This window comes from Paraburkholderia unamae (assembly GCF_003096875.1).
Lineage (GTDB): Bacteria > Pseudomonadota > Gammaproteobacteria > Burkholderiales > Burkholderiaceae > Paraburkholderia > Paraburkholderia unamae.
This window is the reverse complement of the sequence record NZ_QEOB01000038.1, coordinates 1-57,301: the sequence shown is the minus strand read 5'-3', so window position 1 is coordinate 57,301 and position 57,301 is coordinate 1. Positions and strand designations below refer to the sequence as shown.

Genomic DNA, 57,301 nt, shown 5'->3' with positions numbered 1-57,301 from the left:
ACGCCGTGGCTGCGCCGCCGTCTGCTCGCCGACCTGCGCGGCGGCGCGGTGCAGGCGTGCCGGGCGCGCCTCAAGGGACTGCGCAACCGCTTCGAAAGCGGCGCGCGCGACCTGATGTTCCAGCTCGCCGCGATCGCCGGCAACGACGAAGCGCAACGCCGCGACACGCTGCGCTGGCTCTTCTCCACGCTCGAAGTGGGCAACGCCGCGCTCGATCTGCGCGACGAACTGGCTACGCTCCCCGCCCATCCGCAGTACGCGGCGGGCACGACATGGCGCATCGCGGTCGATGCGACGCTCGAAGCCGTGAGCGCGCTGTTCGAGCGCCCGAGCGAGGCGCGCTATCGCGGCGCGCTCGCCTCGACCGACGTCGCCATTGCCGCGAGCCAGGCCGTGCTGCAAGGCATGTTCCGGCCCGAAGCGACGGGCGCGGCGCAACGCGGCGACACGCCGCCGCGCGAGGAGCGCCACCAGTTGCAGCGCATCCAGAGCCATCTGCATTTCATCCGCACCGCGCTCATCGACCCGCAATCGCCGCTCGCGGCGTATGCGGGCAGCGCGGGCGCGCATCCTGGCGCCAGCCAAGGAGCCAACCATGCCTCGTGACGTAGCGTTTCTCGACGCCTATATCCCGGCGATCGTGCTGCTCTTCATTCTGGGCGCGGCGATCACCTGGGTGCTCGATTCCGTGCTGGCCAGAACCGGCCTCTACCGGGTCGTGTGGCACCCGTCCCTCTTTCGCGTGAGCCTGCTCGTGGTCGTGTGCTGCGTGCTGGGTCTCGCGGTCTATCACTGAAGCGAAGTCGAATCATGACAATCCGGAACATCATTGGCTTTATCGCGACGGCCATCATCTTCGTCGTCGCCATTCTGGTGGGACGCGTCCTGTGGGTGCACTACATGGACGAGCCCTGGACCCGCGACGGCCGCGTGCGCGCCGAAGTGGTGAACATCGCGCCCGACGTCTCGGGCGCCGTGGTCGAGCTGCCCGTGAAGGACAACCAGTTCGTCCACAAGGGCGACCTGCTGATGCAGATCGACCCGTCGCACTATCAGATCGCCGTGGAGCAAGCCGAGGCCGCCGTGGGCGCGCGCAAGGCCGAACTGACGATGCGCCAGGACGACGCGAAGCGCCGCGCCGACATGGACAGCGAAGTCGTGTCGCAGGAAAACCGCGAGAACGCCTCGCACACCGCGAACTCGGCGCAGGCGCAGTATCAGCAGGCGCTCGCCGCGCTCGACGCCGCGAAGCTCAATCTCGAACGCACGCGCGTGATCTCGCCGGTCGACGGCTACATCACGAACCTCCAGGTGTTCCAGGGCGACTACGCGATTGCGGGCCAGGCCAAGCTCGCCGTGGTGGACAGCCATTCGTTCTGGGTCTACGGCTACTTCGAGGAAACCAAGCTGCCGCACGTGAAGGTGGGCAACAAGGCCGAGATCAAGCTGATGAGCGGCGGCACGCTCGAAGGCCACGTCGAAAGCATCTCGCGCGGCATTTACGACCGCGACAATCCGCAAAGCCGCGAACTGCTCGCCGACGTGAACCCGACCTTCAACTGGGTGCGGCTCGCGCAGCGCGTGCCGGTGCGCATCCATATCGACAAGGTGCCGGACGACATGGTGCTCGCCGCGGGCACGACCTGCACGGTGGTGGTGAAGCCGGGCACCTGATGAGGCATGCGGGCGGCCGCCGAGCCGCCGCGGATCACGAGAAGGGGAACGTCATTGCGACGCTCCCCTTTTTTGTTGCGTGCACAACGAGAGAATGTCAAACGTTGCCGCACATTGGACCGACAGTCAAACGGTGGGCATTGCAAAACCTTTCTCCCTAGCACGCTAAAACCTGTCTCGATTGATGCACATCAATCGAGGTTTTCTGAATTGCTAGGATTATTCCTATTTCCCATTTACTCCTGACCCACACGCGACGTGACCTATCGCGCATATCGACTACATGAAGCCAGCCAGGCGACCGCTGGGCCCGCGCGCGGCAAGGTGCGCCGCTTCGCGCGCCGTGCGCTGGCCGGACTCATGAGCCGTCAGTCGGCCAGCTCCGTGCGCGTGGTCGTGCTCGGTCTCGGCAACGTCCAGTGGGGCGATGCCGGCGTGGGCGTGCACGCGCTCGCGCGACTCCGGGCGCAGTGGCAATGTCCCGCGCAGGTCGAACTCGTGGAAGGCGGCACGCGCGGTCGCACGCTCTTGCCCGTGGTCGAGTCGGCGCAGCGCCTGATCGTGCTCACCGCGCTCGATTTTGGGCTCGCGCCGGGCGAGTTGCGCGTGCTCACCGGCGACGAAGCGGCCCGGCAACTCTATCTGCGCCGCCCCAACCGCCCCGGCATGGCCTTCGCCGACGCCCTCGCCTGCGCGCAGCTAAGCGGGCGCTCGCCGCGCGACATCGTGCTGATCGGCGTGCAGCCGCACCACGGCGACTGCTATGGCGCGCGGTTGTCCAGCGCCGTTGACGGGCAACTCGACCCCGTGGTCGACACCGCGCGGCGCTGGCTGCAACGCTGGCGCGCCGCGCCGCTGCCGCGCACGGTCGCCTGCCCCGGTACGCCCATCCCGCCCGGCGCCTGAGCGCAAGCCCCCGCGCGGTCGCCATGTGACGACACGCCTCGCCCGCGGCGTGCGCCGGTAGTGGAGAACCCGCGTTGCCCGCGCGCATTGCACTGCACTATCCTGAAAAACCGGCGCCAGATCCGGCCGCCGGCCTCGCCTGCGTCGGCCGGATAACGAGCACGCAAAGACACCAACAAGCACGCGCAAACACCATAAGCACGGGTGAGCAGCATCAGGCGCCATCAGCACGGGAGGAAGGCAGTCATGCATTACCGCGATTTTCACCGCGAGTCGATCGCACAGCCCGAGGACTTCTGGCGCCGCGAAGCCGCGCGCATCCACTGGGAAACGCCGTTCGACCAGGTGCTGGACCGCTCGAACCCGCCGTTCGCGCGCTGGTTCGTGGGCGGGCGCACGAACCTGTGCTTCAACGCCGTCGACCGCCATCTCGCGTCGCGCGCGCAGCAGAACGCGCTCGTCTATGTCTCGACCGAAACGGGTATCGAGCGCCGCTACACCTACGCCGACCTGCACGCCGAGGTGAACCGCATGGCCGCCGTCATGCGTTCGCTGGGCGTCGCGCGCGGCGACCGCGTGCTGATTTATCTGCCGATGATTCCCGAGGCCGTGTTCGCCATGCTCGCCTGCGCGCGTCTGGGCGCGGTGCATTCGGTGGTGTTCGGCGGATTCGCCGCGCCGAGCCTCGCCGCGCGCATCGACGACGCGCGGCCCGCCCTGCTCGTGACCGCCGACGCGGGCGCGCGCGGCGGCAAGGTGATCGACTACACGCCGCTCGTGGACGAAGCCATGGCGCGCGCCGAACACGCGCCGCCCAAGGTGCTGCTGATCGACCGCCAACTCGCGCCCGAGCGCCTGAACGCGCCCTATCTCGTCGATTACGAGCCGCTGCGCGAGCAGCACTACGACGCGCGCATTCCCTGCGAATGGCTCGAATCGAACGAGCCCTCGTATGTGCTCTACACCTCGGGCACGACCGGCAAGCCGAAGGGCGTGCAGCGCGACGTGGGCGGCTATGCCGTGGCGCTCGCGGCCTCGATGGAATACATCTTCGAGGGCCGCCCGGGCGACACCATGTTCACGGCATCGGACATCGGCTGGGTGGTGGGCCATAGCTACATCATCTATGCGCCGCTGCTCGCGGGCATGACCACGGTGATGTACGAAGGCACGCCTGTTCGCCCCGACGGCGGCATCTGGTGGCGCCTCGTCGAACAGCATCGCATCAACCTGATGTTCACGGCGCCCACGGCGATTCGCGTGCTCAAGAAGCAGGACCCGGCGCTCCTGCGCGCCGCCGACCTGTCGAGCCTGCGCACGCTCTTTCTCGCGGGCGAACCGCTCGACGAGCCCACGGCGCAATGGATCTCGGACGCACTCGGCAAGCCCGTGGTCGACAACTACTGGCAAACGGAAACCGGCTGGCCGATGCTCGCCATCCAGCGCGGCGTGGAGCCGCTGCCGCAAAAGCTCGGCTCACCCGGCGTGCCCTGCTACGGCTACGACCTCGTGCTGCGCGACGAGCACACGGGCGAGCCGTGCGCGCAGGGCGAGAAAGGCGTCATCACGCTCGGTTACCCGCTGCCGCCCGGCTGCATGCAGACCGTGTGGGGCGACGACGCGCGCTTCGTGAAAACGTATTGGGAGAGCGTGCCCGGCCAGCAGGTCTATTCGACCTTCGACTGGGGCGTGCAGGACGCGGACGGTTACGTGACGATCCTCGGGCGCACCGACGACGTGATCAACGTGGCGGGCCATCGCTTGGGCACGCGCGAAATCGAAGAGGCGATCTCCTCGCACGCGGCGGTCGCGGAAGTGGCCGTGGTGGGCGTGAACGACGCGGTGAAGGGTCAGGCGGCGCTGGCTTTCGTGGTGTTGCGCGACGCCAATGCGGCAGCGAATCCGGCCGACGCCGAAAAGCTCGCCGCCGCGCTGGCCGCAACGGTGGACCGCCAGCTAGGCGCGATCGGCCGCCCCGCGCGCGTGCACTTCGTGCCGATGCTGCCGAAAACGCGCTCGGGCAAGCTGCTGCGCCGCGCGATTGCGGCGCTCGCCGAAGGGCGCGATCCGGGCGATCTGCCGACGATCGAGGACGCTACGGCGCTTCAGTCGATTCGCGAGGCGGTGGGCTCGGGCGATAGCTGACCCGAGGCCCGCGCAGGCCCCAGGCAGGAGCCCGGCGGCCGCTCAGCGTGCGAGCGGCCGATACCCGGCGAGAAAGCGCTTGAGGATGCCGGTCGAATACGTGCCCGCGATATCCGTGAGGAAGCTCGAAAACGAAGTGCTCGCGTGCTCGTCGGCGGTGTCCGAGATCGTACGCACGACCGCGCACGGCACCTCGTACTCGTGGCAAACCTGGGCGATCGCGGCGCCTTCCATCTCGACCGCCAGCGCATCGGGCAACAGCGCGCGCAGCGCGCCCACGGCCGCGGCGTTCGCCACGAACTGGTCGCCGCTGATCACGAGCCCGCGATGCACCTGCGGCAACGCGGTTTCGAAGCGCGGCAGCGCGGCCTTGTAGCGCGCCGTCAGCTCCGTGCCCTCCTCCGCGATGAACCGTTCGCACGCAACGGCGAGCGCCTCGGCCAACGCATGGTCGGCGTCGAAGCGCGAGCGCGCCAGTAGCGGAATCTCGTGGCGCGGGAACAGCGGCTCGGCGTTCATGTCGTGCTGGAGCAGCGTTTCGCCCACCACGACGTCGCCGACATGCACGTCCGGGCCCACGCCGCCCGCCACCCCCGTAAAGACCACGGCCTCGACATCGAACGCATGGATCAGTGCGCTCGCCGTGGCGGCCGCCGCGACCTTGCCGACGCGCGCGAGCGTCACGACGCAAGGCGCGCCGTGCACGGTGCCGAGGTGATAGTCGCGCCGGCCGAACGTGCGCGTCACGACGCCGGATTCGGCCTGCATCGCCGCGATCAGATCGCCGAGTTCCTGGGGCAAGGCGGCAAGCACGCCGAGCGGTCGAGCGGCCGTGCCGCTCGCGTAGGTGGGGAGGTTCATCTTCGATTGTTTTCCGTCTGAATCGTCTGAGGCTTACGCGCGCTCACTCCACTGCCTGCAACTTCGCCACCGCCAGCGCGAGCCACTTCTCGCCGTGGCGCTTGAAGCGCACCTGCGCCTTGGCGTCGGTGCCGCTGCCTTCGAGCGCCGTGATCGTGCCTTCGCCGAACTTCGTGTGGAACACGCCCTGGCCCACGCGGAAGCCCGTTTCGGCCGCGCGCTGCTCATTGGCGAACGCAGGTGCGGGGCTCTTGTCGGCGATATAGGCGTCGCGCTCGCGGCGGCCGCCGCCGTTGCTGTTGCCGTCACCGCCGCCCGGCCGCGAGAACCAGTCGCGGCCCCAGCCGGCGTTGTCGGAGCGTCCGCCCCAGCGCGCGCCCGCCTCGACCTTGGGCGTGAGCCACTTGAGCGACTCCTGCGGCAGTTCGTCGAAAAAGCGCGAGCGCACGTTGTAACGCGTCTGGCCGTGCAGCAGACGGCTCTGCGCGAACGAGATATACAGCCGCTCCTTCGCCCGCGTGATCGCCACGTACATGAGGCGGCGCTCTTCTTCGAGGCCGTCGGCTTCCATCGCGCTGTTCTCGTGCGGGAACAGGCCCTCTTCGAGACCGGTCATGAAGACCGCCGTGAATTCGAGCCCCTTCGCCGCGTGCACCGTCATCAGTTGCACGGCGTCCTGGCCCGCCTGCGCCTGGTTGTCGCCCGCTTCGAGCGACGCATGCGAGAGGAAGCCCGCGAGCGGCGTCATGACGTCGGGATTCTGCGCGGGGTCGGTGATCGTGGGCGCGTCGAGCACTTCGATCTCGCCGTCCTGCGAGACGATCTCGGGCGCGGCGCTCGCGCCGGGGCGCAGCGGGATCGAGCGCGCGGGCGTGTCGAGGCCGTAGCCCGCCTCGCTCACGAACGCCGTGGCCGCATTCACCAGTTCCTGCAAGTTCTCCAGACGGTCCTGACCTTCGCGCTCGGTCTGATAGAACTCGGCCAGTCCGCTCATGCGCACCGTGTATTCGACGGTTTCCGGCAAGCTCATCTGCGCCGTTTCGGCGCGCATCTTCGCGACCAGATTGGCGAACGAACCGAGGCTCGTGCCCGCCTTGCCTGTCACGTAGGGAATGGCCGCGGCCATCGAGCAGTTGTAGAGACGCGCCGCGTCGGCAAGCTGTTCGATCGAGCGCGCGCCAATGCCGCGCGTGGGGAAGTTCACGACGCGCGCGAACGCGGTGTCGTCGTTCGGGTTGTCGATCAGGCGCAGATACGCGAGCGCATGCTTGACTTCCTGGCGCTCGAAAAAGCGTAGGCCGCCATACACCTTGTACGGCACGCCCGCGTTCACGAGCGTGTGCTCGATCGTGCGCGACTGCGCGTTGCTGCGGTAAAGAATGGCGATCTCGTGGCGCGCGAGCCCCTGATTGATGAGCGCGCGAATTTCCTCGACGATCCAGCCCGCTTCCTGCGAATCGGTCGCGGCCTCGTACACGCGCACCGGCTCGCCGTGGCCCGCGTCGGTGCGCAGGTTCTTGCCCAGACGCCGCGAGTTATGCGCGATCAGGTAGTTGGCCGCATCGAGAATATGGCCGTGCGAGCGGTAGTTCTGCTCCAGCTTGATCATGTGCTTCACGCGGAACTCGTTCTCGAAGTCGCGCATGTTGCCCACGTTCGCACCGCGGAACGCATAGATCGACTGGTCGTCGTCGCCCACTGCGAAGATCGCGTTGCTCGGCCCCGCGAGCAGCTTGAGCCACGCGTACTGGAGCTTGTTGGTGTCCTGGAACTCGTCCACGAGGATGTCGCGAAAGCGCGCCTGATAGTGCGCGCGCAGCGGCGGGTTGTACGAAAGCAATTCGTAGCAGCGCAGCAGCAGCTCGGCGAAATCGACCACGCCTTCGCGCTGGCACTGCTGGTCGTAGGCCTCGTAAAGCTCGACGAACTTGCGGTTGAAGTCGTCGCTCACGTCCACGTCTTTCGGACGCAGGCCCTGTTCCTTCGCGTTGTTGATGAAGTACTGGAGATTCTTGGGCGGATACTTCTCGTCGTCGATGTTCAGGCCCTTCATCAGACGCTTGATGGCCGAAAGCTGGTCGGCCGTGTCGAGAATCTGGAAGGTCTGCGGCAGGCCGGCGTCGCGGTAATGCGCGCGCAGCATGCGGTTGCACAGCCCGTGGAAGGTGCCGATCCACATGCCGCGCGTGTCGATGGGCAGGAGCGCCTGGAGGCGGCTCATCATTTCGCGCGCGGCCTTGTTCGTGAAGGTCACGGCGAGGATGGTGGACGGCGAAGCCATGCCCTGCTGGATCAGCCACGCAATGCGCGTGATCAGCACGCGCGTCTTGCCGCTGCCCGCCCCGGCCAGAATGAGCGCCGGTTCGTTGGGCAGCGTGACGGCGGCGAGTTGTTCGGGGTTCAGGTTCGCGAGCAGTTCGGGCATGGGCTGAAAGGGAGCGTGACGCTGGGGCGGGACCCCAGTGACGTGGCGCGCGGCAAAGGCGCGCCGTTGAATGGCAGACCGCCATTATAAGTGCGCGCGCACACGGCGGCTTGCGCGCTCCGGGCATGCCGCGAACGCAGCGCGGACCCGGCCTCGCGCGAGCGCACGATGCCCCGCGCTTCACGCCGGATCGCGCCTCACTCGGTCCTCACGCGCGCCTTACATCGGCTGACGCGTCGGCTCCTACACCACTTCCCCTTATAATCGAACGTTTCCGCATCCTTTTTTCGGCAGATTCCACCCATGAGCGACAGCACGCTAGCGAAAAGCTTCGAGCCCCAGACTATCGAGGCCCAGTGGGGCCCCGAATGGGAGCGTCGAGGCTACGCCGCCGCGACCTTCGAGCCCGGCCGCAACAACTTCTCGATCCAGTTGCCGCCGCCCAACGTCACCGGCACGCTGCACATGGGGCACGCGTTCAACCAGACGATCATGGACGGCCTCGCGCGCTACCACCGCATGCTCGGCGACAACACGCTGTGGGTGCCGGGCACCGACCACGCGGGTATCGCCACGCAGATCGTGGTCGAGCGCCAGCTCGACGCGCAGAAGCTCTCGCGCCATGATCTCGGCCGCGAGAAGTTCGTCGAGCGCGTGTGGGAATGGAAGCAGAAGTCGGGCTCGACCATCACCGGTCAGGTGCGCCGCCTTGGCGCCTCGATCGACTGGTCGCGCGAATACTTCACGATGGACGACAAGATGTCGGCCGCCGTGCGCGACGTGTTCGTGACCCTCTATGAACAGGGCCTGATCTACCGCGGCAAGCGCCTCGTGAACTGGGACCCGGTGCTGCTCACCGCCGTCTCGGACCTCGAAGTGGCGAGCGAAGAAGAAAACGGCAACCTGTGGCACCTGCGCTATCCGCTCGCGGACGGCTCAGGCCACCTCACGGTCGCGACCACGCGCCCGGAAACCATGCTCGGCGACACGGCCGTGATGGTCCACCCGGAAGACGAGCGCTATGCGCACCTGATCGGCAAGACCGTGAAGCTGCCGCTCGCGGACCGCGAGATCCCCATCATCGCCGACGACTACGTGGACCGCGAGTTCGGCACGGGCGTCGTGAAGGTCACGCCCGCGCACGACTTCAACGACTACCAGGTGGGCCTGCGCCACGGCCTGCCGATGATCGAGATCCTCACGCTCGACGCGAAGATCAACGACAACGCGCCCGAGAAGTATCGCGGCCTCGACCGCTTCGAAGCACGCAAGCACGTGGTCGCCGACTTCGAGGCGCTCGGCCTGCTGGACTCGGTGCAGCCGCACAAGCTGATGGTGCCGCGCGGCGACCGCACGGGCGTGGTGATCGAGCCAATGCTCACGGACCAGTGGTTCGTGGCCATGACGAAGCCCGCGCCCGAAGGCACCTTCAACCCCGGCAAGTCGATCACCGAAACCTCGCTCGACGTGGTGCGCAACGGCCAGATCAAGTTCGTGCCGGAAAACTGGAGCACGACCTACTACCAGTGGCTCGAAAACATCCAGGACTGGTGCATCTCGCGCCAGCTCTGGTGGGGCCACCAGATCCCGGCGTGGTACGGCGAAAACGGCGAGATCTTTGTCGCGAAGAGCGAAGAAGACGCACGCGCGCAGGCTGAAGCCAAGGGCTACACCGGCGCATTGAAGCGCGACGAAGACGTGCTCGACACGTGGTTCTCGTCGGCGCTCGTGCCGTTCTCGTCGCTCGGCTGGCCGGAGGAGACGCCCGAACTGAAGGCCTTCCTGCCCTCCTCCGTGCTCGTGACGGGTTTCGACATCATCTTCTTCTGGGTGGCGCGCATGGTCATGATGACCACGCACTTCACCGGCAAGGTGCCGTTCGAGACGGTGTACGTGCACGGCCTCGTGCGCGACGCCGAAGGCCAGAAGATGTCGAAGAGCAAGGGCAACACGCTCGACCCGATCGACATCGTCGACGGCATCGACCTCGAAACGCTGGTGGCCAAGCGCACCACGGGCCTCATGAACCCGAAGCAGGCCGCGACCATCGAAAAGAAGACGCGCAAGGAGTTCCCGGAAGGCATCGCCGCCTTCGGCACCGATGCGCTGCGCTTCACGATGGCTTCGATGGCCACGCTCGGCCGCAACGTGAACTTCGACCTCGCGCGCTGCGAGGGCTATCGCAACTTCTGCAACAAGCTGTGGAACGCCACGCGCTTCGTGCTGATGAACTGCGAAGGCCACGACTGCGGCTTCAGCAAACCGGGCGCATGCCAGCCGGGCGATTGCGGCCCCGGCGGCTACACGGACTTCTCGCAGGCGGACCGCTGGATCGTTTCGCTCCTGCAACGCGTGGAAGCCGACGTCGCGAAGGGCTTTGCGGACTATCGCTTCGACAACGTTGCCAACGCCATATACAAGTTCGTCTGGGACGAATACTGTGACTGGTATCTGGAACTGGCGAAGGTTCAGATCCAGACGGGTACGCCCGAGCAGCAGCGCGCCACGCGCCGCACGCTGCTGCGCGTGCTGGAAACGGTGCTGCGCCTTGCGCATCCGGTGATTCCGTTCATCACCGAAGCGCTGTGGCAAAAGGTTGCGCCGCTCACCGACGCGTACCCCGCAGGCGCCGCGGAAGGCGAGGCATCGATCATGATGCAGCGTTACCCGGTGTCGGATGCGAAGAAGATCGACGAAGCCGCGGAACAGTGGACCGCCGACCTGAAGGCCGTGATCGACGCGTGCCGCAACCTGCGTGGCGAGATGGGCCTCTCGCCCGCCACGAAGGTGCCGCTGCTCGTGACGGGCAACGCCGAGCGCCTCGCGTCGTTCGCGCCCTATGCGCAAGCGCTCGCGAAGCTTTCGGAGGTCCAGATCATCGCCGACGAAGCCGCACTCGACGCCGCCTCGGCAGGCGCGCCGGTTGCTATCGTTGGGACGGACAAGCTGGTGCTGAAGGTGGAGATCGACGTCGCGGCCGAACGCGAACGCCTTTCGAAGGAAATCACCCGACTCACCAATGAGGTGACGAAGTGCAAGGCCAAGCTAGGAAATGACAGTTTTGTAGCAAAAGCGCCGCCGGCAGTCGTTGAGCAGGAGCAGAAAAGACTGGCAGAATACCAGGCAACGCTGGAGAAGCTGGCCGCGCAACTCGCGCGGTTGCCAGCCTGAGTTGCCGCTTCCAGCCATCGGCACACAGGGCTGAAACGCATGGCGCCGCACCCGCGGCGTCGTGCGAGCTCCACAGCACCAGAGCACCACGACAGGGACTAAAGACATGCTGAAAGTGACAAAAGCGGTATTCCCGGTAGCGGGCCTAGGCACGCGCTTCCTTCCGGCCACGAAGGCAAGCCCGAAGGAAATGCTGCCTGTCGTCGACAAGCCGCTCATCCAGTACGCGGTCGAAGAAGCCGTGGCCGCAGGCATCACCGAAATGATCTTCGTGACCGGGCGCAGCAAGCGCGCGATCGAGGACCATTTCGACAAGTCGTACGAGATCGAGGCCGAACTCGAGGCGCGCGGCAAGGAGAAGCTGCTCGAACTGGTGCGCAACATCAAGCCGAACAACGTCGACTGCTTCTACGTGCGTCAGCCCGAAGCGCTGGGCCTCGGCCACGCCGTGCTGTGCGCGGAAAAGCTCGTGGGCGACAACCCGTTCGCCGTGATTCTCGCGGACGACCTGCTCTACGGCACCCCGCCCGTCATGCAGCAGATGGTCGAGGTGTTCGACCACTACCATAGCTCGGTGCTGGGCGTGGAAGAGATCCCGCCCTCGGAAACGCGCTCGTACGGCATCGTCGACGGCAAGGAATGGGAAGACTCGATCGTCAAGCTCTCGGGCATCGTCGAAAAGCCGGCGCCCGAAGTCGCGCCGTCTAACCTGGGCGTGGTCGGCCGCTATGTGCTCAAGCCGCGCATTTTCGACCACCTGCGCTCGATCAAGCCGGGCGCGGGCGGCGAACTCCAGCTCACCGACGCCATCCAGTCGCTGCTCGCCGATGAACAAGTGCTCGCGTACAAGTACCACGGCACGCGCTTCGACTGCGGCAGCAAGCTTGGGTATCTGAAGGCGACGGTCGAATTCGCGCTGCGTCACCCGGAAGTCGGCGCCGATTTCGAAGAGTATCTGCGTACGCGCAAGCCGGTGCTGGAAGGCTAGGCGCCCCCGGCCAGGCGCCCCCGGCCAGGACGGCATCGCTGCGCTTCGCGCAAACAAAAATGGCCCGCATGAGTTTTCACACTCATGCGGGCCATTTTTTTATCGGCTGCGGCGTTTAGCGGCGGCGCATCAGGAACACAAACGTCTTGTCCTGCTGCGAGCTTTCCACGATCTCGTTGCCCGTTTGCTTGGCGAACGCGGCGAAATCGCGCTGCGAGCCGGGATCGGTCGCGAGGACCTTGAGAATCTGGCCGCTTTCCATGTCGGCGAGCGCCTTCTTGGCGCGCAGGATCGGCAGCGGGCAGTTCAGCCCGCGTGCATCCACTTCCTTGTGAACCTGAATCTGCATCGGGGTTGGATCCTTCGGTGGCGCACCGTCGCGGCGTGAGACGGCGCTGGCAATAGCGTCGATTTTACCGCAGCCACGCCAGACGCCGCTTGGCCTCCGATCACGGCACGGCTCACAGCGTGACCGCCGCCCCCGTGTGCAGCGATTCGCGCAGCGCCTGGCCGATGCGCGTGGCCTCCAGCGCGTCGTCCAATGTCGCGCCAAGGCTCTCGTTTTCCGCGGCACCCGCCTTGCGCGCCGCGACTTCGGCGACGAACGCCTGCGCCTCGATCAGGAACGCCTCTTCGAAGCGGTCGAAGAACGTGGGCGTGCATTCGCTGCGCACGCCCGTCGCGTCATAGACATCGACGCGATTCGCGCGCGGGATGCGCCCGATCGCCAGCGCCCCCGCCGTGCCGATCACCTCGCTCGACGTATCGTTGCCGTGCGCCATCGTGCGCGAGGCGTAGAACATCGCAAGACGCCCGCCCTCGAATTCGCAGATCGCCACGCCGTTGTCCACGTCGCCCGCTTCGCGCAGGCCCTCGTGCAACGCGATCGCGCCCGCCGCATAGACGCGCGTCGCGCGCGGCTTGCCGAGCAGCCAGCGCGCGACGTCGATGTCGTGCACCGTGCAGTCGAGGAAGATGCCGCCCGAGGTGGGCGCGAAGCGCACGAAGAAGCCTTCGGGGTCGTTCAGGTCGCAGGTTTGCGAGCGCACGAGAAAAGGCCTGCCGATCGCACCCGCGTGCACTTTTGCATAGGTATCCTGATAACTCGGGTCGAAGCGGCGCATGAACCCGATGGTCACCTGCCGGTCGGGGTGACGATGCGCCACATTCACCACGCGCTCGCATTCGGCCACGTCGAGCGAAAGCGGCTTTTCGCAGAACACGTGCTTGCCCGCTTCGAGCGCCTGCACGATCTGCCCGGCATGCAGCGCCGAAGGTGTCACGAGCCATACCGCATCGACCGATTGATCCGCCAGCAGGTCGGCGTAATCGCCATACTGGCGCGCGGCGGGCAGCGCCTCGCGCGCCCACGCGAGATCCGCATCGAGCGGACTGCACGCCGCGGCGAGCGTCGCCCCCGGCACGCGATACGCCAGGTTCTGCGCATGCCGCCGCCCCAGCCTTCCGAGTCCCGCCACGCCCACGCGCAATGGCCGGGCACGATCGATTGCCTGCATCCTTGCTCTCCTCGCTTGATCTCAGCTTGATATGCGCCTGGTCCGGTTCAGTCGCCCAGCGTCACCACACGGCCCTCGCGCCACGACACCGAGGCGGCCTCGGCCAGTTCGAGCGCTTTCAGGCCGTCGGCAACCGAGGTGCGCACGGGCACGCCCTGCGTCACCGCTTCGTGGAAATGCGCCATCTCGCGCGCATACGCGGCGCGGTAGCGTTCGAGAAAGAACGCCTCGGGCACGTCCTGCGCCACGGCGGTCTTGGACCACGCCACCACTTCGGTCGGCTTCATGTTGCCCGCCTGGAGCATGCCTTCGCTGCCGAGCACTTCGAAGCGCTGGTCGTAGCCATAGGCCGCGCGCCGCGCCGTGTTGATCTGGCACAGCCGGCCGCGCTTCGTGCGGATCGTCACCGCCGTCGAATCGATGTCGCCCGCATCGGCAATCGCGGGATCGGACAGGCAACTGCCCGTCGCGTGCACGCTCACCGCTTCATCGTTGAGTATCCAGCGGAAGATGTCGAAGTCGTGGATCAGCATGTCCTTGAAGATGCCGCCCGAGTGCTTGATGTACTCCACCGGCGGCGCGCCCGGATCGCGGCTCGTCACGATCAGCATTTCCGGCGTGCCGATCTCGCCCGCGTCGAGACGCGTCTTGAGCGCGGCGAAGGTCGGATCGTAGCGGCGCTGAAAGCCGATCATGGCGACCACGCCCGCGCGCTGCACCGCTTGCGCGCAGGCGCGGGCGCGCTCGATGGTCAGATCGACGGGCTTTTCGCAGAAGATATGCTTGCCCGCCGCAGCCGACTTGAGAATCAGTTCGGAGTGCGTATCGGTGCTGGAGCAGATTACCGTGGCGCCGATCGAGGCGTCGCCGAACGCCGCCTCCACGTCGGCGACCTGCGCGCCGTGCTGCGCGGCGAGCGCGGCGGCGGCTTCGCGATTCACGTCGATCACGTACTTCAGGCGCACGCCGGGCTGGCGCGCGAGATTCGCCGCATGAATGCGGCCGATGCGCCCCGCGCCGAACACCGCCACATCCAACGTTTTCGCGGCTCCGCTTGCTGCACTAGTCATCGTATCCTCCGGTGTCGGTCGATTCTTCCACGTTGAGTTCGAGCCGGTACGCAAGCGCGATGAAGAGCGCCTGGCACAGGCAGAAGGTGCTGGTGAGCGAGCGGAACGCGAACGCGCTCCCCTCCTTCACATAGAGTTGCGCGTTCGCGTGGCGCGCGAGCGGCGAAAGCTGGCTGTCGGTGATGACGATGGTTTTGGCGTGATGCTGCTGCGCCACGCGCAGGCAGTACTGCGTTTCCTTGCCGTACGGCGCGAAGCTGATGGCGATCACCACGTCGCCCTTTTTCACGCTGCGAATCTGCTCGTGATACATGCCGCCCAGACCCGAGACGAGATGCACGCGCTTTCTCGTGTGCTGGAGCGCGTACACGATATAGCTCGCCACCGGAAACGAGCGGCGCACGCCGATCACGTAGATGTTGTCCGCCTGCTCCAGCATCTTCACGGCTTCGTCGAACTGCGCGCCGTCGAGGCCCGCTTCGAGTTCGTCGAGGCCGCTGCGGCACGCGCCGATGAATTCGCGCGCCACGGCGCCGCCCAATTCGGGGCTCGCCTCGCCTTCCTTGGCGTCGATCAGTTGCCGAATGCGCTGCTGGTAGCTCGTGGCCGAGGCGCCCTGCCCCGCATAGGCCTGCCGGAACACGGCCTGGAGATCGGAAAAACCCGAGAAGCCGAAGCGCTGCGCGAAGCGCACCACTGCCGACGGATGCACGCCGCAACTCGCCGCGATGTCGCTCGTGCGATCCATCATCACGCTCGCGCGATGCTGCTCGATGTAGGTCGCGATGCTTTTCAGCTGACGCGGCAACGCCTCGTAATCCTGCGCGATGCGCTGCATCAATTCGTCTACGCCCGCTACGGCGTCGGTTGTGTCATCCGCCATGATTGTTTTCCTTGGCTATTTGTCGCACTGCCGCAAAGCCTTGCCTGGCCTCGATTCCACGGCATGCCGACGGAGCCGATTATAGGCAGCGTCACGTACGAATGGAACAGATTTTCCATTTTTATTTTCAATGAAATTTTCGTTGCAAGTCGCGAGGCGATGTCCTACTCTTGTCGATGAGCTAGGCAGCAAACGCAGCGCTTCGCGACACAGCGCGGCTGCGACGCTCACCCCAAGAACGAACGACAGACCGAGAAAGGTGGAGACAATGACTCAACGCAAGGGCAAGACCATGCTCCGAAGGTTGGCCGCAGCGCTCGCGCTGGCAGCGGGACTGACAGGTGCGAGCGTCCTGGCCGCGCAAACGGCGCAAGCCGCCGACGCGCATTTCGTGCTCATCAGCCACGCGCCCGATTCCGACTCGTGGTGGAATACGATCAAGAACGCCATCAAGCAGGCCGACGAAGACTGGAACGTCGAGACCGACTACCGCAATCCGCCCAACGGCGACATCGCCGACATGTCGCGTCTGATCGAACAGGCCGCCGCGCGCAACTACGACGGCGTGATCGTCACCATTGCCGACTACGACGTGCTCAAGAGTTCCATCGGCAAGGTCACGGAAAAGAAGATCCCGCTCGTCACCATCAACTCGGGCACCGAGGAGCAGAGCGCGAAACTCGGCGCGATCATGCACGTCGGCCAGCCTGAATATGTGGCGGGCAAGGCCGCGGGCGAAAAGGCCAAAGCGGCGGGCGTGAAGTCCTTCCTGTGCGTGAATCACTTCGCCACCAACGCCGTGTCGTTCGAACGCTGCCGCGGCTTTGCCGATGCGCTCGGCGTGGACTACAAGTCCTCCACGATCGACTCCGGCCAGGACCCGACCGAAATCCAGTCGAAGGTGAGCGCGTATCTGCGCAACCACCCGAACACGGGCGCCATTCTCACGCTCGGCCCGGTGCCGGCGGCAGCCGCGCTCAAGGCGGTCGAACAGATGGGCCTCGCCGGCAAGATCTACTTCTGCACGTTCGACTTCTCGGACGACATTGCCAAGGCGATCCGCGCGGGCACCATCCAGTTCGCGATCGACCAGCAGCCGTACTTGCAGGGCTATATCCCCGTGGCCGTGCTCGCGATCGTGAAGAAGGAGCACACCACCGACCCGCAGAAGATCCGCCAGATTCTCGAAGCGAATCCGAAGTTCAAGCAGCGCCTCGAAACCTATGGCCTGCAACCGTCGTACGGCCCCAAGAATATCCGCTCGGGCCCGGGTTTCATCACCAAGGAAAATCTCGACAAGGTCGTGAAGTACGCAGGTCAGTACCGCTAAGCGTTTTTCGTCAGCCACGCGCGGCGGCGGCTAGCATCTTCCGATGCCCATCGCCTCTCGCCAGCCTCGCCGCGCGCCATTCACCGTGTTGCTTCTACTGCAAGGCAGTCGCTTGCAGGGGATGCGCTCGGGTATTTGAGCCAAAGCAGGTGCAACTGCGCCTCATACGGCCGAAACAGGAGACATCATGGGTGTAGCCGGCAAACACTTCCCCTCGCACGCACCGGAGAGCGGCGCGCAAGACGCGCCCACGCCGCAACCGGGCGCCAGCGACGAACGCGTGCGCCGCGAATCGTGGTTCGGCCATCTGCTCGGCCGCCCCGAATTCGCCGCGATTTCCGGCACCGTGCTCGTATTCGCCGTGTTCGCGATCGGCGCGGGCGGCTCGGGCATGTTCGATCTCGACGGCGTGATGAACTGGTCCCAGGTCGCCGCCTACCTCGGCATCCTGAGCGTCGGTGCGTGCCTGCTCATGATCGCGGGCGAGTTCGACCTCTCCATCGGCTCGATGATCGGCTTCGCCGGCATGATGGTGGCGATCCCCACAATGTACTTCCACTGGCCCATCGCGCTGTCCATTCTGTTCGCGTTCGTGGGCTGCACCGCGCTCGGCGCGCTGAACGGCTACCTCGTGATGCGCACGCGGCTGCCCTCTTTCATCGTTACGCTCGCGTTCCTGTTCATCCTGCGCGGCCTGACCCTCGCGCTCTCGATCATGTTCGCCGACCGCACCATCGTCTCGGGCGTGGGCGACGTGGCCAAGGCCGACTTCATCACCAACCTGCTCTTTCACGGCACCGCGTTCAAGGGTCTGTTCGTGGCGCTCGCGCATATCGGCATCGGCAAGATGCTCGACAACGGCCAGCCGCTCGTGCCGGGCGTGCCGAAGGTGATTCTGTGGTGGCTCGCGCTCGTGGCAATCGGTGCGTTCACGCTCGCCAAGACGCGCTACGGCAACTGGATCCTCGCCGTGGGCGGCGACTCCAACGCCGCGAAAAACGTGGGCGTGCCCGTGAAACGCGTGAAGATCTCGCTCTTCATGCTCACCGCGTTCTGCTCGTGCCTCTTTGCCGTGCTGCAAGTGTGCGACATCGGTTCGGCCGCCGCCGACCGCGGTCTTCAGAAGGAGTTCGAAGCAATCATCGCCGCGGTGATCGGCGGCACGCTGCTCACGGGCGGTTATGGCTCGGTGATTGGCGCGGCGTTCGGCGCGCTCATCTTCGGCGTCGTGCAGATCGGCATCACCTACACGAATATCGATTCGGACTGGTTCCGCGTGTTCCTCGGCGTGATGCTGCTCATTGCCGTGCTCTTCAATCACTATGTGCGCCGCCGCGTCGCGCAATCGTAAGCCGGAGGCTCAAATGTCCGATACCCAGAACACCGCCGGCAATACCGAAATCGGCGACACGATTCTCGCGCTCGAAAACGTCAGCAAGTACTTCGGCAAAGTGATTGCCCTGAACGGCGTGACGCTGCGCTTGCGGCGCGGCGAGGTGCACTGCCTGCTCGGCGACAACGGCGCGGGCAAGTCCACACTCATCAAGACGCTTGCCGGCGTGCATCAGCCCACCTCCGGCCAGTATTTCGTGGACGGCAAGCCAGTGGCGTTCGATTCGCCGAAAGACGCGCTCGACCTCGGCATCGCCACCGTCTATCAGGATCTCGCGCTCGTGCCGCTGCTCTCGGTCGCGCGCAACTTCTTCATGGGCCGCGAGCCGCAGAAGAAGCTGTTCGGCTTCATCAACGTGATGGATCTCGATACGAGCGCATCGGTCGCCAAGAATCGCCTCGCGGAGATGGGCATCAATGTGCGCGACCCGCATCAGGCCATCGGCACGATGTCGGGCGGCGAGAAGCAGTGCCTCGCCATCGCACGCGCGATTCACTTCGGGGCGCGCGTGCTGATTCTCGACGAGCCCACCGCCGCACTCGGCGTGAAGCAGAGCTTCAACGTGCTCAAGCTGATTCACGCGGCGCGCGCGAAAGGCATTTCGGTGATCTTCATCACCCACAACGTGCACCACGCCTACCCCATCGGCGACTCGTTCACGCTGCTCAATCGCGGCAAGTCGCTCGGCACCTACACGAAGGACACGATCAGCAAGAACGAAGTGCTCGACATGATGGCGGGCGGCGCGGAGATGCAGAAGATGATCGCCGAGCTCGACGGCGCGACCATCTGAGCACGACTGCACGGCACAGAACTCACCAGGAATACACATGGCTCTTACCGGATCAACCGCAAGCCGTTCAACGCCAGGCCGCTTTGCGGCCGGGCGCAGCCGCGACATCGTCTGTCTCGGCCGCCTTGGCGTCGATCTCTATGCGCAGCAGGTGGGTGCGCGGCTCGAAGACGTCTCCACCTTCGCCAAGTATCTGGGCGGCTCGTCGGCGAACATCGCCTTCGGCTGCGCGCGGCTCGGCCTGAAGTCGGCCATGCTCACGCGCGTGGGCGACGACCATATGGGACGCTTTCTCGTCGAAACGCTCGCAAAGGAAGGCTGCGACACGAGCCACGTGCGCGTGGATCACGACCGCCTCACGGCGCTCGTGCTGCTGGGGCTCAAAGACCGCGACACGTTCCCGCTCATTTTCTACCGCGAGAACTGCGCCGACATGGCCGTCGATACGCGCGACGTCGACGAAGCGTTCATCGCCTCCTCCAAAGCGTTGCTCATCACCGGCACGCACTTCTCGACCGAGCAGGTGAACCGCACGAGCCTCACCGCGCTCGATTACGCGCGCCGCAACAACGTGCGCACCGTGCTCGACATCGATTACCGGCCGGTGCTTTGGGGCCTCACGGGCAAGGCCGACGGCGAGACGCGCTTCGTGGCGAGCGAAGGCGTGAGCGCGCATTTGCAGCGCATTCTGCCGCTGTTCGATCTCGTGATCGGCACCGAGGAGGAGTTCCGCATTGCGGGCGGCAAGGAAGCGCTCGTCGACGCGCTCAAGCGCGTGCGCGAAGTCACGGGCGCGACGCTGCTCGTCAAGCGCGGGCCGCTCGGTTGCCAGATCGTGGAAGGCGCGGTGCCCGCCTCGATGGATGACCTGCCGATGCAGCGCGGCGTGGAAGTCGACGTGCTCAACGTGCTCGGTGCGGGCGATGCGTTCGCTTCGGGCTTCCTCTCGGGCTGGCTGCGCGATGCCACGCTCGAAGACTGCGCGCGCTCGGCCAACGCCTGCGGTGCACTCGTCGTTTCGCGGCACGGCTGCGCGCCCGCCATGCCCACGCCCGCGGAACTCGACTACTTCCTGCGCGAAGCCGCCGCCGACCCGGTGCGCATGCGCCGCCCCGACCGCGATGCGACGCTCGCGCGCCTGCATCGCGTGACGCCTGCGCGCACGCCGCGCGACGAGGTGCTCGGCTTCGCGTTCGACCATCGCAACCAGTTCTTCGATCTCGTGCAGCAAACCGGCGCAAGCGAAGCGCGCATTGCGTATCTGAAGAACCTGTTCGTCGAAGCGGTCGTGCAAACCGAACGTACGCTCGGCCTGCAAGGACGCATCGGTGTCCTGATCGACGACCGCTACGGCCAGGATGCGCTGAACGCCGCCACCGGGCGTGGCTGGTGGATCGGCCGCCCGGTCGAGTTGCCGGGGTCCGTGCCGCTCGTGTTCGACCACGGCCGCTCGATCGGCACGACGCTCGCTTCGTGGCCCATCGAGCACACGGTGAAGTGCCTCGTGCAGTTCCACCCCGACGAGCCCATCGAACAGCGGCTCGAACAGGAAGCGCAGTTGCGCGCGCTCTACGACGCCACCCAGGCAAGCGGCCACGAACTGCTGCTCGAAGTGATTCCGCCCAGGCTCAACGGCAAGCCCAATGCACCCGACACCGTCTATCGCGCGCTCAAGCGGCTCTACAACATCGGCATCTATCCCGAGTGGTGGAAGCTCGAACCGACGGGCGCCGCGCAATGGCGCGAGATCGATGCGCTGATCGCCGAGCGCGACCCGTATTGCCGCGGCGTCGTGCTGCTCGGGCTCTCCGCTCCCATCGACCAGCTCGTGGAAGGTTTCCGTGCAGCGGCCGCTTCGAACACCTGCCGCGGCTTCACCGTGGGCCGCTCGATCTTCTACGAGCCGAGCGTGGCCTGGCTCGCCGGCGAGATCGGTGACGACGAAGTGATCGCCCGCGCGCGCCGCGCCTTCGAGACGCTGATCCGCGCATGGCGCGCCGCGCGCGCCGACGCCGACGCCACACGCGGCAAGCACGACAAGCACGAGGAGAAAGCGGCATGAACCAACGCATCGCTCCCATCGCCAGCGCATCGCAGGAAAGCCCGCAGAACGCGGCGCCCGGCGCGCACGCGAGCACCGTGCGGCTCACGGCGGCGCAGGCGCTCGTGCGCTATCTCGCCGCGCAGCGCGTGGCGAGCGAAGACGGCTCGGGACGCACCGAGCCGCTTTTCGGCGGCGTGTTCGCGATCTTCGGCCACGGCAACGTGGCCGGCATCGGCGAAGCGCTCTATCAAAACCGGCACGAGTTGCCCACGCTGCGCGCGCACAACGAGCAGGCCATGGCGCACAGCGCGATCGCCTACGCGAAGGCGCACTTTCGCCGCCGCATGATGGCGGTGACGACGTCGATCGGCCCCGGCGCCACGAATCTGGTGACGGCGGCCGCGCTCGCGCACGTGAACCGGCTGCCCGTGCTGCTCTTGCCCGGCGACATCTTCGTCTCGCGCGAGCCCGATCCGGTGCTGCAACAGATCGAGGACCTCCACGACGGCGGCATCTCCGCGAACGACGCGCTGCGCCCCGTATCGCGCTACTTCGATCGCATCGTGCATCCCGCGCAACTGCTCACGGCGCTGCCGCGCGCGCTGCGCGTGCTCACCGACGCCGCGCTCTGCGGCCCGGTCACGCTCGCGCTGCCGCAAGACGTGCAGACCATGGCGTGGGACTACCCGGCGAGCTTCTTCACGCCGCGCCTCGTGACTTTCCACGCGCCCGCGCCCATTCAGGCCGAAATCGACGCGGCGCTCACGCAACTGCATCGCGCGAAGCGACCGCTCATCGTGGCGGGCGGCGGCGTGCTCTATTCGCGCGCCTCGCAGGCCTTGCAGACGCTCGCCTCGGCGCGCGGCATTCCCGTGGCCGAAACGCAGGCCGGCAAGGGCTCGCTCGCCTGGGACGATCCGCTCAATGCGGGCGCGCTCGGCGTAACGGGCTCGCCCGCGGCCAACGCGCTCGCGCGCGACGCCGATTGCGTGCTCGCCATCGGCACGCGCTTGCAGGACTTCACGACCGGCTCGAACTCGCTCTTTGCCAACGCGCACGTGATTGGCGTGAACGCCAACGGCTTCGACGCGCTCAAGCACAACGGCCTCGCCGTGCAGGCCGACGCGCGCCAGGCGCTCGCCGCGCTCAACGACGAGTTGATCAACTGGCGCGCCGACGCCAACTGGACCGCGCACGCGCAGCGCCTCGCAAGCGACTGGCGTGCCGACATCGAACGCCTCACCCACTCGCCGCAAGAGCGCTCCAGCCTGCCCTACGACGCCGACGTGATCGGCGCCGTGCAGCGCTCGTCGAGCCGTTCGTACACCGAAGATATCGTCGTGTGCGCGGCCGGCACCCTGCCCGCCGAGTTGCACAAGCTCTGGCGCGCGGGCCAGCCGGGCGCGTATCACGTGGAATACGGCTACTCGTGCATGGGTTACGAGATCGCGGGAGGCCTCGGCGCGAAGCTTGCGCGGCCCGATCGCGAAGTCATCGTCATGGTGGGCGACGGCAGCTATCTGATGATGAACAGCGAGATCGCCACCTCCGTCATGCTGGGCGCGAAGCTCATCATCGTGGTGCTCGACAATCGCGGCTATGGCTGCATCAACCGCTTGCAGCAGGCCTGCGGCGGCGCGCCGTTCAACAACCTGTTCGACGACTGCGCGCAAGGGCCGCTCGGTGCGCCGCGCATCGACTTCGCCTCGCATGCGCGCTCGCTTGGAGCGCAGGCCGAGCACGTGGCGAACGTCGCCGAACTCGAAGCGGCGCTGCAACGCGCGCGCGCTTCGTCGCGCACGTACCTGGTCTGCATCGACACCGACCCCGCGCGCACGACCGAAGAAGGCGGCTGGTGGTGGGAAGTCGCGGTGCCCGAGGTGTCCACGCGCGCGAGCGTGCGCGAGGCGCGCGAGCGCTATGAGGCACACATCACCGAACGCAGCGGACGCTCGCAGGCGAGCGACGCCGCCGCCGGCAACGACGACCCCGCTAATGCATGACGCGTCTGACGACAGAGACATCGAGGAGCGCACATGAGCGCATTTGAAGTACGCATCGGCATCAACCCGCTGTCGTGGATGAACGACGACCTGCCCTCGCTAGGCGGCGAGACGCCGCTTTCTCAGGCGCTGACCGAGGGCCGCGAGATCGGCTACGAAGGCTTCGAGTTGGGCAACAAGTTTCCGCGCGAGCCGCAGGCGCTCAAGGCGCTGCTCGCCCAGTACGATCTTTCGCTCGTTTCCGGCTGGTACTCGGGCATGCTCGCGCAGCGCAGCGTCGAGGAAGAGATCGCGGCCGTCGAGAAGCACCTGGACCTGCTCGCGCAAAACGGCGCGACGGTGATGGTGTACGGCGAAGTCGCCAATTCGATCCAGGGCGCGCCGCGCCCGCTCTATCAGCGTCCGCGCTTTTTCAGCGACAAGCAGTGGGACGACTACGCCGCGCGCGTGGACGCCTTCGCGCGTCACACGCTTTCGCGCGGCGTGCGCCTCGCGTATCACCATCACATGGGCGCCTATGTCGAAACGCCCGCCGACGTCGACAAGCTCATGGCCCGCACGAGCGACGCCGTGGGCCTGCTGTTCGACGCGGGCCACATGACGTTTGCGGGCGGCGATCCCGTGGCGGAACTCGACAAGCACATCGCGCGCGTGTGCCATGTGCATTGCAAGGACGTGCGCCCCGCCGTCATGAAGCTGGCGCGCAACCGCAACTGGAGCTTTCTCGACGCCGTGCTGGCCGGCGCGTTCACCGTGCCCGGCGACGGCGCCGTCGACTTCCCCGCGATCATCGCGCGTCTGAAACACCACGGCTATCGCGGCTGGCTCGTTGTCGAAGCCGAGCAGGACCCCGTGATCGCCCCGTCGTACGAGTACGCGCAAAAGGGCTACCGCACGCTGCGCGCGCTCGTCGATGCTACGGACACCCAATCGAAGGAGGCAGCATGACTCTGCTGGTCAAGGCCGCGCGCGAAGGCCAGACGATCGCGCGCGTCACGCCCGACACCGCGGGCTGGCGCTATGTCGGCTTCGCCGCTTACCGGCTTGCAACGGATGAAGTCGTGTACGTGTCCGAACCCGATCGCGAAAGCTGCATCGTCGTGCTCTCGGGCGCGGTGAACATCGAGGCCGGCGGCCAGCGCTGGTCGAGCCTCGGCTCGCGCGACAGCGTGTTCGAAGACGCCGCCCCGTACGCGCTCTACGTGCCGCCAGGCGTGAAGGCCACCGTGCGCGCGACGCGCGATGCCGAAGTGGGCGTGGCGAGCGCGCCCGCCAAAGGCGCGCTGCCCATCCGGCTCATCGAGCCCGCGCAGATGAAGCGTTCCGCGCGCGGCAAGAATGCGAATACGCGCTACGTGTGCGATATCCTGCCCCAAACCGAAGCCGCCGAATCGCTGCTCGTGGTGGAGGTGCGCACGCCTTCGGGGCACTCTTCGAGCTACCCGCCGCACAAGCACGACGCCGATCGCCTGCCGCAGGAGAGCGCGCTGGAGGAAACCTACTATCACCGGCTCAATCCGCAGCAGGGTTTCGCATTCCAGCGCGTGTACACCGACGCGCGCGATCTGGACGAAACGATGGCCGTGGAGGATCACGACGTGGTGATGGTGCCGCGCGGCTATCACCCCGTGGTCGTGCCTTATGGCTACGACTCGTACTATTTGAATGTGATGGCGGGCCCCACGCGCGAATGGCACTTCCACAACGATCCCGCGCACGAATGGATCATCGAGCGCGACGCGAAGTGAAATGAAGTGAAGCGCCAATAAAAAAACGCCGCGTCTTGTACGACGCGGCGTTTTTCGTTGTAACCACAACGAATCACAAAGAAGCATCAAGCCAGCTGGAATTTCCCCACGAGCCGCTTGAGCACCTTCGCCTGATCGTCGAGCGACTGCGCGGCGGCGGTCGCCTCTTCCACGAGCGCGGCATTCTGCTGCGTGCCCGAGTCCATCTGCGTGACCGCGCGGCCGATCTCCTCGATGCCCGAGCGCTGCTCGCGCGAAGCCGCCGAAATCTCGCCGATGATGTCGTTCACGCGCTTCACGGCCTTCACGACTTCGTCCATGGTCGCGCCGGCGTCCTGTGCCAGCGTCGAGCCGTTGGCCACGCGCTCGACCGACGCGTCGATGAGCGACTTGATCTCCTTGGCCGCTCCCGCGCTGCGCTGCGCGAGGCTGCGCACTTCGCCCGCCACCACGGCGAAACCGCGGCCCTCCTCGCCCGCGCGCGCCGCTTCGACAGCGGCATTGAGCGCGAGGATATTGGTCTGGAACGCAATGCCCTCGATCACGCCGATGATGTCGGCGATGCTCTTCGCGCTGTCGTTGATCTCCTGCATCGTCTTGACCACGCGCCCCACCACCGAACCGCCCTTCTCCGCGATCGCCGAGGCGTTGCCCGCGAGCGTGCTGGCCTGTTCGGCGTTCTCGGCGTTCAGGCGCACCGTGGACGTGAGCTGCTCCATGCTGCTCGCCGTGCGCTCCAGCGCCATCGCCTGTTCCTCAGTGCGGCGCGAAAGGTCGAGATTGCCGGTCGAGATTTCACCCGAAGCGGAAGCGATCGCCTCGGCGCTCGCGGCGATCTCGGCCACCGTCGTCGAGAGGCCGTTCTGCATGTCGCGTAGCGCGCCGAGCATGCTCTGCGCGTCGCGCGCATGCACCGTCACGGGCTGCGCGAGGTCGCCCGCCGCGATGCGCGCCGCGATGGCCTTGGCGTGGGCGGGTTCGCCGCCCAGTTGCCGCGCAATGCGGCGCACGACCCACTCACTCACGAAGAACGCGAGCACGAACATGGCCACGGTCGCAACCGCCATCATCACAAACGAGGACTTGAAGATGAACTCGGCCTTGCCGATCGTCGCCTTGGCGGCCGCGCCGCGTTGCGCGACGAGGTCGTCGACGAGCGTTTCCAGCTTGCCGGTCTCCACGAGCAGCGACACGTCCTGGGTGCCCACCTGCCAGCTCATCTGCGAAAGATCGAGCGGCTGCTGCTTCACGAGCGTCACGAAGTCGCGCAGATGCCCGCTCCACGCCGTGGTCGCATCGGCGAGCTTCTTTTGCAGCGTGAGCGCGTCGCCGCCCTGCTGCTGGGCGTATTGCTGGAGCGGGTCCATCTCGCGCACGAGCGAGCCGAGATCCTTGTCGATATCCTGGCCGAGTTCGTCGCGCTCGCGCGCCGTGGTTGCGGTGAGCAGCATCTTCTGCGCGCGGCTCGCGCGCAGGACGTGGCCGCGCGCTTCTTCCGCGGCGCGGCTCGCCACGTAGCCCTGCTCGTAGATCGATTGGGTCGAGCCGTTGAGGCGGCTGATTTGCGCAAGCGAGATTGCGCCGATCGCAAGCGTGCCGATCAGCACGAGCGCAAAGGCGAGGCGCAGCGTCGCCTTGACCGAGAGCCGCGAATGGCCGGTGGCCGCCCCCTCGCGACCCGGCTTGCGCTGCCGCGCCGGCGTCGTGCCGCCCGCCGGTTCCTGCGGCACGAAGCCCGCGTGCCTGCCGCCTTGCGATACTGCTTTCATCTTTTTCGGTCTCCTGCTCGTTGTTCGGCGGCACGCCATCGTTCGTGATTTGCGTTCCGCCTCAACTCCGGTCTACGGCATGCCGTCGCGCAATCTTTAATGTGTCGCGCATAGCAGCATCCCGTATTCCGGCCCCGTAATTGCCCGCCTCGTGGGCGGGCACCTCGGCGGGTTATACATGGCCAAAATGCAACGCCAATAATCCCCGAGCGATTTCGAGTATTCGCTCCAGCCCCTTGCGACAACGCGCCACAGCGGATCAGCCTGGCGGCGTGTCCGATTCGCGACAAATCTTGTCCGTACGACTCAAGCAAGACACATTACACTGCGCTCATAACTCTTATACATGTCCTTTCATGCCGTCGCCGCTGCCTGCCCGCAGTGGTGCCCGCTGAATACTCTCTGCTGCTACCGGAAATATGGAAACCAGTCTCGACAAGCGCGCCTTGCCTGGCGCCGCTGCGGCCGCGCCCGCAGGTTCGTCCCCGGCCACCGCCCCAGCGGGCGCGGTACAACGCACTGTCTACTCGGTGCTCGGTGCGATCAGCTTCTCGCACCTGCTCAACGACATGATCCAGTCGCTGATCCTCGCCATCTACCCGATGCTCAAGGACAACTTCTCGCTGTCGTTCACGCAGATCGGCCTCATCACGCTCACCTACCAGATCACGGCTTCGATGCTCCAGCCGCTCGTGGGCGTGTACACCGACAAGCGGCCCCTGCCCTATTCGCTGCCCGTCGGCATGGGCTTCACGCTGTGCGGCCTGCTGCTGATGTCGGTCGCGCCGAGCTTCGGCGTGCTGCTCGTGGCGGCCGCGCTGGTGGGCTGCGGCTCCTCGGTGTTCCATCCGGAGTCCTCGCGCGTGGCGCGCATGGCCTCGGGCGGCCGTCACGGTCTTGCGCAGTCGCTCTTCCAGGTGGGCGGCAACGCGGGTTCGTCGCTCGGGCCGCTGCTCGCCGCCCTGATCGTCATTCCGCACGGCCAGCGCAGCATCGCCTGGTTCTCGGCGGCGGCGCTCGTCGGCATGATCGTGCTCACGCAGATCGGCCGCTGGTACAAGGCCCATCCCGCGATGAAGAAAAAGCGCGTGGAGACGCCCCACGTCTCGCTCTCGCGTGGACGCGTGGCGATGGCCATCGGCATTCTCGTGCTGCTCGTGTTCTCGAAGTACTTCTACCTCGCGAGCATCAACAGCTACTTCACGTTCTATCTGATCGACCGCTTCCACCTGCCCGTGCAGGCCGCGCAGATCCACCTGTTCGTGTTCCTCGCGGCGGTGGCGGCGGGCACGATCGTCGGCGGCCCGGTGGGCGACCGCATCGGCCGCAAGTACGTGATCTGGGGCTCGATTCTCGGCGTGGCCCCCTTCACGCTGCTGTTGCCCTACGCCAACCTGTTCTGGACCGGCGTGCTCACGGTCATCATCGGCGTGGTGCTGGCCTCGGCGTTCTCGGCCATCCTGGTCTACGCGCAGGAGCTGATTCCGGGCAAGGTCGGCATGGTCGCGGGCCTCTTCTTCGGCTTCGCGTTTGGACTCGGCGGCATTGGCGCGGCGGTGCTCGGCCAGTTGGCGGACGCCACCAGCATCACCTTCGTCTACAAGGTCTGCTCGTTCCTGCCGCTCATCGGCATCCTCACCGTGTTCCTGCCCGACGTGGAAGGCAAGCGCGCGAAGAAAGCGGCCTGAGCCGCGCGCCGCGCCTGAGTTCGATCGCATGACGGCCGGACGCCCCTTGGGGCGCCGGCCGTTTGACTTTGTGCGCGCACCCAGGCTTTGCCTCGCCGCGACTTCGTACTAGGCTTGAGGATCGAGACGCGCTCGCACGAGGTCCGCCATGCAACTGTCCACGGTAGCCATCGAAAAGCCCGAAGCCACCAATTTCATTCTCGGCCAGACGCACTTCATCAAGTCCGTCGAGGACCTGCATGAGGCCCTGTTCGGCGCGGTGCCGGGCATCCAGTTCGGCCTTGCCTTTTGCGAGGCGTCGGGCAAGCGGCTCGTGCGGCGCTCGGGCACCCAGGACGCGCTCATCGAGATGGCGACGCAGAACGCGCTGCGCATCGCCGCGGGCCACAGCTTCATCATCTTTCTCGGCGACGGGTTTTTTCCGATCAACGTGCTCAATACGATCAAGGCCGTGCCCGAGGTCTGCCGCATCTTCTGCGCCACCGCGAATCCCACCGAGGTGCTGATCGCCGAAACGGATCAGGGGCGCGGCATCGTCGGCGTGGTGGACGGCATGCCGCCGCTCGGCGTGGAGGCCGAGGACGACGTGCATTGGCGCAAGGACCTGCTGCGCGCGATCGGCTACAAGGCCTGAGCGCCGATGGCGGCCTCGCTGCGCACGGCGATCGAGCGGCAAACGGCGCACGCGCTCGCGTGCGGCGCGCTCCATCCGATCGAGACGGCGCATACCGTCATCGACAGCGGCGGCGTGCGTTTCGCCGTGCGCGTGGCCGAAAATCTCGCGCGCAAGGAAGCCGCGCGTCTCACGCCGCAGACGGCCGCCGCGCAACCGCCGCGCGATCCGTTCCTGCCTTACGAGCCCGATCTGTTCGTCGCCGACCTGTCGCCCACGCACGTGGCGCTGCTCAACAAGTTCAACGTGATCGAGCGGCATCTGCTGATCGTGACGCGCCGTTATGAGCCGCAGGAAGCGCTGCTCGATGCCGCGGATTTCGGCGCGCTCGTGCTGGCGCTGCGCGAAATCGACGGGCTGGGGTTCTACAACGGCGGTGCGGCGGCGGGTGCGAGCCAGGCGCACAAGCATTTGCAGCTGGTGCCGCTGCCGCTGGGCGGCGACGAGCCGGCCATGACGGGTAACGATGCGCCGCGTGCGCCGATCGAAGCGCTGTTAGCCGGCGCGCAGGCCGCGCACGGCGCACGCCCTGTCGCGGTCGTGCCGGGGCTCAAGTTCCGCCATGCGTTCGCGCGGCTCGATCTCGGGCCGGGCGATGCCGCCCAGGTCGCGCTCGACTGCTATCGCGCGTTGCTGGACGCAGTTGGCGTCCCGGTCATCGATGTGGGCGGCGTGGCGCATCAGGGCGCGCCGTACAACCTGCTCGTCACGCGCCGCTGGATGCTGGTCGTGCCGCGCGTGGCGGAGTGCGTCGAGGGCATCTCGGTGAACTCGCTTGGCTTCGCGGGCTCGTTCTTCGTGCGCAACGCGGCGCAGTTGCAGACGCTCGCCCAACTCGGCCCGATGACCGCGCTCGAACGCGTGAGCGTGGCGCGCTGAACGGCTTCGACCGATTCAAGTGATTCAGGCGATTCACCCCACGCCAAGCCACTCGCGCACCACGTCATCGCGCTGGCCGAGCCCCTGCGGCGTGCCTTCGAACACGATGCGCCCATGCCCCATCACCGCCACGCGGTCGGCGAGTGTCGGCGCAAGCGCAAGCCGCTGTTCGATCAGCAGCACGGCCACACCCCGCGCACGCAGCGCGGCCAGGCACTCGCCCACGCGCGCGGCCATCTGCGCGGCGAGCCCTTCGGTCGGTTCGTCGACGATCAGCAGGTCCGGGCCGCCCACGAGCGCGCGGGCGAGCGCGAGCATCTGCTGCTCGCCGCCCGAGAGCACCCCGGCGCGCGCCGCGCGGCGCGCGGCGAGCACGGGGAACAACGCGCGGGCGTCGTCCGGCGTGAAGCGGCCGGTGCGGGGCCCCAGGCCCAGGCGCAGATTCTCGTCGACGGTGAGCGTGGGGAACACGTCGCGCTGCTCCGCGACGTAGCCGAGCCCGAGCCGCGCGACCTCGAAAGTGCGCAGCCCTGCGAGACTGCGACCCGCGAAGCGCCGCGCGCCGTCTGCACGCACCATCGACATCAACGCCTTTGCAAAGGTCGAGCGGCCCGAGCCGTTGCGTCCCGCGAGCGCGACGATTTCGCCCGCCTCCACCCGCAGATCCACGCCGTGCAGCACCTGGCTCGCGCCGTACCATGCGCGCAGGCTCTCGACTTCGAGCAGCGCGCTCATGATACGAATCCACCGAGGTAGGCTTCGCGCACGGCGGCGTCGGCGCGGATCGCCGCGGGCGTGCCGGTGGCGATCACGCGGCCCTGCACGAGCACGGAGACGCGATCCGCGAGGCCGAACACGGCGTCCATGTCGTGCTCGATGATGAGCAGCGTCTTGCCGGCCGTGGTCGCGCGGATCAACTCGATGGCGCGCGCCGCTTCGGCGCGGTTCATGCCCGCGGTCGGCTCGTCGAGCAGCAGCGTGTGCGCGCCGCCCGCGAGCGCGAGGCCGAGGTCGAGCGCGCGCTGCTCGGCGTAACCGAGCGCACCGGCTTCGCGATGCGCGGCGTCGGCGAGACCGATCGCTTCGATCACGTCGCTTGCACGCGCCTCGACGCGGCGCGAGCCCAGCCAGCGCGCCGCGAAGCCCGCCGCACCGCGCTGCGAGGCGAGCACCGCGCAGCGCAGGTTCTCGATCACGCTCAGGCGCGCGAACACGCTCGTCGTCTGGAAGCTGCGCGCGAGGCCGCGCCGGCTCAGCGCGGCCGGCGCGAGGCGCGTGGTATCGGCGCCGTTCAATTCGATGCGGCCCGCGCTCGGCCTGCGCTCGCCCGCGATCAGGCTGAACAGCGTGGACTTGCCCGCGCCGTTCGGTCCGATCAGCGCATGGCGCTCGCCCGCGCGCACGCTCAGATCGACGCCGCGCAGGATGCGCGTGTCGCCAAAGCGCTTTTCGATGCCGGTCAGTCGCAACGCGTCGGTCATTGTGTCGGTCATCGCGTTTGGCCCTCCGGCGTGGCCGGGTCGAGCGCGCGTGCGGCCACGGCGGCACGGCGCGCGGCCAGCCACGCGAAGCCCCCCAGCGCCGCGATGAGGGCCGCCAGTGCCCAGGCGGTTGCCGCTGTGGGCGCGGCGAACCACGCGCCGGGATCGTCATCGCGAAAACGCGCGGCATAGGCCCACTGCACGGCGAGCACGAGCGCTGCGGCCGCGCTGACCGCCGCAACGGTTGCGGCCAGCCACGGCGCGCGGCAACGCCGCCAGCCGTGCCGGGCGAGCCGCGCACGCTCACGCGCGGCGCAGCCCGCGAGCCCGCCGGGCGCGCCCAGCACCACGACGATGAAGAACAGGCCCACATAGAGCATCCAGCCGCGCGAGACGCTCGCCACGCCCACGCTGAACGCCACCCACACGAACGCGCCGAGCGCCGGACCGAAGAACGACGCCGCGCCGCCCGTGACGGTGGCAATGAGCACGGCCGCCGAGCGCATCATGCCCACGCTCTCGGCAGCGGCCAGTTCGACATTGATGAGCGTGAGCGTGCCCGCCACGCCCGCGAAGGCCGCGCTCCAGACGATCATGATCGCGCGCACGCGCGCGGGCGTCGCGCCGAGCGCCGCCGCGCGCACGGGGTTGTCGCGCACGGCGTTGGCGAGGCGCGCGAACGGCGTGCGCGAGAGCGCGAAGATCGCCGCGCTCGCCAGCAGGCACCAGGCGGCGATCACCCAGTACGCTTCGCGCGCCGGGCCGAAGGTCCAGCCTGCGATGGCGGGACCGCTCGCGCGGTCGATAGCGACGCCGGCTTCGCCACCGAACCAGCCCGGCAAAGCCCACGCGGCGGCGGCCACGAGTTCGCCCAGGCCGAGCGTGATCATCGCGAAGGCAGTGCCCGCGCGGCGCGCGGCCACGAGCGCCGTCAACGCACCGAACGCGGCCCCGCCCACGCCGCCCGCGAGCGGCAAGAGCGGCAACGGCAACGCATAGCGGTTGAACAGGTGCGCGGCCGCGAGCGCGCCGAGGCCCGCCGGCGCGGCATGGCCGAAGGAGAGCAAGCCGGTCTCGCCGAGCAGCAGGTTATAGGAGAGCGCGAAGACGACCATCGTCGCGGCCTGGGCAAGGCAAGCGAGCAGCCAGCCTTGCGGCGCGAGCGCGGGCGACAGCCATGCGCCGACGAGCGGAGGGACGATCAGGCAGGCGGCGAGCACGAGCCACGGCGCGCATGCGCGCGGGATAGTGGCGTGCGTTGCTGAGGGTGCGCTTGCGGGACGCTTGTCGAGGCTCATCGAGGGGGCGCGGTCAGTCGTCGTCGCCGCGCTGCCCGGACAGGCCGCGCGGGCGCACCGCGAGCATCGCGACCATCAGCAGGTAGGGCAGCAAGGGGGCGAGTTGCGCGAGCGTGAGCGCCTCCCAGGCGTCCGGCGCGTGCGCGCCGAAGCGCGCGGCCACGCCGCCGAACGTGAGATCGCTCGCCACCGCGAAGGTTTGCAGCAGGCCCACGGCGAGCGACGCGACGAACGCGCCGCCCAGCGACCCGAGGCCGCCCGTCACCACCACCACGAACACGATCGAGCCGACCGACTCGGCCATCGCCGGTTCGACGACGAAAAGCGGCGCGGCCACCGCGCCCGCCAGCGCGGCAAGCGCGGTGCCGAGCGCGAAGATCATCGTCTGCACGCGCGGCACGTCGTGGCCGAGCGCCTCCACCGCGCGCGCATGCGTGAGCGCCGCGCGCACGACGAGCCCCGTCTTCGAGATGCGCAGCACCGCGTAAAGCAGTCCGAGCATCGCGGCGGCGACCGCCATCGTGAACGCGCGGTAACGCGAGAATGCCGCGCCGCCCACCGTGAAAAGCGGGCCGTCGAGCGGCGCGGGCAATGGCGCGGAAAGCGGCTGCAAGCCCCACACGAGCTTCACGAGTTCGCCGATCACATAGGCCGCGCCGAAGGTGAGCAGGAGCGCGTTGAGCGGCCCAGCGGGCCGCACGCGACGCAGCAGCATGCATTCGAACAGCGCGCCTGCGAGCCCCGCCGCGAGCGGCGCGAGCACGAGCGCCCAGCCGAAGCCGAGCCACAGCGCGAAGCTCACGCCGAGGTACGCGCCGAGCATGTAGAAGCTCGCATGGGCGAAGTTGAGCACGCCGAGCATGCTGAAGATCAGCGTGAGTCCGGCGGACAGCATGAAGAGCAGCAGGCCGTAGCTGATGCCGTTGAGCGCGTCGATGACAAAGGCCTGCACGCGGGCGTCCTGGGTGATGGGGGCTTGCGCTTGTAACAAGCGTGACGAGCGTAACGGGCGAGACGCCCGTTACGGCGGCGTTCAGGCGCGCGACGCGGGCGCTTCGGCGCTCTCGGCCACGAGCGGCTCGAGCGCCGTGCGCAGCGCATCGGGCAATGCGCTCACGGGACGGCGCGTCGCTCGATCGACGTAGACATGCACGAAATGCCCCTGCGCGGCGGGTGCGTCCTCGCCTTCTCGAAAGAGCCCGACTTCATAACGCACGCTCGACGACCCGAGGCGCGCCACGCGCAGCCCCGCCTCCACGCGCTCGGGAAACACGAGCGGCGCGTAGTAGTTGCACTGCGTTTCGACGACGAGGCCGATGGTCGCGCCATGCTCGATATCGAGCGCGCCCGCGCGGATCAGATACTCGTTCACCACGGTGTCGAAGTAGCTGTAGTAGACGACGTTGTTCACGTGGCCGTAGACATCGTTGTCCATCCAGCGCGTGCCGATGGGCAGGAAATGGCGATACCCGGAGCGGGCGACGGTTGTGGGTCGGTTCATCGGCGAGATCCAGAAAAGGCGGAACGGGAAAGCGGTGCGGGGAACGCGGCCGTTACTGGCCCGGGCGCTCGACGAATTCGAACGGCAGGCCGCGCCGACGCATCCATTCGCCGAGCGCCTGGCCCGTGCCCGCGCGCCAGGGCCTCAGCTTCGCGGGCTCGACGAGGCGGTATTCGAGCAGTTCCGGCGAGAGCGCGATCGTGCCCGACGCCTTGACGTGATACGCGATGATGAGCTCGTTCTTGCGGATGAACTCGTACACGCCGACCAGCTCGACGCTCTCGGCGCGCAGCGCGGTTTCCTCTTGCACCTCGCGCGCAATGCCCGCTTCCGGCGTTTCACCGTTTTCGAGGAAGCCCGTGATGAGGGCGAACATCCCCTCGGGCCACGCGGCATTGCGCGCGAGCAGAATGCGGCCTTCGTACTCGACGATCGCCGCGACGACCGGCAGCGGATTGTTCCAGTGAACATAGCCGCAGATCTCGTCCGGGCAGGCAAGGCGCACGCGGCCGCCTTCGTGGGCGGGGTCGGTGCGTTCGGTCAAACGCGAGGCGCAACGCGGGCAAAACTGGTAGTCGCTCATGGAGTGTGATGCGGTTCGATGGCGCGCAAGGCAGGCCGCGCGGCCCGGCGGGCGCGCTCGCGGCTGGCGCGAAGCGTCTATTTTAGTGCGCTAACGCAACCGGCGCGCGACCTGACAATTGTTGACCTGATCGATGTGCACCGCCATGCGCCGTGCATCGTTATCGGCCGAGGCGCTTTTCGCCTGATTCAACCATTGTCAGATTCCATGAAAAAAATATTAGGTATCCTTATTATTTCGCTGTCAGCAACCGCTGGTCTCGCTCACGCCGACGTCATGAGCCTTTCTCCTGCGGGCAGTTTGTTTTCGGGCCCCTATGTGGGCTTCAAGGTGGGCGCGAACGTGTCGAGTGCATCGGGTGAGGTGAACAAGCCCTCGCATACCACCGTGTTCCCGGGCCTCACTGCGGGTTACGGCTTCGATATCGGTTCCGTCATGCTCGGCGCCGAAGCGTTCGCGGACTTCCACCACGGCTCGGCCACTTACAAGGACGGCGGCATCGACGCCAAGCTCGGCTTGCCGCTCGCCGCGCCGTTCGGCCAGATCATGCCGTACGCGCGCGTGGGCTTCACGGTGGACTGGCCTTCCACGCGCCCGCACTGGGGCCTCGGCGTGGAATACGCCGCGACGAAGCATCTGGGCGTGAGCGCCGAATGGACCGGCGATCACACGAACGCCCAACATTCGAGCTGGAACAACAACAGCTTCACGGTGGGCATGCACTACTACTTCCGCTGATCAGCGCCAGACTGATTCCACACGGGCGGGCCGTCTGTGTAAAGAGCGGCCCGCTTTTCGGGGCTGCCTCTATCCCGCTATCCCGCCCGTCCCTCCCGAACCCGCCACACGAGCCCCAGCGCCCCGGCCACGAGCACGCCCGCCGCAAGCCACAGCGAAGGCGAGAACGAGCCCGTCGAGGCCGCCAGCGGCGCGGCCACGAGCGGCCCCGCGATCTGCCCGATGCCGTAGGCAGCCGTTGCGTAGCCCATCAGCGCGGCCGCATGCTCGCCGCGCAGCAGGCGCGCCTCGCGCATCGCAAAGAGCGTGATCGCCGTGAACGGCAGCCCGATCAACAGACTGCCGAACGAGAAGCCCGCTGCGTTCGGCCAGACGATGCCAAGCGCGATACCCACGGCTTGCAACACATATGAGCCCGCGAGCATCAGACGATTGTCCCAATGCAGCGGCAGGCGCGCCGCGAGCAAGGCGCCCACGATCAGCGCCACGCCGAACATCGGCCAGAACAGGTCGGGCCAGGCCGACCCCGGCAGCGCATGACGTGCGATCACGGGCAGGAAAGTCGCGGTGATGATGTAGCCGAAGCCGGGCACGCCGTAGAGCAAGACGAGCCAGAAGGCGTCGGCGCGGCGGCCTGGATGGTCCTCGTGCGCGACGCTCGCCTTGGCGGGTTCGCCCGGTCGCGGCGCCTGGGCACGCATGTCCTCGCCGAAGGCCGGCCACACGATCACGGCGAGCACCGCGCTGATCAGCCCGAAGCCGATCCACCCCGCCCGCGCGCCAAGTCCGCCCGCCACGCTCACGAACAGGCCGGTGGCGATGATGCCGAAGCCAGGCCCGGTGTAGATCACGCCGCCCCACTCGTTCGCGCCCAGTTGCGCGAGCCGACGCAGCCCCCATTGCGAGGCGAACACGAACGTCCATGCGCTCACCGCGCCCGCCACGAAGCGCACCGCCGCCCAGATCCAGAACTGCTGCGTGAGCCCCATCGCGAGCGTGAGGAGGATCGTCGCCGCGAGACCCGCGCGCACGATGCGCGCGGGCGCGAAACGCAGCGCGACACAACTGATCGCGCCGACGAAATAGCCCGCGTAATTGAACGAGGCGAGCCAGCCGCCCTGGCGCAGGTCGAGCGCGCCGCCATGCAGCATCAGCGGCAACAGTGGCGTGAAGGCGAAACGCCCGACCCCCAGCGCCACGGCCAGCGTCGCCATGCAAGCGAGCGCGGCGCGCCGTCCGGCGTGGGGACGAGCCTGGGAAACGGGGACAGCACCGGGGACGTAGTCGTTCATGATTGGCAGCAGCAATGGCACTGGCTACCATCTTAGGCGACGCTTTCGTTCACGAAAAATGAATTATCATGAACTAAAGCATCCCGAGGAGAGAAACATGGACCTCGCCGCGCTGGCGATCTTCCGGGCGGTCGTACGCGAAAACGGCGTGACGCGCGCCGCCGCCAAGCTCAACCGCGTGCAGTCGAACGTGACTACGCGCATCAAGCAACTGGAAGAGCAACTCGGCACGCCGCTCTTCACGCGCGACGGCCGCCGTCTCGTGCTCACGCCTGCGGGAGAAACGCTGCTGCCTTATGCCGAGCGCCTCCTCGCCCTCGCCGACGAAGCGCGCCACGCGCTGAAAGCCGGGCGTCCCGCCGGGCGGCTGCGGCTGGGCACGATGGAAAGCGCTGCGGCGAGCCGCCTGCCAGGCGTGCTCGCGCACTATCACCAGGCATGGCCCGACGTCACGCTCGAACTGGAGACCGGCACGACCGGCGAACTGCTCGAGCGTCTGCGCGAATTCGAGGTGGATGCGGCATTGGTCGCCACGCCGATCGGCGGCCCGCCCGACGCCGCCACGTTCGAGCACGTGCCCGTATATCGCGAAGAACTCGTGATGCTCACGCCGCGCGGCCACCGGCCGATCCGCCAGCCCGGCGATGTCGCGCTCTCCACGCTCGTGGCGTTCGAGCGCGGTTGCGCCTATCGCAGCTACGTCGAGCGCTGGTATCTGGAGCACGGCATCCGGCCCACGCGCGTGATGGAGCTGGGCTCCTATCACGCGATCGTCGCGTGCGTGGCGGCAGGCGCGGGCGTGGCGGTTGCGCCGCGCTCGGTGCTCGACGTGCAACGCAGCGTCGAGGACATCGCGATTCATTCGCTCGGCGCCCACGGCCGGATCGACACGCTGCTCGTCTGGCGGCGCGGGCACTTTTCGCCCGCGCTCGGCGCGTTGCGGGACGCCCTGCTGGAGCACGCGCAGCGCATCGGGCATACGGCGGCGGCGAGTGGCACGACGAGCAACACTGGCAGCGCAGGCAGCACTGGCAGCGCGGCAGAGTCCAGCGGCGCGCAAGCCTGAGCGGCGCCAAACAAAAAGGGCTGCCCGGGACCGGCGCAAGTGCTGAAACACTCACGCCGGCCGACACGGACAGCCCTTCTTCATCGCGGCGGCGTTTCGGCCGCCACGCGTTTTACAGCTTCGCTTCGACCCAGCCCTTCACGCCTGCCAGCGCGCCCGCCAGGTTGGCCGGCTCGGTGCCGCCCGCCTGCGCCATGTCGGGACGGCCGCCGCCCTTGCCGCCCACCTGCTGGGCGACGAAGTTCACGAGTTCGCCGGCCTTGACCTTCTTGCTCGCCTCGGCGGTCACGCCCGCGATCAGGCTGACCTTGCCGCCTTCGACGGCCGCCAGCACGATCGCAGCGCTCTTGAGCTTGTCCTTGAGCTTGTCCACGGTCTCGCGCAGCGTCTTCGAGTCCGCGCCTTCGAGCGTCGCGGCGAGCACGTGCACGCCGTTCACCTCGATGGCCTGGCTCACGAGCTCGTCGCCCTGGCTCGAAGCGAGCTTCGACTTGAGCGCGCCCAGTTCCTTTTCAAGCGACTTGACCTGATCCTGCACCTGCGCGATGCGCTGCGTGAGTTCCGCCGGCTGCGTCTTGAGCGCCGCGGCGGCCGCGTTGAGGTTCGCGTCGAGGTCCTGCACGAAGCGCACGGCGTTGTCGCCCGTGATCGCTTCCACGCGGCGGATACCCGCGGCCACGCCGCCTTCCATCACGATCTTGAAGAGGCCAATGTCGCCGCTGCGCGTCACGTGCGTGCCGCCGCACAGTTCGCGCGAGAAGCCGAGGTCGAGCACGCGCACTTCGTCGCCGTACTTCTCGCCGAAGAGCGCCATCGCGCCGCCCTTCACCGCGTCGTCGTAGGACATCACGCGCACGATGCCGGGCGCGTTCGCGAGCACTTCCGCGTTGACGATCTGCTCGACGCGGCGGATTTCGTCGTCGGTCATCGGCGCGTTATGCGCGAAGTCGAAGCGGGTTTTATCCGCGTCGACGAGCGAGCCCTTCTGCTGCACGTGTGCGCCGAGCACTTCGCGCAGCGCCTTGTGCATCAAGTGCGTGGCCGAGTGGTTGCGCGCGGTGCGGGCGCGGCGGATGGCGTCGATTTCCGCCTTCACGACGTCGCCCACTTTCAGCGTGCCCTGTTCGAGCGTGCCGTGGTGGCCGCTCACATCGGCTTGAACCTTGAGCGTGTCGGCAACGGCGAAGCGGATGCTCGCGTTCGAGATCACGCCCTGGTCGCCCACCTGGCCGCCCGATTCCGCGTAGAACGGCGTGTGGTCGAGCACGACCACGGCGTCCTGGCCGGTCTTCACTTCATTGACCGACGCGCCATCCACGTAAAGCGCGACGACCTTCGCGTCGTCGAACACGATCTCTTCGTAGCCGTGGAACGTGGTCTTCGCGCCCGAGTATTCGAGGCCCTGCGCCATCTTGAACTTGCCAGCCGCGCGCGCCTGCTCGCGCTGACGCGCCATCGCTTCGTCGAATGCCGGTTCGTCGACCGTCATGTTGCGCTCACGGCACACGTCGGCCGTGAGGTCGAGCGGGAAGCCGTAGGTGTCGTGCAGCTTGAACGCCAGTTCGCCGTCGAGCGTCTTGTGGCCCTTGGCTTCGAGGTCCGCCAACTCGGCTTCGAGAATCGACATGCCGTGCTCGATGGTTTCGAAGAAGCGCTCTTCTTCTTGACGCAGCACGTCGGTCACGCGCTGCTGCGCTTCGGTGAGTTCCGGGTACGCCGCGCCCATTTCGGCGACGAGATCGGCCACCATCTTGTGGAAGAACGCGCCCTTCTTGCCGAGCTTGTAGCCGTGGCGGATCGCGCGGCGCACGATACGGCGCAGCACGTAGCCGCGGCCTTCGTTGCCGGGGATCACGCCGTCGACGATCAGGAACGAGCACGCGCGGATGTGGTCGGCAATGACCTTCAGCGAGTTGTTCTCGAGATCGCTAATGCCGGTTTCGCGCGCAGCGGCCTTGATCAGGTTCTGGAACAGGTCGATTTCGTAGTTGCTGTGCACATGCTGGAGCACGGCGGCAAGACGTTCCAGACCCATGCCCGTGTCGACGCACTGCTTGGGCAGCGGCGTCATGTTGCCCTGGGCGTCGCGGTTGAACTGCATGAACACGAGATTCCAGATCTCGATGAAGCGGTCGCCGTCTTCCTCAGGCGAACCCGGGGGGCCGCCCCAGATTTCCGGGCCGTGGTCGTAGAACACTTCCGAGCACGGGCCGCAGGGGCCGGTGTCGGCCATCTGCCAGAAGTTGTCCGACGCGTAGCGCGCGCCCTTGTTGTCGCCGATGCGGATGATGCGCTCGACCGGCACGCCGATTTCCTTCGCCCAGATGTCGAAGGCTTCGTCGTCTTCCTGGTAGACGGTGACGGTGAGCTTTTCGGCCGGCAGCGCGTAGACCTTGGTCAGCAGTTCCCAGCAGTAGTGGATCGCGTCGCGCTTGAAGTAGTCGCCGAACGAGAAGTTGCCGAGCATCTCGAAGAACGTGTGGTGACGCGCCGTGTAGCCGACGTTTTCGAGGTCGTTGTGCTTGCCGCCCGCGCGCACGCTGCGCTGCGCGGTCGTGGCGCGCGTGTACGGGCGCTTGTCGGTGCCGAGGAACACGTCCTTGAACTGCACCATGCCCGAGTTGGTGAAGAGCAGTGTCGGGTCGTTGCCCGGCACGAGGCTCGACGAGCGCACGATCGTGTGGCCCTTCGATTCGAAGAACTTGAGGAATTTCTCGCGGATGTCGGCGGCTTTCATGGCGTGCGTTGGGTCCTTCCTGGGGCGTCCGGTGCTGAATCTTTGTCGTGGTCGGGGCCCCGGCCAGTGGCGAAAACCCCGATGCTGAATCGAACGATTATACGGGATCGACGCGCCCTCGCGGCGGCACGTCCGGCGCGGTTTGCATGCGCGCGACAGCGAACAGGCAGCCCGTTCATGACCGCTTGATGTTCCGCAGTGCGGAACTTTGTACCGGAAATTGGCGCGTGACGGCCGGATCGCTTACCATTGCCAGCAACGGCCGGCGCGCCACGCGCGCTCGCACCACGCCTCAGAACGACATTGGAAGACACAGCATGGGTGCTCTCAGCCATATCCGCGTACTCGATCTCACCCGCGTCCTCGCCGGACCGTGGTGCGCACAGACCCTCGCCGACTTCGGCGCCGACGTGATCAAGGTGGAGCGCCCCGGCGCCGGCGACGACACGCGCCACTGGGGGCCTCCGTACCTCAAGTCGCCCGACGGCGCGGACACCGCGGAGGCCGCCTACTACCTCGCCGCGAACCGCAACAAGCGCTCGGTGACGGTGGACATCGCTACGCCCGAGGGGCAGCGCATCGTGCGCGAACTGGCCGCGCAAAGCGACGTTGTGCTGGAGAACTACAAGGCCGGGCAGTTGAAGAAGTACGGCCTCGACTATGCGTCGCTGCGCGAGGTGAAACCGGACCTCATCTATTGCTCGGTGACCGGCTTCGGGCAGACGGGGCCGTACGCCTCGCGCGCGGGCTACGACTTCATCGTGCAGGGCATGGGCGGCTTCATGAGCATCACCGGCGAGCGCGACGCGCTGCCGGGCGGCGGCCCGCAAAAAGCGGGCGTGGCGATCGCCGATCTCATGACCGGCATGTACTCGACGATTGCCGTGCTCACGGCGCTCGCGCACCGCGACCGCACGGGCGTGGGCCAGTACATCGACATGGCGCTGCTCGACGTGCAGGTGGCCATGCTCGCGAACATGAACTCGAACTACCTGGCGAGCGGCAATCCGCCCGTGCGCTGGGGCAACGCGCATCCGAACATCGTGCCCTATCAGGCGTTCCAGACGAGCGACAGCTGGATCATCCTCGCGGTGGGCAACGACGGGCAGTTCCGCAAGTTCGTGGAGGTGGCGGGCCGCCCCGAGCTGGCCGCCGACGAGCGCTTCGCGACCAACCCCGAGCGCGTGCGGCATCGCGACACGCTCGTGCCGATCGTGACGGACCTGATCCGCGCGCGCACCAAGGCCGACTGGATCGGCGCGCTCGAAGCCGCGGGCGTGCCGTGCGGGCCGATCAACAATCTCGCCGAGGTGTTCGAGAACGAACAGGTGATCGCGCGCGGGCTCCAGGTGGATGTGCCTCACCCTTCGGGCGGCACGGCGCGGCTCGTGGGCAACCCCATCCGCATGAGCGAGACGCCGCCGCGCGTGGCGAGCCACCCGCCCACGCTCGGCGAACATACCGATGCGGTGCTGCGCGAGGTGCTCGGGTATGGCGACGCGCAGGTGGCGGCGCTGCGCGGCAAAGGCGTGGTGTGATGCTCAGGCGGCGGCCGGGCCGCCGGGCTTCCCCATCGACATCACCCAGTCCAGCCCTTGCGGCCAGTCGTCGAGGCCGCTTTCCGCGTTGATATGACCGCGTGCGCCGATGTCGATCCAGCGGCCGCCCCACGCTTTCGCGCAGCGCTCCGAAAACCCGAGGCCGCCATACGGATCGTCGCTGCTGGCGACGACGACGCTCGCGAACGGCAACGCCGCCAGCGGCACCGGATCGAACCCGCGTGCATCGCGCGGAAATTCGGGTCCGTGCGGGTCGGGCAACGCCACCAGCAGCGCGCCCGCCACCTTCGCGCGCGTCGCGGCGCTCGCGTGGCGCGCGGCCCAGTGCGCAACCGTGAGGCACCCCAGGCTGTGCGCGGCGAGGCGCACGCCGTCCGGCGCGCGCGCCACGGCGGCCTCCAGCGTCGCGCACCATGCATCGCAATCCGGGTGCAGCCAGTCGGGCATCTGCACCCGCTCGAAGCCCGCGTGCGCGGCTTCCCAGCGGGTTTGCCAGTGTCCCGGCCCCGAGTTCATATAGCCCGGCAGCACCAGCACGCGCGTTTCGTTCGTCGTCACTTTTTCCCCTCGCTTGTTGTGGTCCGCGCGACGATCCGGCACCGGGACTAGCGTGGCGGGTCGCGTCAGGTAGAATGGAAGACACCAATGGGCGCCCGATTACGCGTTGTTTACCTTTTCCAGGGCGCCCTCGAACGACTCCCTTTTCGCATGAATACCGAACGTAAAGACGCCGACCGCACGGACGCGCCTGCGGCATCCAATTTCATCCGCAACATCATCGACGACGACAACCAGTCGGGCAAGTGGGCGCAGCGTGTCGAAACGCGCTTCCCGCCGGAACCGAACGGCTATCTGCACATCGGGCACGCCAAGAGCATCTGCCTGAACTTCGGCGTGGCCAAGCGCTATGGCGGCGTGTGCCACCTGCGCTTCGACGACACGAACCCGGAAAAGGAAAGCGTCGAGTACGTCAACTCGATCGTCGACGCGGTCACGTGGCTCGGCTTCGAGTGGAAGAAGGCCGATCAGGAATACCTCTTCTACGCAAGCGACTACTACGACAAACTCTACGAGTTCGCCGAACTGCTGATCCAGCGCGGCCGTGCCTATGTGGACAGCCAGTCGCCGGAAGAGATGCGCGCCAACCGCGGCTCGGCCACGGAAGCGGGCAAGAACTCGCCGTTCCGCGATCGCTCCGTCGAAGAAAACCTCGACCTCTTCCGCCGCATGAAGGCGGGCGAGTTCGAAGAAGGCGCGCACGTGCTGCGTGCGAAGATCGACATGGCGTCGCCGAACTTCAACATGCGCGACCCGGTGATTTACCGTATCCGCTTTGCGCATCACTACCGCACCGGCGACAAGTGGTGCGTGTATCCGATGTATGACTACACGCACTGCATCTCGGACGCGCTGGAAAACATCACGCACTCGCTGTGCACGCTCGAGTTCGAGGACCATCGCCCGCTGTACGACTGGGTGCTGAACGAACTGGCCGACGCAGGCGTATTCACGCGCCCGCTGCCGCAGCAAATCGAATTCTCGCGCCTGAACCTCACCTACGCGATCACCAGCAAGCGCAAGCTGCTGCAACTCGTGACCGAAGGCCACGTGGAAGGCTGGGACGACCCGCGCATGCCGACCATCGTCGGCGTGCGCCGCCGCGGCTTCACGCCCGAGAGCATCCAGCTGTTCTGCGAGCGCATCGGCGTGACGAAGGTCGATTCGTGGATCGACATGAGCGTGTTCGAAGGCGCGCTGCGCGACGACCTCGACGACAAGGCGCCGCGCGCGACCGCCGTGCTCGATCCGCTCAAGCTTGTCATCGACAACTATCCCGAAGGCCAGTCCGAGCCGTGCAGCGCGCCGGTGCATCCGCACCATCCCGAGCGCGGCAATCGCGCGTTCGCGTTCTCGCGCGAACTGTGGATCGAGCGCGAAGATTTCCAGGAAACGCCGCCGAAGGGCTACTTCCGTCTGTTCCCGGGCAACAAGGTGCGACTGAAGTACGGCTTCGTTGTCGAGTGCACGGGCGCGGAGAAGGACGCCGAAGGCAATATCGTCGCCGTGCATTGCAACTACTTCCCCGACAGCAAATCGGGCACCGAAGGCGCGAGCAACTACAAGGTCAAGGGCACGATCCACTGGGTCGCCGCCGACAACGCGGTGCCGGCGGAAGTGCGCATCTACGACCGCCTGTTCCGCGAAGAGCAGCCCGACGCGGGCGGCCGCGACTTCCTCGAAGCGCTCAACCCGGACTCGAAGCGCGTGGTGCAGGCGTATCTGGAACCGGGCGCGCGCGACGCCGCGCCGGAAGACCGTTATCAGTTCGAGCGCCACGGCTACTTCGTCGCCGATCGCTACGATTCGAAGCCGGGTGCACCGGTGTTCAACCGCATCGTCGGTTTGCGCGACAGCTGGGGCAAGTAAGGCACACGCTGCGCCCGCAATGCAAAAGCCCGCACGGATTCGTGCGGGCTTTTTCCATTTCTGCGGCGGCTTGCTCGCGCGGCCGGATCAAAGCGTGCGATGCAGCTCCGCGAGCGAGAGCGTCGTGTCGAACAACCGCGTGAGGCTGCGGCTCGCGTAGTGCTCGACGTCGCGCGGCGCGGTCCAGCGCCACGCATCCATTTCCGGGATCATCACGCCGTCTTCGCGGCGCGGAAAGAGCGACACGCACACGCAGCGCGACAGGTCGAGTTCGTCCGCCGACGCACGGGCGGCGAACAGATGCAGGTCCTTGTCGCGCCGGTACGCGTAACGGCCGAGATCCACGAGCCGCGACGCCATGACGTCGATGCCGGTTTCCTCGACCATCTCGCGGCGCGCGCTTTGCACTTGCGTTTCGCCGGGCTCGCCCTGCCCCTTGGGAATGTCCCAGTGATTCGTGCCGGTGGCGTGCGCGAGCAACACCCGGCCTTCAGGATCGAGCAGCACGATGCCGCACGACACGATCTTGCCGTTCACCGCGCGCTCAGTGCTGCTTCTGGAAAACCCATGCGCCTTCGCCCTTGCGGCAGAAGTGCGGGCGCAGCGTCATCGACTGGCCCTTCGCCGTGATGACGACTTCCGTGTCGCGGCAGGTCTTGTCGCCTTCCTTTTGCGTATTCGACGGCGTGATGGTCGAGTTGATACGCGTGCCGTTACGCGAGCCTTCGTTCGTCCACGTCGTGCTCTCGCCGTCGGCCTTGGTCTCGACGGCCTGGCGCACGGCGTTCTGGAGCGAGTTGTAGTCCGCCTGGTTCATGAACGACATGGGCGTGTTGTTCAGAAAGCCCAGGTTGGCGGCATGCGCACTGCCCACGCCGATCGTGATGAGCAGCGCAGCATTCAGGGCGCGCAGGGTACGAGGCAACTTGGCCATTGAGTGTTCTCCTTGGTGTGCGGTACGGCTCGGCGAAAAGCATAGCATGCGCCCTTTTTTCGCCTGCCCGGCATGGCCGTCCGTGCACCCTAAACCGCCGCCCGCTTTTTCAGATTGCTCCGATGGCGACGCCGACGCCCGATCTCTACGATCGGCCTGTCATCTGCCTACGCATCCCATCAGGAAAAGCTGACGTGACCTACTCCATCGTACTCAGGGCCCTCGCGGTCCTGCTGGTCCTCGTCTGTATCGGCTTGATGGCTTTCGTCGCGTGCTATACGCATACGCCGCCTACGTCGGTACCGCAGGCTCCCGCTCCGAGGCTCACCGCCGATTCCGCACGCGCCCCGCGCTGGCCGGACGCCACGGTGCGCATCGGCACGCTGGCCTTGCTCGCCTCGTTCGTCGTGCTCACGCTCGCCTGCCTTCGGATCGCGGGCGCCTGATGCGGGCGCCCTGGCTGCCCGCTCTGCCCGAGCCGGGCGCTCAGTGCGCGCCCGGGTGCCAGCCGTCGGTGAGCGTATCGAGGAACGCCATCACGTCCTTGATTTCCGCGTCGTTGAAAACCGGCTCGTCGCCGGGCTTCCGGTCGAACGGCGGATCGGTATTGAGATTCACCCAGTAGCGGCGCGGCAGGTCGTCGAACTTCTGCACCTTGCCCTTCACCACCGGATAAAACTCCTCCGGGTTCGTGTCGCGCCGCGCGTAGAAGCGCAGCACGTCTTCCAGCGAGTGGTAGACACCGTTGTGGAAGAACGTCTTCTTGAGCACGACGTTGCGCAGCGTCGGCGTGCGGAAAAGCCCGCAAAATTCCGCACGGTGGCCGAGGTCGGTGCGCTCCGGGCCGCATGCGCCGAGATCGTAAAAGCGCGGGTCGCGATTGACCGCGAGCGCGCGATTGCGCGGCACGCCCACGGCGATCAGACCGAAGTCGCTGAACTGCGGCGGCGAGCCGTCCTTCGCGCGCTGGCTGATGTGGCAGCTCGCGCAATTGCCCTTCTTCTCGTCGTTGAAGAGTTGCAGCCCGCGCAGTTCGGCGGCGGCGAGCGTCGCCTTGCCGGACAGATATGCGTCGTACTTGCTCGTGTACGGATAGAACACTTCCGGCGACTGCTCGAACGTCTCCAACGACTTCAGCACGGCCTTGAAGGTGGCGTCATCGTCATTGAGAACGTCCGCGCCGAACGCCTCGCGAAACGCCCCGGCGTAAGGGGCCGCGCGCACGGCCGCCGCCACCTTCTTCGGCGAGCTCGCCATTTCGAAGTTCGAAAGCAGCGGAATGCGCGCCTGGTCCGAACCGCGATCGACGCGGCCGTCCCACGTGAGGCCGCCCGTCGGGCCCGCGTCGACGCTTTCATCACCCTCGTCGTCGGAGTCGTGATAGTGCTCGGCGAACGCCGGCACCGCTTGCAGATACTTGAGCGTCGGCACCGCGCGCATGCCCTGTCGATGCATGTCCGCGCCGCCGAGCTGCACGTCGAGCGCGTTGGCCGGCGTGAACGCATGGTCGGGGCTGTGACACGACGCGCACGACATCTTGCCCGAGCCCGAGAGCGACGGATCGAAGAACATCTGCTTGCCGAGCACGGTCATGCGGCGCACCTGCGCGTAGACCTCGGCGCGCGTCTGGCCGCCTTGCGCGGGGGCGGCGATTTTCATCAGCTTCACGCCCTGCGCAGCGCGCGAATTCGACTGCACGCTGGCGTCGCGCGCACTGGCGGCGCTGCCGGATGCGCCGGCCGCAACGTCTGCGCCGGCCGCGCTTCCCGCGCCACCGTCACACGCCATCAACAACGACGACAGCGCGGCCGCCACCACAAACAACCGGCCAGGGCGGCGCGCCCCGCCCTGCCATCGAGCCTGTGTTCGCGCCGAACGGCGCGTCAATCTACGCAACATGCCTGATCCCCGAAGCTTGAATGCGACGCGTACGTGGCGTCGCGCCGCTGCGATGCGAATGCCGATGCGCGGACATTGCGCATCGAAGTCGCGAAAGCGTATGTCAGGGATGTGACGACTACATGACACGAAGTAAGACGAACGTCATGCAATTACAGGGCAAAGAAAAGCTGAATGTAATTATTTACATATGGCTGTCAAATTCCATTGCGACACTGCGGCTCGCCCGAAGGCTCGGTGTCATTCCCGCGCCGGCCTCCATGCGGGCCCCCAACGCGAGAGAGAAAAAATGATCAGCAAAAAGTGGTTCCATGCGACGCCGATCGCGGCAGCAGCCGTAGCGGCGCTGACCGTCGCGGCCTGTGGCGGCAGCGACGACAGCAAGCCCAGCCTTTCGTCGGTGAAGAACATCGTCGTGATCTATGCGGAAAACCGTAGCTTCGACAACCTGTACAGCACGTTCCCGGGTGCCAACGGCCTGCAAAACGTGAGCGCGCAAAGCGCGCAGCAGCTCAACCGCGACGGTTCCGTGCTGGCCACGCTGCCGACCGTCTGGAACGGTCTCACGCAAACGGGCGTCACGCCCGTCGTGACCGCCGCGATGACGGAGAACATGCCGAACGCACCGTTCGCCATCGACGACGCGAAGGGCTACAACGTGCCGCTCTCGGTCACGACGCGCGACCTGTACCACCGCTTCTACGAGAACCAGATGCAGATCCACGGCGGCAAGAACGACATGTTCGCCGCGTGGGCCGACTCGGGCGGCCTCGTGATGGGCCACTACACCTCGAGCGCCGAAAAGCTGCCGCTCTGGAAAATCGCCCAGCAATACACGCTCGCCGACAACTTCTTCATGGGCGCATTCGGCGGCTCGTTCCTGAACCACCAGTGGCTGATCTGCGCGTGCACGCCGCTCTACGCGAATGCGGACAAGAGCCCGGCCTCGAGCTCGATCTCGGCCGTGGACGCCGACGGTGTCTCGCTCACGCTCGCGTCGAATTCGCCGAAGTCGGCGCTCGACGGCATTCCGAAGTTCGTGAAATCGGGCAACCTCACGCCGGACTTCTACGCGGTCAACACGATGCAGCCGCCGTACCAGCCGAGCGGCAACGCGGCGGCATCGGGCGGCGACAAGAACCTGGCCGACCCGTCGAACGCAACCACGCTGCCGGCGCAAACGACGCAGAACATCGGCGACCTGCTCTCGAACTCGGGCATCACATGGGCGTGGTACGGCGGCGCCTGGGGCGCGGCCTCGAGCGCAGCGCAGAACGGCACGTCGGGCGTGATCTACGGCGCGAACATGACGGCGCCGAACTTCCAGCCGCACCATCAACCGTTCAACTACTTCGCGAACTACGCACCAGGCACCGACGCACGTGCGAAGCACCTGCTCGACGGCGGCATGGACGGCACGGAGTTCATCAAGGCCATCGACGCGGGCACGCTGCCCGCGGTCGCGTTCTACAAGCCGCAGGGCAACCTGAACGAGCACGCGGGCTACACCGACGTGGCGAGCGGCGACCAGCACATTGCCGACGTCATCGCGCATCTGCAAAAGAGCCCGCAGTGGAACAACATGGTCGTGGTCGTCACGTATGACGAAAACGGCGGCTTCTGGGATCACGTCGCGCCGCCGAAGGGCGACCGCTGGGGTCCGGGCTCGCGCATTCCGGCGCTGATCATCTCGCCGTTCGCGAAGAAGGGCTACGTCGATCATACGCAGTACGACACGACCTCGATCCTGCGCCTCATCACGCGCCGCTACTCGCTGCCCACCCTGCCGGGCCTCGCGAACCGCGACGCCGCGCTCAAGAGCAACGGCGCCCAGTCGATGGGTGACCTGACCAACGCACTCGATATCAAGCTTTAAGCGTAATCGACCATCGATCACCGGATGCTTTCGATCCGGTTTGACGGGCAGCCTGCGGGCTGCCCGTTTTTTTGCCACGGAACCCCGACGAGCGATTGCGACGTTTGACCACGGACCTCACGCGCAGGCATGCACTACCTTACAAGTAGCTGTCTGCACAAGTATTGACGGAGGTCATTGTGAAATACGTGGAATCGACTCTCCTCCCCGGCGAACGGATCGTCTGCGAGGGACACCCGAGCTTTTGGGCAATGGGGCCCCGAATCACATTGAGCCTCTTGCTGATGATCTGGGGCGTGATCATCGGCACCATGGGGACGTCGCCGATTTCGGCCGTGGTGTTTTTTGTCGCAGGCCTGCTGCTGTTCGGCGCCTCGCTGCTCGCGTGGTGGACGACGGAACTCGCGCTGACGAACAAGCGGCTCGTCGCGAATTTCGGGCTGATCCGGCGCCGCGCTGTGGAGTTGCCGCTCGGGCGGATCACGTCCCTGAAGATCGAGCACAGCGTAGTGGGACGGATCCTCGACTATGGCTCGATTGTCGTTGCGGGGGCGGAGGCGCCGGCGGTGACGATTCCCGGGATCTCGGGTCCGGTCGAATTTCGACGCTTGGTGCTGCTCGCGCAGGCGGCTGAAGAGCCGGTGGCGTTGAGGCTGGTGGCGTGAGGGGGCGCCTCTTGTGCGAGTCTTGCGGGCCGTTATACTCGTCGCCGCCCTTTGACCTGAAACAAGCGCATGAAAGAAGACATTCTCGTACTCGGGGACTCTCACGTCCTCGTGTTCAGCTGTGAGCATATGGCTCAAGCATTCCCGGATCATCACTTCGATGTCGTCAATGTACCGGGCGCGACGGTGTCGGGATTGCCGAACCCGAATGCAGTAACAGCGGCAAAGCAGAAGTTTGATGAAGCCATCGCCAGTACGAAGGCCCGCAAGGTCGTCGTCATGATCGGCGAGGTCGATACAGGATTCGTGATCTGGTATCGGGCGCAGAAGTACGGCGCGTCAGTCGATGAAATGGTCGAGCTTGCCCTCACCCACTATCAGCAGCTTTTGCTCGAACTACGCGAGCGATTCGACGTTGCCTGTGTCAGCACGCCGCTGCCTACGATCCGGGACGGCGCCGACTGGGGCGAAGTCGCGAACCGGCGTAGGGAGGTGAGCGCAACGCAAAGCGAGCGCACCGAGCTGACGCTGACATTCAACAGTGCCATGCAGGCGTTCTGCGCCAGCAACGGCATCGCGTATGTGATGCTCGATGAGGACTCGCTGGGCGATAACGGGGTCGTAAAAGACTCGCTGCTGAATGCTGATCCTCGGGACCACCATTACGACGCGCAAGAACACGCGAGGATGATTGCGCCGCTGCTGCAACCGTGGGCCGCGCGCGGGCGTTGAGTCTTTGGTGCGGGGCAGGTTCGGTGGTGTGCGCTGCGGCGGTTGTGGTCGGACGCCTGGGCGATGGGGTCCGTGTGCCCCCGGCGCGGCCCCGCGTAGGCGCGAAGCCCGGAATGTGGCGCGACAGGAGGGGCTCGAACCCCCGACCCTCGGCTTAGAAGGCCGATGCTCTATCCAGCTGAGCTACTGTCGCGTAGCCATGCGCGAGACCGCATGAGGGCCTCGCGAAGACGGGGCTGGATTATACCGCGATCGCCCCGCTCGGTCGCGCCCTGCTCCTTGCGCGTGACGAAGCCAGTCAGGAGCAGGAACGCTGACGCCGGATCAAACCGGCTGCTGATGCAGCACAAACCAGCCAAGGAACACCGCGCCGGCAATTACGCAGTACAGGCCGAACGAAGCGAGGCGCCCGCGCCCTTCGAAATAGCGCATCAGGAACTTCACGCTGAGCCATGCGGCGATACCGGTGAGCACGCCGCCAACCAGGGCGGTCATGAGCTGGTCGCGCGCGTGGAAGAGCTTCGGCAGTTCGAGCACGCCGGCCGCGAAGATGATCGGCGTGCCGAGCAAGAACGAGAACTCAGCGGCTTTTTCCGCGGTGAGGCCCGCTGCATTGCCGGCGATCATCGTCAGGCCGCTGCGCGAGAAACCCGGAACAAGTGCGCCGATCTGCGCAAGGCCGACGAAGAACGCCTGGCGGAACGTGAGCTTCTCGGGCGGGCGATGCGCGCGCGAGCGCTGGAGGCGGTCGCCGAACCACAGCAGCACGCCATTGATCATCAACGCCGCAGCGACGATGCGCAGATCGTGAAAGATGACTTCGATGCGCTTTTCGAACACGAGGCCAACGATACCCGTCGGAATCGTCCCGATGATGAGCGCCCACATCATGTGGCCATCATCGTTTTTGCGGCCGGCCAGCGAGCTGAAGAAGCCGCTGATCAGCGCGACCCAGCGCTCGCGGAAATACCAGAGCAGCGCGACCGCGGTCCCCAGGTGCAACGCAACGAGGAACGGCAGCAACTGCGGCGCGTGCTTGTCGATGTGCATGCCGAACACGGCCGGCACAAGCAACGTGTGGCCGAGACTGCTCACGGGGAAGAGTTCGGTGACACCTTGCAACACGCTCAGGAAGAATAGAAACCAGAGACTCACGCGCGGATCCTCGTAATGATGGTGTAAGGGGCCGGACCGTCGCGGAGTCGGTGCGGCAAAGCGCACCGATTATGCCTGGCACGAATTGCAGCGCCAAGCTTCGGGAGTCATTTGTCGGAAAAGTTACTGCGTCGCAACAAAATTGTCTGCGAATGACTAGAACCTGACGCGAGCGCGCCTGTCGGCGCTCGTCGGTGGAGACGTGATGCGGGACGCAATCGTGAGCGGTCAGCGCGCCATCTTGTAGAAAAAATACGCGCTGCTGCCGACAAAGAGGCTGAACAGCGCCATGCTCATTGCCATTGCGAGGTCCATGGACGTCTCCTGCGAAAATGCTCTGTGCGCTAGCGCACGGTCATGCGAATTATGCGGATTCCCGCCCTTGAACAAAACTCACGCTTTCCCGACGAGGGTTTCCACGCATGCGAAAGCGGCGCACAATCCGCCTGCCTGGCGCACGCGCGCCGCATCCTTTCCACCGACTTCAGGCTTGCCCATGAACGCTCATCCGCAGCAGGACATCCTCACTCTTTCCCGTGGCGCCTCCACCCTGCGCTTCGCGCCGTGGGCCGGTGGACGCTTGCTCTCGTGGGACATCGCCGGGCAACCGGTCATCGTGTGGCCGGACAATGCGAACTGGGGCCAGCCGGCGCGCGTGCGCGGCGGCAACCCGCTGCTCTTCCCGTTCCTCGGGCGCCATCGCGTGGACGGTCAGATCGGACGCTGGCGCGACGCCCAGGGCGTGGTGCGCGATCTGCCGATGCACGGCTTCGCGCGCGACCTGCCGTTCGCCGCGCAAGTGGACGACGACGGGCACGGGCTGCGCATGACGCTGGTCGACTCCGATGCCACGCGCACCGGCTATCCGTTCGCCTTTCGTTTCGAAGCGGTCTACCGGCTGGCCGACGCGCACACGCTCGACGTGTCACTGAGCGTGACCAATACCGGCTCGACGCCGCTTCCCTGGTACGCAGGTCACCACTTCTATTTCGCGTTGCCTCACGCACAGCGCGCGCAGACCACGCTAGATATGCCGTCCGGACAGCGCCGCTATCAACTCGCGGACGGTTCGATCAGCGCGCCCGAACCCGGCGCCGCTCAATATCGGCTCGACGACGCGAGCATCATCGACCGCTTCCATGTGCTCGAACCGACACCGCCCGCCTCTCTCGTGCAACTCGTGGCGCCTGGACTCGGCCGGCGCGTGACGATCGATCTCGACCGGCCCGGCTCGCTGCCCTGGTATGCCGTCACGACATGGACGGAAGCCGACGACTCGGACTTCTACTGCGTCGAGCCCTGGCTCGGGCTGCCCGACGCGATTCACAACGGTCTGGGTCTGCGTTCGCTCGCGGCGGGACACACCGAAACGGCGACGTTGCTCATCGGCGTCGAAACGCTCGCCAGCTAAGCGCGTTTGCCGGACGCTACGCCGGGCTGCATCCGTATCTTCACCCGGTTGCGTCAGGCATTTGTCAGGCGAAATTCCAGCTACGCCGGCAAACCCGCTAAAATCGGGCGTTTTGCCAGCGCGGCGGCCATCGGTCAGCCGCAAGGCAGCGTCATGCGAGGTTCAATGTTGGCATCAGGAATCAGACGGATCGCATGTGCGGCGCTCGTCGCGCTGCTCGCCGCGTGTGGATCGGCGCCGGTCGGACCCGGCTATTACCGCGTGGAACGCGGCGACACCGTTTTTAAGATCGCACGCAACAATCGCCAGTCCGTGCAAAACATCGTGCGCTGGAACAATCTGTCGAACCCCGATGCGATCGAAGTCGGACAGGTCCTGCGCGTCGAACCGCCCGCGGGCACGGCAAGCGTGCGCACCAGTCCCACGCCGCGCACGGGCGCGTCCGCGTCCGCCGCGCGCGATAACGCAGACGCTACCGATGCTTCGGCAGGATCGTCGGCCGCCGCTGCACCGTCGATCTCGCTCGTCTGGCCGACCAGCGGCCAGGTCATCCGCAATTTCGACGGGCGCGATTCGAAGGGCATCGACATCACCAACGCGGCAGGCACGCCGATCGTCGCGGCTGCGCCGGGCACCGTGGTTTATGCCGGCAATGGTCTGCGTGGTTATGGCAATTTGCTGATCATCAAGCATAGCGGTGAGTACCTGACGGCCTACGCGCACAATCAAACGCTGCTCGTGAAGGAAGGTCAGAGCGTCGAGCAAGGGCAAAAAATCGCGGAGATGGGCAGCTCCGACAATGATCGCGTGATGCTGCACTTCGAGCTGCGCTACCAGGGACGCTCGATCGATCCGACGCGCCAACTGCCCGCTCGCTAAACGCTGCCGTTCCACCTTTGCACCGCCATTCGACAGACGAAAAAAAAGCCCGGCATAGAGCCGGGCTAACGGGGGTTTGGCGCATATCGGCAAAGGACCGGTTTACCATGCGCCGAATCGCAATCTATCAATCGGCTTCTTGCGGCGCAATCACTTAATTACGCCGAAAATGTGCTACGGCGCACGGATTATGTGTCGCATCACTTTTCAACGACGAATCGGGAAGCGGGACTGACCTCCGATACGCATAAAAGCCCTTGCCGCGACGAGGCTCCCCGGCCTTGTGACGGGTAGTGGAAACGCTTTCTGGGCGGGGCTTTCCGGTCGCTTAGACTTGCCTTACAGCGGCGTCTATGCCGACGCCTTTTGCCTCTTTAAAGCGCCGCTCTTTAGGTATTTTCCAGCTCGCCGTCTTTAGTGGGCGAGCGCACGTAACGGCGCATTAATTCGAGTGGGTGTACGTTTTTGATACACCAATTCGCAATTCGCTTAGATCAGACATTTGATTCTTTAAATCAGTCTTTTTGTCTGTATTTTGGCGGCTCGAACCTGGTTATCGGTCATTAACCTGATTAATGGCCTGGTCAGGGTGTGGTACGCCGCTCATCATCGCGCCCTGCCGTCGCATGGCGCGCTATCGTTTATAGTATCGGCCGCAACAAGTTCCCATCACATCATGACTACCGAAGACGCCAATCCCAGTCCGCTTTACGCCAAGCTGCTCGGCGAAACCGCCAAGATCGACTGGCAGGATCTCGAACGCTTCTTCGCGCAAGGCAAGCTGCTGCGCGTGGCGCGTGACCTCGATCTCGTCAGCGTGGCCGAAGCCATCGCCAACGACGACGGGACCGCCGTGACCCAATGGCTGTCTGCGGGTCTCGTCGAACGCATGCAAGCGGAAACCGCAGCCGACTTCGCAGCGCGCAAACCGGAGCTGTGGGCCGTCGTCGTCTCGCCGTGGGTTTGCGTGCAGGAACGCGCTTGAGCGGCGCCGAGGCCCTGCCCGACCAGCGAGGCTGGCATCGGCGCGTGCTGACGCTCGCGTTTCCGATTGTCCTGGCCAATCTGACTCAACCGATACTTGGCGCCGTCGACACCGCGGTGGCAGGCCACCTCGGCAGCGCCGCCGACCTTGGCGGCGTTGCGTTGGGCGGCCTCTTTTTCAACTTCGTGTTCTGGGGCTTCGGCTTCCTGCGCATGGGGACGACCGGGCTCGTCGCCCAGTCGTTCGGCGCACGTGATTTTTCCGCCTTACGCGCCAATGTCGTGCGTGCGCTGCTGCTCGCGTTCGCGATCGGCGCGGCAATCCTCCTGATTCAGTCGCCGTTGATCCGCTATGCGCTCGACGGCATAGGCGGCAGCGCGAAAGTGCAGCACAACGCGAGCGTTTACTGCCAGGCGCGCATCGGCTCCGCTCCGTTTGCTTTGGCCAACTATGTCGTGCTGGGCTATCTGCTCGGCACCCAGCGCGTGCGCATTGCACTGGCTTCGCAGATCTTCATCAACTTGTCGAACGTCGTTGCCGTGCTCGCCTACGTCTACGGACTGCATTGGGGCATCGCCGGCATTGGCGCGGCGACGGCCACCGCCGATACACTCGGCTTCGTGTTTGGTGCGTGCGTGCTGTGGAAACTGCGCCCTCGCGGGCTTGCGCCGCTCGCGCTGCGTACCGTGCTGGAGCCCGCGGCGCTCAAGCGGCTTGTCGCCATCAATCGCGATATCTTTCTGCGCACCCTTTGCTTGCTGGGCTCGTTTGGCTGGTTCGCCCGCCTCGGCGCCAAACAGGGGGACGCCATCCTCGCCGCCAACGCCCTCCTCCTCAACTTCCAGACCTTCATGGCGTATGGGCTCGACGGCTTCGCACATGCAGCCGAAGCGCTGGTTGGCGCGGCGATCGGCGCGGGGAACCGCAACGCCTTTCGTCAGGCAGTGAAGATAAACCTGCTCTGGTCGGCGCTGGGCGCGTTGGGCTTTTCCGCGATCTATTGGGTCTGCGGTCCCTGGATCATCGAACAACTCACCGACCAGCAGTCAGTGCGCGTTGCGGCGCAAACCTTCTTGCCGTGGACAGCGCTTTCGCCGCTCGTTTCCGTCTGGGGCTTTTTGCTCGACGGCGTTTTCATCGGAGCGACGCGCACGCGCGAGCTGATGCAGGCGATGGTGGTATCGCTGGCCGTGTTTCTTTGTGCGTCGTGGGCGCTGGTCGGCCCATTCGGCAATCACGGTCTCTGGGTTGCGCTGCTCATCTTCATGGCCGCGCGCGGCCTGACGCTTTCACCGCTGCTGCCTCGCGTCAGCGGCGCGATCGGCCCCGCCTCCTCCGCGACGCTGCGCTAAACGCGCGGCTTCGCGCCGCCCCGCGTTCATTGCGCCGGCGGCGGATTCTCGATCATCACCGGCGGCCTGTCGTCGGTTGGCACGCCGTGATAATCGGGCGGGTCCTGTGGCGGCGTGCCGTGGTGGCGGGACGTCGAGTTGTCGGCGCATGCCGCAAGCATGATGGTCATGACAAGGGCCAGATAAACACGGTGCATCGGCTCAAATCCTTCCTGAACGGTTATCCGATCACGGCTCGCAATATGTGGCGGCGTGGCTGCATTGGCTATTTTTTCCGTTGCAACACTGTTCTAAGATACGAGCATGGCTGCAACCAACGGAGGCTGCCATGGATGCCGAAACGATTGCGGGTCTGATTGGTCTTGCTGTGGGTCTGCTGGTGCTGCTTGGGCTATCGATTTTCGAATCGCGCGCCTACCGGAAGGAGCACGACGGCGAAGGCATGATGCATCACTGGCTGGCCGAGCATCATGTGCTCGACCGGGTTCGTCGCAGACACTGAACCCAGCGGTGCGCGCGCTTTGCGTACGCGCCAGTTGCCTGAGTCTCCACGCGACTAGCGAAAATTAGTCGAGGGAGGCTTTTGCTTTGCCCGAAGGCAGCTCCTTCTTTTTCCCGCGCCCAAACGCCAGAACCCCGGTTCTCTTTCGGAGACACCGGGGTTCTGGACTTTACTGCATAAGGAGCCTGACGATTACCTACTTTCACACGGGCAATCCGCACTATCATCGGCGTGGAGTTGTTTCACGGTCCTGTTCGGGATGGGAAGGG

The 57,301-nt window shown here is 66.3% G+C and carries 51 protein-coding genes and 1 tRNA gene (1 of these 52 cut by a window edge); 30 read left to right on the top strand and 22 right to left on the bottom strand.

Annotated elements, in window-relative coordinates; translation table 11 throughout:
* The 5 genes from C7402_RS42635 to C7402_RS42615 all read left to right on the top strand — a co-directional run.
* Nucleotides 1–606 carry the 3' portion of an FUSC family protein gene (locus C7402_RS42635; protein WP_116614830.1) on the top strand. It extends 1,641 nt beyond the left edge of the window, so the window shows 606 of its 2,247 coding nt (coding positions 1,642–2,247); the start codon falls outside the window, past its left edge; its stop codon occupies nt 604–606.
* Nucleotides 596–796 (top strand): DUF1656 domain-containing protein, encoded by a 201-nt coding sequence (locus C7402_RS42630; protein WP_028208049.1) that lies wholly within the window; start codon nt 596–598, stop codon nt 794–796. Before C7402_RS42635 ends, C7402_RS42630 begins: the two co-directional genes overlap by 11 nt.
* 14 nt (nt 797–810) lie before the next feature.
* The gene (locus C7402_RS42625; protein ID WP_112177690.1) at nt 811–1,674 is read left to right on the top strand and encodes an efflux RND transporter periplasmic adaptor subunit; all 864 of its coding nucleotides are present in this window, start codon (nt 811–813) and stop codon (nt 1,672–1,674) included.
* A gap of 258 nt (nt 1,675–1,932) precedes the next feature.
* Nucleotides 1,933–2,580: a hydrogenase maturation protease gene (locus C7402_RS42620; RefSeq protein WP_116614829.1), complete on the top strand. Its 648-nt coding sequence runs from the start codon at nt 1,933–1,935 to the stop codon at nt 2,578–2,580.
* 246 nt (nt 2,581–2,826) lie between these two features.
* A complete protein-coding gene (locus C7402_RS42615; protein WP_112177692.1) occupies nt 2,827–4,725 on the top strand; it encodes a propionate--CoA ligase in 1,899 nt (632 codons plus the stop codon).
* 42 nt (nt 4,726–4,767) lie between these two features.
* Here the strand turns inward: C7402_RS42615 and C7402_RS42610 are convergent, their stop codons facing one another.
* Nucleotides 4,768–5,586 carry a 5'-methylthioadenosine/adenosylhomocysteine nucleosidase gene (locus C7402_RS42610; RefSeq protein ID WP_116614828.1) on the bottom strand — a complete coding sequence of 273 codons (819 nt, stop codon included), beginning with the start codon at nt 5,584–5,586 and terminating at the stop codon, nt 4,768–4,770.
* Between the two features lie 43 nt (nt 5,587–5,629).
* The gene (locus C7402_RS42605) at nt 5,630–8,011 is read right to left on the bottom strand and encodes a UvrD-helicase domain-containing protein (RefSeq protein ID WP_112177694.1); all 2,382 of its coding nucleotides are present in this window, start codon (nt 8,009–8,011) and stop codon (nt 5,630–5,632) included.
* A gap of 303 nt (nt 8,012–8,314) precedes the next feature.
* Between C7402_RS42605 and C7402_RS42600 the strand changes: the two genes are divergently transcribed.
* Both C7402_RS42600 and galU read left to right on the top strand, forming a co-directional pair.
* A complete protein-coding gene (locus tag C7402_RS42600; RefSeq protein WP_116614827.1) occupies nt 8,315–11,182 on the top strand; it encodes a valine--tRNA ligase in 2,868 nt (955 codons plus the stop codon).
* Between the two features lie 106 nt (nt 11,183–11,288).
* Nucleotides 11,289–12,170, top strand: coding sequence for a UTP--glucose-1-phosphate uridylyltransferase GalU (gene galU / locus C7402_RS42595; RefSeq protein ID WP_112177696.1), 882 nt, complete (start codon nt 11,289–11,291; stop codon nt 12,168–12,170).
* Between the two features lie 115 nt (nt 12,171–12,285).
* Here galU and C7402_RS42590 read toward each other — a convergent pair whose 3' ends face one another.
* The 4 genes from C7402_RS42590 to C7402_RS42575 all read right to left on the bottom strand — a co-directional run bounded on the left by C7402_RS42590 (nt 12,286) and on the right by C7402_RS42575 (nt 15,640).
* Nucleotides 12,286–12,513 carry a sulfurtransferase TusA family protein gene (locus C7402_RS42590; RefSeq protein ID WP_028208042.1) on the bottom strand — a complete coding sequence of 76 codons (228 nt, stop codon included), beginning with the start codon at nt 12,511–12,513 and terminating at the stop codon, nt 12,286–12,288.
* A 118-nt stretch (nt 12,514–12,631) separates the two neighbouring features.
* The gene (locus C7402_RS42585) at nt 12,632–13,687 is read right to left on the bottom strand and encodes a Gfo/Idh/MocA family oxidoreductase (protein ID WP_116614826.1); all 1,056 of its coding nucleotides are present in this window, start codon (nt 13,685–13,687) and stop codon (nt 12,632–12,634) included.
* Between the two features lie 47 nt (nt 13,688–13,734).
* Entirely contained in the window at nt 13,735–14,757 is a 1,023-nt protein-coding gene (iolG, locus tag C7402_RS42580) for an inositol 2-dehydrogenase (RefSeq protein ID WP_116614825.1), read from the bottom strand.
* The gene (locus C7402_RS42575) at nt 14,750–15,640 is read right to left on the bottom strand and encodes a MurR/RpiR family transcriptional regulator (protein ID WP_112177699.1); all 891 of its coding nucleotides are present in this window, start codon (nt 15,638–15,640) and stop codon (nt 14,750–14,752) included. Before C7402_RS42575 ends, iolG begins: the two co-directional genes overlap by 8 nt.
* Nucleotides 15,641–15,908: 268 nt before the next feature.
* On the opposite strand from C7402_RS42575, the gene C7402_RS42570 reads away from it, so the two are divergent.
* From C7402_RS42570 to iolB, 7 genes are all read left to right on the top strand, one after another.
* A complete protein-coding gene (locus tag C7402_RS42570; RefSeq protein ID WP_112177700.1) occupies nt 15,909–16,970 on the top strand; it encodes a sugar ABC transporter substrate-binding protein in 1,062 nt (353 codons plus the stop codon).
* 187 nt (nt 16,971–17,157) lie between these two features.
* A complete protein-coding gene (locus C7402_RS42565) occupies nt 17,158–18,321 on the top strand; it encodes an ABC transporter permease (RefSeq protein WP_116614824.1) in 1,164 nt (387 codons plus the stop codon).
* 13 nt (nt 18,322–18,334) lie between these two features.
* A complete protein-coding gene (locus C7402_RS42560; protein ID WP_112177702.1) occupies nt 18,335–19,156 on the top strand; it encodes an ATP-binding cassette domain-containing protein in 822 nt (273 codons plus the stop codon).
* A gap of 37 nt (nt 19,157–19,193) precedes the next feature.
* A complete protein-coding gene (locus C7402_RS42555; RefSeq protein WP_116614823.1) occupies nt 19,194–21,218 on the top strand; it encodes a bifunctional 5-dehydro-2-deoxygluconokinase/5-dehydro-2-deoxyphosphogluconate aldolase in 2,025 nt (674 codons plus the stop codon).
* Complete coding sequence (gene iolD / locus C7402_RS42550; protein WP_116614822.1) at nt 21,215–23,203, top strand: 3D-(3,5/4)-trihydroxycyclohexane-1,2-dione acylhydrolase (decyclizing); 1,989 nt, start codon at nt 21,215–21,217, stop codon at nt 23,201–23,203. The genes C7402_RS42555 and iolD overlap by 4 nt, the downstream gene beginning before the upstream one ends.
* A gap of 33 nt (nt 23,204–23,236) precedes the next feature.
* Nucleotides 23,237–24,151 carry a myo-inosose-2 dehydratase gene (iolE, locus tag C7402_RS42545; protein WP_116614821.1) on the top strand — a complete coding sequence of 305 codons (915 nt, stop codon included), beginning with the start codon at nt 23,237–23,239 and terminating at the stop codon, nt 24,149–24,151.
* Nucleotides 24,148–24,951: a 5-deoxy-glucuronate isomerase gene (gene iolB, locus C7402_RS42540; RefSeq protein ID WP_112177706.1), complete on the top strand. Its 804-nt coding sequence runs from the start codon at nt 24,148–24,150 to the stop codon at nt 24,949–24,951. Before iolE ends, iolB begins: the two co-directional genes overlap by 4 nt.
* Before the next feature lie 86 nt (nt 24,952–25,037).
* Here the strand turns inward: iolB and C7402_RS42535 are convergent, their stop codons facing one another.
* Nucleotides 25,038–26,720, bottom strand: coding sequence for a methyl-accepting chemotaxis protein (locus C7402_RS42535; protein ID WP_116614820.1), 1,683 nt, complete (start codon nt 26,718–26,720; stop codon nt 25,038–25,040).
* 419 nt (nt 26,721–27,139) lie between these two features.
* Between C7402_RS42535 and C7402_RS42530 the strand changes: the two genes are divergently transcribed.
* The 3 genes from C7402_RS42530 (at nt 27,140) to C7402_RS42520 (ending at nt 29,960) form a co-directional block, all read left to right on the top strand.
* Complete coding sequence (locus C7402_RS42530; protein WP_116614819.1) at nt 27,140–28,408, top strand: MFS transporter; 1,269 nt, start codon at nt 27,140–27,142, stop codon at nt 28,406–28,408.
* Between the two features lie 148 nt (nt 28,409–28,556).
* The gene (locus tag C7402_RS42525; protein ID WP_116614818.1) at nt 28,557–29,042 is read left to right on the top strand and encodes an adenosine-specific kinase; all 486 of its coding nucleotides are present in this window, start codon (nt 28,557–28,559) and stop codon (nt 29,040–29,042) included.
* Between the two features lie 6 nt (nt 29,043–29,048).
* Nucleotides 29,049–29,960 (top strand): ATP adenylyltransferase family protein, encoded by a 912-nt coding sequence (locus C7402_RS42520; protein ID WP_116614817.1) that lies wholly within the window; start codon nt 29,049–29,051, stop codon nt 29,958–29,960.
* A gap of 33 nt (nt 29,961–29,993) precedes the next feature.
* On the opposite strand, the gene C7402_RS42515 is transcribed toward C7402_RS42520, so the two are convergent.
* The 6 genes from C7402_RS42515 to C7402_RS42490 form a co-directional block, all read right to left on the bottom strand.
* Nucleotides 29,994–30,695: an ABC transporter ATP-binding protein gene (locus C7402_RS42515; protein ID WP_116614816.1), complete on the bottom strand. Its 702-nt coding sequence runs from the start codon at nt 30,693–30,695 to the stop codon at nt 29,994–29,996.
* Nucleotides 30,692–31,441, bottom strand: a complete 750-nt coding sequence (locus C7402_RS42510; protein WP_116614840.1) for an ABC transporter ATP-binding protein — start codon at nt 31,439–31,441, stop codon at nt 30,692–30,694. The genes C7402_RS42515 and C7402_RS42510 overlap by 4 nt, the downstream gene beginning before the upstream one ends.
* An 8-nt stretch (nt 31,442–31,449) precedes the next feature.
* Nucleotides 31,450–32,739: a branched-chain amino acid ABC transporter permease gene (locus C7402_RS42505; protein WP_116614815.1), complete on the bottom strand. Its 1,290-nt coding sequence runs from the start codon at nt 32,737–32,739 to the stop codon at nt 31,450–31,452.
* A gap of 13 nt (nt 32,740–32,752) precedes the next feature.
* On the bottom strand, nt 32,753–33,691 hold the full coding sequence (locus C7402_RS42500) for a branched-chain amino acid ABC transporter permease (protein WP_116614814.1): 939 nt from the start codon (nt 33,689–33,691) through the stop codon (nt 32,753–32,755).
* An 81-nt stretch (nt 33,692–33,772) separates the two neighbouring features.
* Nucleotides 33,773–34,240: an acyl-CoA thioesterase gene (locus C7402_RS42495; protein ID WP_116614813.1), complete on the bottom strand. Its 468-nt coding sequence runs from the start codon at nt 34,238–34,240 to the stop codon at nt 33,773–33,775.
* A 52-nt stretch (nt 34,241–34,292) separates the two neighbouring features.
* Nucleotides 34,293–34,823, bottom strand: coding sequence for an NUDIX domain-containing protein (locus C7402_RS42490; protein ID WP_116614812.1), 531 nt, complete (start codon nt 34,821–34,823; stop codon nt 34,293–34,295).
* Between the two features lie 276 nt (nt 34,824–35,099).
* Here C7402_RS42490 and C7402_RS42485 point away from each other — a divergent pair, with 276 nt between their 5' ends.
* Nucleotides 35,100–35,561, top strand: coding sequence for an outer membrane beta-barrel protein (locus C7402_RS42485; RefSeq protein WP_224042910.1), 462 nt, complete (start codon nt 35,100–35,102; stop codon nt 35,559–35,561).
* 77 nt (nt 35,562–35,638) lie between these two features.
* On the opposite strand, the gene C7402_RS42480 is transcribed toward C7402_RS42485, so the two are convergent.
* Entirely contained in the window at nt 35,639–36,853 is a 1,215-nt protein-coding gene (locus tag C7402_RS42480) for a YbfB/YjiJ family MFS transporter (protein WP_308012583.1), read from the bottom strand.
* A gap of 97 nt (nt 36,854–36,950) precedes the next feature.
* Between C7402_RS42480 and C7402_RS42475 the strand changes: the two genes are divergently transcribed.
* Nucleotides 36,951–37,919, top strand: coding sequence for a LysR family transcriptional regulator (locus C7402_RS42475; protein ID WP_116614810.1), 969 nt, complete (start codon nt 36,951–36,953; stop codon nt 37,917–37,919).
* Nucleotides 37,920–38,031: 112 nt separating this feature from the next.
* Here the strand turns inward: C7402_RS42475 and alaS are convergent, their stop codons facing one another.
* Nucleotides 38,032–40,656, bottom strand: a complete 2,625-nt coding sequence (gene alaS, locus C7402_RS42470) for an alanine--tRNA ligase (RefSeq protein WP_116614809.1) — start codon at nt 40,654–40,656, stop codon at nt 38,032–38,034.
* 317 nt (nt 40,657–40,973) lie between these two features.
* Between alaS and C7402_RS42465 the strand changes: the two genes are divergently transcribed.
* Entirely contained in the window at nt 40,974–42,194 is a 1,221-nt protein-coding gene (locus C7402_RS42465) for a CaiB/BaiF CoA transferase family protein (protein ID WP_116614808.1), read from the top strand.
* Between the two features lie 3 nt (nt 42,195–42,197).
* Here the strand turns inward: C7402_RS42465 and C7402_RS42460 are convergent, their stop codons facing one another.
* On the bottom strand, nt 42,198–42,773 hold the full coding sequence (locus C7402_RS42460; protein ID WP_116614807.1) for an RBBP9/YdeN family alpha/beta hydrolase: 576 nt from the start codon (nt 42,771–42,773) through the stop codon (nt 42,198–42,200).
* A gap of 150 nt (nt 42,774–42,923) precedes the next feature.
* On the opposite strand from C7402_RS42460, the gene C7402_RS42455 reads away from it, so the two are divergent.
* The gene (locus C7402_RS42455; RefSeq protein WP_112177721.1) at nt 42,924–44,642 is read left to right on the top strand and encodes a glutamine--tRNA ligase/YqeY domain fusion protein; all 1,719 of its coding nucleotides are present in this window, start codon (nt 42,924–42,926) and stop codon (nt 44,640–44,642) included.
* 87 nt (nt 44,643–44,729) lie between these two features.
* Here C7402_RS42455 and C7402_RS42450 read toward each other — a convergent pair whose 3' ends face one another.
* Both C7402_RS42450 and C7402_RS42445 read right to left on the bottom strand, forming a co-directional pair.
* Nucleotides 44,730–45,179, bottom strand: a complete 450-nt coding sequence (locus C7402_RS42450; protein WP_112177722.1) for an NUDIX domain-containing protein — start codon at nt 45,177–45,179, stop codon at nt 44,730–44,732.
* 7 nt (nt 45,180–45,186) lie between these two features.
* Nucleotides 45,187–45,576 (bottom strand): hypothetical protein, encoded by a 390-nt coding sequence (locus C7402_RS42445; protein WP_112177723.1) that lies wholly within the window; start codon nt 45,574–45,576, stop codon nt 45,187–45,189.
* Between the two features lie 194 nt (nt 45,577–45,770).
* Between C7402_RS42445 and C7402_RS42440 the strand changes: the two genes are divergently transcribed.
* Nucleotides 45,771–46,022 carry a hypothetical protein gene (locus C7402_RS42440; RefSeq protein WP_112177724.1) on the top strand — a complete coding sequence of 84 codons (252 nt, stop codon included), beginning with the start codon at nt 45,771–45,773 and terminating at the stop codon, nt 46,020–46,022.
* A 40-nt stretch (nt 46,023–46,062) separates the two neighbouring features.
* On the opposite strand, the gene C7402_RS42435 is transcribed toward C7402_RS42440, so the two are convergent.
* Nucleotides 46,063–47,475, bottom strand: coding sequence for a cytochrome-c peroxidase (locus tag C7402_RS42435; protein WP_116614806.1), 1,413 nt, complete (start codon nt 47,473–47,475; stop codon nt 46,063–46,065).
* Nucleotides 47,476–47,764: 289 nt separating this feature from the next.
* On the opposite strand from C7402_RS42435, the gene C7402_RS42430 reads away from it, so the two are divergent.
* The 3 genes from C7402_RS42430 (at nt 47,765) to C7402_RS42420 (ending at nt 50,748) form a co-directional block, all read left to right on the top strand.
* Complete coding sequence (locus tag C7402_RS42430; protein WP_208949088.1) at nt 47,765–49,351, top strand: acid phosphatase; 1,587 nt, start codon at nt 47,765–47,767, stop codon at nt 49,349–49,351.
* 269 nt (nt 49,352–49,620) lie between these two features.
* Entirely contained in the window at nt 49,621–50,016 is a 396-nt protein-coding gene (locus C7402_RS42425) for a PH domain-containing protein (RefSeq protein ID WP_165842120.1), read from the top strand.
* A 69-nt stretch (nt 50,017–50,085) separates the two neighbouring features.
* Complete coding sequence (locus tag C7402_RS42420) at nt 50,086–50,748, top strand: SGNH/GDSL hydrolase family protein (RefSeq protein WP_116614804.1); 663 nt, start codon at nt 50,086–50,088, stop codon at nt 50,746–50,748.
* 116 nt (nt 50,749–50,864) lie between these two features.
* Here the strand turns inward: C7402_RS42420 and C7402_RS42415 are convergent.
* Nucleotides 50,865–50,941, bottom strand: a tRNA-Arg gene (locus tag C7402_RS42415).
* 131 nt (nt 50,942–51,072) lie between these two features.
* On the bottom strand, nt 51,073–51,903 hold the full coding sequence (locus tag C7402_RS42410) for an undecaprenyl-diphosphate phosphatase (RefSeq protein WP_112177728.1): 831 nt from the start codon (nt 51,901–51,903) through the stop codon (nt 51,073–51,075).
* Nucleotides 51,904–52,399: 496 nt separating this feature from the next.
* Between C7402_RS42410 and C7402_RS42405 the strand changes: the two genes are divergently transcribed.
* From C7402_RS42405 to C7402_RS42390, 4 genes are all read left to right on the top strand, one after another.
* The gene (locus tag C7402_RS42405) at nt 52,400–53,314 is read left to right on the top strand and encodes an aldose epimerase family protein (RefSeq protein ID WP_116614803.1); all 915 of its coding nucleotides are present in this window, start codon (nt 52,400–52,402) and stop codon (nt 53,312–53,314) included.
* Nucleotides 53,315–53,479: 165 nt separating this feature from the next.
* Entirely contained in the window at nt 53,480–54,193 is a 714-nt protein-coding gene (locus C7402_RS42400) for a peptidoglycan DD-metalloendopeptidase family protein (RefSeq protein WP_112177730.1), read from the top strand.
* A 676-nt stretch (nt 54,194–54,869) separates the two neighbouring features.
* Nucleotides 54,870–55,178 carry a DUF2288 domain-containing protein gene (locus C7402_RS47915; RefSeq protein WP_112177731.1) on the top strand — a complete coding sequence of 103 codons (309 nt, stop codon included), beginning with the start codon at nt 54,870–54,872 and terminating at the stop codon, nt 55,176–55,178.
* The gene (locus C7402_RS42390; protein WP_244315071.1) at nt 55,175–56,530 is read left to right on the top strand and encodes an MATE family efflux transporter; all 1,356 of its coding nucleotides are present in this window, start codon (nt 55,175–55,177) and stop codon (nt 56,528–56,530) included. Before C7402_RS47915 ends, C7402_RS42390 begins: the two co-directional genes overlap by 4 nt.
* A 26-nt stretch (nt 56,531–56,556) precedes the next feature.
* On the opposite strand, the gene C7402_RS47260 is transcribed toward C7402_RS42390, so the two are convergent.
* Nucleotides 56,557–56,700 carry a hypothetical protein gene (locus tag C7402_RS47260; protein WP_165842119.1) on the bottom strand — a complete coding sequence of 48 codons (144 nt, stop codon included), beginning with the start codon at nt 56,698–56,700 and terminating at the stop codon, nt 56,557–56,559.
* Nucleotides 56,701–56,858: 158 nt separating this feature from the next.
* Here C7402_RS47260 and C7402_RS47255 point away from each other — a divergent pair, with 158 nt between their 5' ends.
* Complete coding sequence (locus C7402_RS47255) at nt 56,859–57,032, top strand: hypothetical protein (protein ID WP_165822956.1); 174 nt, start codon at nt 56,859–56,861, stop codon at nt 57,030–57,032.
* Nucleotides 57,033–57,301: the final 269 nt, after the last annotated feature.

Coding starts and splice junctions, on each gene's coding strand:
- C7402_RS42555 (WP_116614823.1), top strand. CDS start 19,194: ATGGCTCTTACCGGATCAACCGCAAGCCGTTCAACGCCAGGCCGCTTT.
- C7402_RS42570 (WP_112177700.1), top strand. CDS start 15,909: ATGACTCAACGCAAGGGCAAGACCATGCTCCGAAGGTTGGCCGCAGCG.
- iolD (WP_116614822.1), top strand. CDS start 21,215: ATGAACCAACGCATCGCTCCCATCGCCAGCGCATCGCAGGAAAGCCCG.
- C7402_RS42535 (WP_116614820.1), bottom strand. CDS start 26,720: ATGAAAGCAGTATCGCAAGGCGGCAGGCACGCGGGCTTCGTGCCGCAG.
- C7402_RS42495 (WP_116614813.1), bottom strand. CDS start 34,240: ATGAACCGACCCACAACCGTCGCCCGCTCCGGGTATCGCCATTTCCTG.
- C7402_RS42420 (WP_116614804.1), top strand. CDS start 50,086: ATGAAAGAAGACATTCTCGTACTCGGGGACTCTCACGTCCTCGTGTTC.
- C7402_RS42625 (WP_112177690.1), top strand. CDS start 811: ATGACAATCCGGAACATCATTGGCTTTATCGCGACGGCCATCATCTTC.
- C7402_RS42435 (WP_116614806.1), bottom strand. CDS start 47,475: ATGTTGCGTAGATTGACGCGCCGTTCGGCGCGAACACAGGCTCGATGG.
- C7402_RS42610 (WP_116614828.1), bottom strand. CDS start 5,586: ATGAACCTCCCCACCTACGCGAGCGGCACGGCCGCTCGACCGCTCGGC.
- C7402_RS42525 (WP_116614818.1), top strand. CDS start 28,557: ATGCAACTGTCCACGGTAGCCATCGAAAAGCCCGAAGCCACCAATTTC.
- C7402_RS42400 (WP_112177730.1), top strand. CDS start 53,480: ATGTTGGCATCAGGAATCAGACGGATCGCATGTGCGGCGCTCGTCGCG.
- C7402_RS42615 (WP_112177692.1), top strand. CDS start 2,827: ATGCATTACCGCGATTTTCACCGCGAGTCGATCGCACAGCCCGAGGAC.
- C7402_RS42605 (WP_112177694.1), bottom strand. CDS start 8,011: ATGCCCGAACTGCTCGCGAACCTGAACCCCGAACAACTCGCCGCCGTC.
- C7402_RS42600 (WP_116614827.1), top strand. CDS start 8,315: ATGAGCGACAGCACGCTAGCGAAAAGCTTCGAGCCCCAGACTATCGAG.
- C7402_RS42455 (WP_112177721.1), top strand. CDS start 42,924: ATGAATACCGAACGTAAAGACGCCGACCGCACGGACGCGCCTGCGGCA.
- C7402_RS42510 (WP_116614840.1), bottom strand. CDS start 31,441: ATGACCGACGCGTTGCGACTGACCGGCATCGAAAAGCGCTTTGGCGAC.
- C7402_RS42585 (WP_116614826.1), bottom strand. CDS start 13,687: ATGCAGGCAATCGATCGTGCCCGGCCATTGCGCGTGGGCGTGGCGGGA.
- C7402_RS42445 (WP_112177723.1), bottom strand. CDS start 45,576: ATGGCCAAGTTGCCTCGTACCCTGCGCGCCCTGAATGCTGCGCTGCTC.
- alaS (WP_116614809.1), bottom strand. CDS start 40,656: ATGAAAGCCGCCGACATCCGCGAGAAATTCCTCAAGTTCTTCGAATCG.
- iolE (WP_116614821.1), top strand. CDS start 23,237: ATGAGCGCATTTGAAGTACGCATCGGCATCAACCCGCTGTCGTGGATG.
- C7402_RS42575 (WP_112177699.1), bottom strand. CDS start 15,640: ATGGCGGATGACACAACCGACGCCGTAGCGGGCGTAGACGAATTGATG.
- iolB (WP_112177706.1), top strand. CDS start 24,148: ATGACTCTGCTGGTCAAGGCCGCGCGCGAAGGCCAGACGATCGCGCGC.
- galU (WP_112177696.1), top strand. CDS start 11,289: ATGCTGAAAGTGACAAAAGCGGTATTCCCGGTAGCGGGCCTAGGCACG.
- C7402_RS42405 (WP_116614803.1), top strand. CDS start 52,400: ATGAACGCTCATCCGCAGCAGGACATCCTCACTCTTTCCCGTGGCGCC.
- C7402_RS47260 (WP_165842119.1), bottom strand. CDS start 56,700: ATGACCATCATGCTTGCGGCATGCGCCGACAACTCGACGTCCCGCCAC.
- C7402_RS42520 (WP_116614817.1), top strand. CDS start 29,049: ATGGCGGCCTCGCTGCGCACGGCGATCGAGCGGCAAACGGCGCACGCG.
- C7402_RS42480 (WP_308012583.1), bottom strand. CDS start 36,853: ATGAACGACTACGTCCCCGGTGCTGTCCCCGTTTCCCAGGCTCGTCCC.
- C7402_RS42515 (WP_116614816.1), bottom strand. CDS start 30,695: ATGAGCGCGCTGCTCGAAGTCGAGAGCCTGCGCGCATGGTACGGCGCG.
- C7402_RS42560 (WP_112177702.1), top strand. CDS start 18,335: ATGTCCGATACCCAGAACACCGCCGGCAATACCGAAATCGGCGACACG.
- C7402_RS42530 (WP_116614819.1), top strand. CDS start 27,140: ATGGAAACCAGTCTCGACAAGCGCGCCTTGCCTGGCGCCGCTGCGGCC.
- C7402_RS42430 (WP_208949088.1), top strand. CDS start 47,765: ATGATCAGCAAAAAGTGGTTCCATGCGACGCCGATCGCGGCAGCAGCC.
- iolG (WP_116614825.1), bottom strand. CDS start 14,757: ATGACTAGTGCAGCAAGCGGAGCCGCGAAAACGTTGGATGTGGCGGTG.
- C7402_RS47915 (WP_112177731.1), top strand. CDS start 54,870: ATGACTACCGAAGACGCCAATCCCAGTCCGCTTTACGCCAAGCTGCTC.
- C7402_RS42630 (WP_028208049.1), top strand. CDS start 596: ATGCCTCGTGACGTAGCGTTTCTCGACGCCTATATCCCGGCGATCGTG.
- C7402_RS42505 (WP_116614815.1), bottom strand. CDS start 32,739: ATGAGCCTCGACAAGCGTCCCGCAAGCGCACCCTCAGCAACGCACGCC.
- C7402_RS42565 (WP_116614824.1), top strand. CDS start 17,158: ATGGGTGTAGCCGGCAAACACTTCCCCTCGCACGCACCGGAGAGCGGC.
- C7402_RS42490 (WP_116614812.1), bottom strand. CDS start 34,823: ATGAGCGACTACCAGTTTTGCCCGCGTTGCGCCTCGCGTTTGACCGAA.
- C7402_RS42475 (WP_116614810.1), top strand. CDS start 36,951: ATGGACCTCGCCGCGCTGGCGATCTTCCGGGCGGTCGTACGCGAAAAC.
- C7402_RS42485 (WP_224042910.1), top strand. CDS start 35,100: ATGAGCCTTTCTCCTGCGGGCAGTTTGTTTTCGGGCCCCTATGTGGGC.
- C7402_RS47255 (WP_165822956.1), top strand. CDS start 56,859: ATGGATGCCGAAACGATTGCGGGTCTGATTGGTCTTGCTGTGGGTCTG.
- C7402_RS42465 (WP_116614808.1), top strand. CDS start 40,974: ATGGGTGCTCTCAGCCATATCCGCGTACTCGATCTCACCCGCGTCCTC.